Origin of the sequence: Aequorivita vitellina, from assembly GCF_022008365.1 — a bacterium.
Classification (GTDB): domain Bacteria; phylum Bacteroidota; class Bacteroidia; order Flavobacteriales; family Flavobacteriaceae; genus Aequorivita; species Aequorivita vitellina.
Genome location: NZ_JAIRBA010000014.1, coordinates 1 through 57,671, shown reverse-complemented (window position 1 = coordinate 57,671; position 57,671 = coordinate 1). Strand labels below are relative to the sequence as shown.

At 37.3% G+C, this 57,671-nt stretch carries 56 protein-coding genes (1 of these 56 running past the window's edge); 35 read left to right on the top strand and 21 right to left on the bottom strand.

Annotated features, from left to right (window positions below; genetic code table 11):
• Positions 1-640: the start of a putative LPS assembly protein LptD gene (locus K8089_RS08705; protein WP_237602892.1), read on the bottom strand. Its footprint begins 2,123 nt before the window's first position; only the first 640 of its 2,763 coding nucleotides appear in the window; it begins with the start codon at positions 638-640; its stop codon lies off the left edge, out of view.
• Between the two features lie 199 nt (positions 641-839).
• Here K8089_RS08705 and K8089_RS08700 point away from each other — a divergent pair, with 199 nt between their 5' ends.
• From K8089_RS08700 to bshA, 8 genes are all read left to right on the top strand, one after another.
• Positions 840-1,961, top strand: coding sequence for an N-acetylmuramoyl-L-alanine amidase family protein (locus K8089_RS08700; protein WP_237602891.1), 1,122 nt, complete (start codon positions 840-842; stop codon positions 1,959-1,961).
• Between the two features lie 54 nt (positions 1,962-2,015).
• Positions 2,016-2,963: an MlaD family protein gene (locus K8089_RS08695; RefSeq protein WP_237602890.1), complete on the top strand. Its 948-nt coding sequence runs from the start codon at positions 2,016-2,018 to the stop codon at positions 2,961-2,963.
• A 6-nt stretch (positions 2,964-2,969) separates the two neighbouring features.
• Positions 2,970-4,274 carry a (Fe-S)-binding protein gene (locus K8089_RS08690; protein WP_237602889.1) on the top strand — a complete coding sequence of 435 codons (1,305 nt, stop codon included), beginning with the start codon at positions 2,970-2,972 and terminating at the stop codon, positions 4,272-4,274.
• A gap of 58 nt (positions 4,275-4,332) precedes the next feature.
• Positions 4,333-4,767, top strand: coding sequence for an LNS2 domain-containing protein (locus K8089_RS08685; RefSeq protein WP_237602888.1), 435 nt, complete (start codon positions 4,333-4,335; stop codon positions 4,765-4,767).
• A gap of 84 nt (positions 4,768-4,851) precedes the next feature.
• Positions 4,852-5,643, top strand: a complete 792-nt coding sequence (locus K8089_RS08680) for a (Fe-S)-binding protein (RefSeq protein ID WP_237602887.1) — start codon at positions 4,852-4,854, stop codon at positions 5,641-5,643.
• 72 nt (positions 5,644-5,715) lie between these two features.
• A complete protein-coding gene (locus K8089_RS08675; RefSeq protein WP_237602886.1) occupies positions 5,716-6,201 on the top strand; it encodes an ABC transporter ATPase in 486 nt (161 codons plus the stop codon).
• A 14-nt stretch (positions 6,202-6,215) separates the two neighbouring features.
• A complete protein-coding gene (locus K8089_RS08670; protein ID WP_237602885.1) occupies positions 6,216-9,134 on the top strand; it encodes a glycoside hydrolase family 3 N-terminal domain-containing protein in 2,919 nt (972 codons plus the stop codon).
• A 147-nt stretch (positions 9,135-9,281) separates the two neighbouring features.
• Positions 9,282-10,418 carry an N-acetyl-alpha-D-glucosaminyl L-malate synthase BshA gene (bshA, locus tag K8089_RS08665; RefSeq protein ID WP_237602884.1) on the top strand — a complete coding sequence of 379 codons (1,137 nt, stop codon included), beginning with the start codon at positions 9,282-9,284 and terminating at the stop codon, positions 10,416-10,418.
• A 58-nt stretch (positions 10,419-10,476) separates the two neighbouring features.
• On the opposite strand, the gene K8089_RS08660 is transcribed toward bshA, so the two are convergent.
• Positions 10,477-11,931 (bottom strand): amidohydrolase family protein, encoded by a 1,455-nt coding sequence (locus tag K8089_RS08660; RefSeq protein ID WP_237602883.1) that lies wholly within the window; start codon positions 11,929-11,931, stop codon positions 10,477-10,479.
• Positions 11,932-12,080: 149 nt separating this feature from the next.
• Positions 12,081-12,581, bottom strand: coding sequence for a hypothetical protein (locus K8089_RS08655; RefSeq protein ID WP_237602882.1), 501 nt, complete (start codon positions 12,579-12,581; stop codon positions 12,081-12,083).
• Between the two features lie 133 nt (positions 12,582-12,714).
• Here K8089_RS08655 and K8089_RS08650 point away from each other — a divergent pair, with 133 nt between their 5' ends.
• From K8089_RS08650 to K8089_RS08635, 4 genes are all read left to right on the top strand, one after another.
• Positions 12,715-15,654 (top strand): FAD-binding and (Fe-S)-binding domain-containing protein, encoded by a 2,940-nt coding sequence (locus tag K8089_RS08650; protein ID WP_237602881.1) that lies wholly within the window; start codon positions 12,715-12,717, stop codon positions 15,652-15,654.
• Positions 15,655-15,729: 75 nt separating this feature from the next.
• The gene (gene aroC, locus K8089_RS08645; RefSeq protein WP_237602880.1) at positions 15,730-16,794 is read left to right on the top strand and encodes a chorismate synthase; all 1,065 of its coding nucleotides are present in this window, start codon (positions 15,730-15,732) and stop codon (positions 16,792-16,794) included.
• Between the two features lie 9 nt (positions 16,795-16,803).
• Positions 16,804-18,249, top strand: coding sequence for a dicarboxylate/amino acid:cation symporter (locus tag K8089_RS08640; protein WP_237602879.1), 1,446 nt, complete (start codon positions 16,804-16,806; stop codon positions 18,247-18,249).
• Positions 18,250-18,427: 178 nt separating this feature from the next.
• Positions 18,428-19,228: a hypothetical protein gene (locus tag K8089_RS08635; protein WP_237602878.1), complete on the top strand. Its 801-nt coding sequence runs from the start codon at positions 18,428-18,430 to the stop codon at positions 19,226-19,228.
• A gap of 148 nt (positions 19,229-19,376) precedes the next feature.
• On the opposite strand, the gene K8089_RS08630 is transcribed toward K8089_RS08635, so the two are convergent.
• Both K8089_RS08630 and K8089_RS08625 read right to left on the bottom strand, forming a co-directional pair.
• Positions 19,377-19,778, bottom strand: a complete 402-nt coding sequence (locus K8089_RS08630; RefSeq protein WP_237602877.1) for a thiol-disulfide oxidoreductase DCC family protein — start codon at positions 19,776-19,778, stop codon at positions 19,377-19,379.
• A gap of 64 nt (positions 19,779-19,842) precedes the next feature.
• Complete coding sequence (locus tag K8089_RS08625; RefSeq protein ID WP_237602876.1) at positions 19,843-22,017, bottom strand: endonuclease MutS2; 2,175 nt, start codon at positions 22,015-22,017, stop codon at positions 19,843-19,845.
• 39 nt (positions 22,018-22,056) lie between these two features.
• On the opposite strand from K8089_RS08625, the gene ung reads away from it, so the two are divergent.
• On the top strand, positions 22,057-22,722 hold the full coding sequence (gene ung / locus K8089_RS08620; RefSeq protein ID WP_237602875.1) for a uracil-DNA glycosylase: 666 nt from the start codon (positions 22,057-22,059) through the stop codon (positions 22,720-22,722).
• A 206-nt stretch (positions 22,723-22,928) separates the two neighbouring features.
• Here ung and K8089_RS08615 read toward each other — a convergent pair whose 3' ends face one another.
• The 4 genes from K8089_RS08615 to K8089_RS08600 all read right to left on the bottom strand — a co-directional run bounded on the left by K8089_RS08615 (position 22,929) and on the right by K8089_RS08600 (position 26,128).
• A complete protein-coding gene (locus K8089_RS08615; protein ID WP_237602874.1) occupies positions 22,929-23,783 on the bottom strand; it encodes a substrate-binding domain-containing protein in 855 nt (284 codons plus the stop codon).
• Positions 23,780-24,661 carry a nucleoside phosphorylase gene (locus tag K8089_RS08610; RefSeq protein ID WP_237602873.1) on the bottom strand — a complete coding sequence of 294 codons (882 nt, stop codon included), beginning with the start codon at positions 24,659-24,661 and terminating at the stop codon, positions 23,780-23,782. Before K8089_RS08610 ends, K8089_RS08615 begins: the two co-directional genes overlap by 4 nt.
• Positions 24,662-24,775: 114 nt before the next feature.
• A complete protein-coding gene (locus tag K8089_RS08605) occupies positions 24,776-25,105 on the bottom strand; it encodes a translation initiation factor (RefSeq protein WP_237602872.1) in 330 nt (109 codons plus the stop codon).
• A gap of 72 nt (positions 25,106-25,177) precedes the next feature.
• Complete coding sequence (locus K8089_RS08600) at positions 25,178-26,128, bottom strand: isopenicillin N synthase family dioxygenase (protein WP_237602871.1); 951 nt, start codon at positions 26,126-26,128, stop codon at positions 25,178-25,180.
• A gap of 246 nt (positions 26,129-26,374) precedes the next feature.
• Here K8089_RS08600 and K8089_RS08595 point away from each other — a divergent pair, with 246 nt between their 5' ends.
• The 12 genes from K8089_RS08595 (at position 26,375) to K8089_RS08540 (ending at position 36,213) form a co-directional block, all read left to right on the top strand.
• Entirely contained in the window at positions 26,375-28,384 is a 2,010-nt protein-coding gene (locus K8089_RS08595; protein WP_237602870.1) for an alpha-ketoacid dehydrogenase subunit alpha/beta, read from the top strand.
• A 97-nt stretch (positions 28,385-28,481) separates the two neighbouring features.
• The gene (locus K8089_RS08590; RefSeq protein ID WP_237602869.1) at positions 28,482-28,643 is read left to right on the top strand and encodes a DUF1328 domain-containing protein; all 162 of its coding nucleotides are present in this window, start codon (positions 28,482-28,484) and stop codon (positions 28,641-28,643) included.
• A gap of 36 nt (positions 28,644-28,679) precedes the next feature.
• Positions 28,680-29,159 (top strand): lipocalin family protein, encoded by a 480-nt coding sequence (locus K8089_RS08585; RefSeq protein WP_237602868.1) that lies wholly within the window; start codon positions 28,680-28,682, stop codon positions 29,157-29,159.
• A 5-nt stretch (positions 29,160-29,164) separates the two neighbouring features.
• On the top strand, positions 29,165-29,869 hold the full coding sequence (locus tag K8089_RS08580; protein ID WP_237602867.1) for an OmpA family protein: 705 nt from the start codon (positions 29,165-29,167) through the stop codon (positions 29,867-29,869).
• 71 nt (positions 29,870-29,940) lie between these two features.
• Positions 29,941-31,068, top strand: coding sequence for an NAD(P)/FAD-dependent oxidoreductase (locus K8089_RS08575; protein ID WP_237602866.1), 1,128 nt, complete (start codon positions 29,941-29,943; stop codon positions 31,066-31,068).
• Positions 31,065-31,781 (top strand): methyltransferase domain-containing protein, encoded by a 717-nt coding sequence (locus K8089_RS08570; protein ID WP_237602865.1) that lies wholly within the window; start codon positions 31,065-31,067, stop codon positions 31,779-31,781. The genes K8089_RS08575 and K8089_RS08570 overlap by 4 nt, the downstream gene beginning before the upstream one ends.
• 58 nt (positions 31,782-31,839) lie before the next feature.
• Positions 31,840-32,892 (top strand): type III polyketide synthase, encoded by a 1,053-nt coding sequence (locus tag K8089_RS08565; RefSeq protein ID WP_237602864.1) that lies wholly within the window; start codon positions 31,840-31,842, stop codon positions 32,890-32,892.
• 2 nt (positions 32,893-32,894) lie between these two features.
• The gene (locus K8089_RS08560) at positions 32,895-33,668 is read left to right on the top strand and encodes an SDR family NAD(P)-dependent oxidoreductase (protein WP_237602863.1); all 774 of its coding nucleotides are present in this window, start codon (positions 32,895-32,897) and stop codon (positions 33,666-33,668) included.
• 75 nt (positions 33,669-33,743) lie between these two features.
• Positions 33,744-34,193 carry a 3-hydroxyacyl-ACP dehydratase FabZ family protein gene (locus K8089_RS08555; RefSeq protein WP_237602862.1) on the top strand — a complete coding sequence of 150 codons (450 nt, stop codon included), beginning with the start codon at positions 33,744-33,746 and terminating at the stop codon, positions 34,191-34,193.
• A complete protein-coding gene (locus K8089_RS08550) occupies positions 34,190-35,461 on the top strand; it encodes a beta-ketoacyl-[acyl-carrier-protein] synthase family protein (RefSeq protein ID WP_237602861.1) in 1,272 nt (423 codons plus the stop codon). The genes K8089_RS08555 and K8089_RS08550 overlap by 4 nt, the downstream gene beginning before the upstream one ends.
• A gap of 7 nt (positions 35,462-35,468) precedes the next feature.
• On the top strand, positions 35,469-35,720 hold the full coding sequence (locus tag K8089_RS08545; RefSeq protein ID WP_237602860.1) for an acyl carrier protein: 252 nt from the start codon (positions 35,469-35,471) through the stop codon (positions 35,718-35,720).
• A gap of 127 nt (positions 35,721-35,847) precedes the next feature.
• Positions 35,848-36,213, top strand: a complete 366-nt coding sequence (locus tag K8089_RS08540; RefSeq protein ID WP_237602859.1) for a hypothetical protein — start codon at positions 35,848-35,850, stop codon at positions 36,211-36,213.
• On the opposite strand, the gene K8089_RS08535 is transcribed toward K8089_RS08540, so the two are convergent.
• The 3 genes from K8089_RS08535 to K8089_RS08525 form a co-directional block, all read right to left on the bottom strand.
• Positions 36,214-36,687 (bottom strand): arsenate reductase family protein, encoded by a 474-nt coding sequence (locus tag K8089_RS08535; RefSeq protein ID WP_237602858.1) that lies wholly within the window; start codon positions 36,685-36,687, stop codon positions 36,214-36,216.
• A 4-nt stretch (positions 36,688-36,691) separates the two neighbouring features.
• Positions 36,692-36,994: a ribosome hibernation-promoting factor, HPF/YfiA family gene (gene hpf / locus K8089_RS08530; RefSeq protein ID WP_237602857.1), complete on the bottom strand. Its 303-nt coding sequence runs from the start codon at positions 36,992-36,994 to the stop codon at positions 36,692-36,694.
• Between the two features lie 81 nt (positions 36,995-37,075).
• Positions 37,076-38,035, bottom strand: coding sequence for a TerC family protein (locus tag K8089_RS08525; protein WP_237602856.1), 960 nt, complete (start codon positions 38,033-38,035; stop codon positions 37,076-37,078).
• A gap of 136 nt (positions 38,036-38,171) precedes the next feature.
• On the opposite strand from K8089_RS08525, the gene K8089_RS08520 reads away from it, so the two are divergent.
• The 4 genes from K8089_RS08520 to K8089_RS08505 all read left to right on the top strand — a co-directional run bounded on the left by K8089_RS08520 (position 38,172) and on the right by K8089_RS08505 (position 40,165).
• The gene (locus tag K8089_RS08520) at positions 38,172-38,777 is read left to right on the top strand and encodes a nitroreductase family protein (protein WP_237602855.1); all 606 of its coding nucleotides are present in this window, start codon (positions 38,172-38,174) and stop codon (positions 38,775-38,777) included.
• Between the two features lie 6 nt (positions 38,778-38,783).
• Positions 38,784-38,969, top strand: coding sequence for a hypothetical protein (locus K8089_RS08515; RefSeq protein ID WP_237602854.1), 186 nt, complete (start codon positions 38,784-38,786; stop codon positions 38,967-38,969).
• 61 nt (positions 38,970-39,030) lie between these two features.
• On the top strand, positions 39,031-39,891 hold the full coding sequence (locus tag K8089_RS08510) for a formate/nitrite transporter family protein (protein ID WP_237602853.1): 861 nt from the start codon (positions 39,031-39,033) through the stop codon (positions 39,889-39,891).
• A 49-nt stretch (positions 39,892-39,940) separates the two neighbouring features.
• Positions 39,941-40,165, top strand: coding sequence for a PGDYG domain-containing protein (locus tag K8089_RS08505; protein WP_237602852.1), 225 nt, complete (start codon positions 39,941-39,943; stop codon positions 40,163-40,165).
• A 248-nt stretch (positions 40,166-40,413) separates the two neighbouring features.
• Here the strand turns inward: K8089_RS08505 and K8089_RS08500 are convergent, their stop codons facing one another.
• Positions 40,414-41,223 carry a hypothetical protein gene (locus K8089_RS08500; protein ID WP_237602851.1) on the bottom strand — a complete coding sequence of 270 codons (810 nt, stop codon included), beginning with the start codon at positions 41,221-41,223 and terminating at the stop codon, positions 40,414-40,416.
• Positions 41,224-41,576: 353 nt separating this feature from the next.
• Here K8089_RS08500 and K8089_RS08495 point away from each other — a divergent pair, with 353 nt between their 5' ends.
• Genes K8089_RS08495 through K8089_RS08485 form a run of 3 tightly spaced genes read left to right on the top strand, consistent with a single transcriptional unit; the run spans position 41,577 to position 45,404 of the window.
• A complete protein-coding gene (locus K8089_RS08495; RefSeq protein ID WP_237602850.1) occupies positions 41,577-43,412 on the top strand; it encodes a flavohemoglobin expression-modulating QEGLA motif protein in 1,836 nt (611 codons plus the stop codon).
• 2 nt (positions 43,413-43,414) lie between these two features.
• Positions 43,415-44,467, top strand: a complete 1,053-nt coding sequence (locus K8089_RS08490; protein ID WP_237602849.1) for an ATP-grasp domain-containing protein — start codon at positions 43,415-43,417, stop codon at positions 44,465-44,467.
• 1 nt (position 44,468) lies between these two features.
• Positions 44,469-45,404: a M14 family metallopeptidase gene (locus K8089_RS08485; RefSeq protein WP_237602848.1), complete on the top strand. Its 936-nt coding sequence runs from the start codon at positions 44,469-44,471 to the stop codon at positions 45,402-45,404.
• 42 nt (positions 45,405-45,446) lie between these two features.
• Here the strand turns inward: K8089_RS08485 and K8089_RS08480 are convergent, their stop codons facing one another.
• From K8089_RS08480 to K8089_RS08470, 3 genes are read right to left on the bottom strand one after another with little or no spacing between them, the layout of a single operon-like run.
• Positions 45,447-46,295: an SDR family oxidoreductase gene (locus K8089_RS08480; RefSeq protein WP_237602847.1), complete on the bottom strand. Its 849-nt coding sequence runs from the start codon at positions 46,293-46,295 to the stop codon at positions 45,447-45,449.
• 18 nt (positions 46,296-46,313) lie between these two features.
• Positions 46,314-47,261, bottom strand: a complete 948-nt coding sequence (locus tag K8089_RS08475) for a cation diffusion facilitator family transporter (RefSeq protein ID WP_237602846.1) — start codon at positions 47,259-47,261, stop codon at positions 46,314-46,316.
• Positions 47,258-47,764: a transporter substrate-binding domain-containing protein gene (locus tag K8089_RS08470; RefSeq protein WP_237602845.1), complete on the bottom strand. Its 507-nt coding sequence runs from the start codon at positions 47,762-47,764 to the stop codon at positions 47,258-47,260. The genes K8089_RS08475 and K8089_RS08470 overlap by 4 nt, the downstream gene beginning before the upstream one ends.
• Before the next feature lie 320 nt (positions 47,765-48,084).
• Here K8089_RS08470 and K8089_RS08465 point away from each other — a divergent pair, with 320 nt between their 5' ends.
• Together K8089_RS08465 and K8089_RS08460 are read left to right on the top strand one after the other, a co-directional pair.
• Positions 48,085-48,369 (top strand): SemiSWEET family sugar transporter, encoded by a 285-nt coding sequence (locus K8089_RS08465; RefSeq protein ID WP_237602844.1) that lies wholly within the window; start codon positions 48,085-48,087, stop codon positions 48,367-48,369.
• A gap of 148 nt (positions 48,370-48,517) precedes the next feature.
• Positions 48,518-48,655, top strand: a complete 138-nt coding sequence (locus K8089_RS08460) for a hypothetical protein (RefSeq protein WP_237602843.1) — start codon at positions 48,518-48,520, stop codon at positions 48,653-48,655.
• 71 nt (positions 48,656-48,726) lie between these two features.
• Here the strand turns inward: K8089_RS08460 and ligD are convergent, their stop codons facing one another.
• Both ligD and ku read right to left on the bottom strand, forming a co-directional pair.
• Positions 48,727-51,144, bottom strand: coding sequence for a DNA ligase D (ligD, locus tag K8089_RS08455; RefSeq protein ID WP_237602842.1), 2,418 nt, complete (start codon positions 51,142-51,144; stop codon positions 48,727-48,729).
• A gap of 2 nt (positions 51,145-51,146) precedes the next feature.
• Positions 51,147-51,926, bottom strand: a complete 780-nt coding sequence (gene ku / locus K8089_RS08450; RefSeq protein ID WP_237602841.1) for a non-homologous end joining protein Ku — start codon at positions 51,924-51,926, stop codon at positions 51,147-51,149.
• A gap of 322 nt (positions 51,927-52,248) precedes the next feature.
• On the opposite strand from ku, the gene K8089_RS08445 reads away from it, so the two are divergent.
• Entirely contained in the window at positions 52,249-52,650 is a 402-nt protein-coding gene (locus tag K8089_RS08445; protein ID WP_237602840.1) for a VOC family protein, read from the top strand.
• Positions 52,651-52,743: 93 nt separating this feature from the next.
• Here the strand turns inward: K8089_RS08445 and K8089_RS08440 are convergent, their stop codons facing one another.
• The 3 genes from K8089_RS08440 to K8089_RS08430 all read right to left on the bottom strand — a co-directional run bounded on the left by K8089_RS08440 (position 52,744) and on the right by K8089_RS08430 (position 57,120).
• Positions 52,744-53,868 (bottom strand): PepSY-associated TM helix domain-containing protein, encoded by a 1,125-nt coding sequence (locus tag K8089_RS08440; RefSeq protein ID WP_237602839.1) that lies wholly within the window; start codon positions 53,866-53,868, stop codon positions 52,744-52,746.
• Positions 53,869-53,927: 59 nt separating this feature from the next.
• Entirely contained in the window at positions 53,928-56,351 is a 2,424-nt protein-coding gene (locus K8089_RS08435) for a TonB-dependent receptor (protein WP_237602838.1), read from the bottom strand.
• A gap of 292 nt (positions 56,352-56,643) precedes the next feature.
• On the bottom strand, positions 56,644-57,120 hold the full coding sequence (locus K8089_RS08430) for a hypothetical protein (RefSeq protein ID WP_237602837.1): 477 nt from the start codon (positions 57,118-57,120) through the stop codon (positions 56,644-56,646).
• Positions 57,121-57,671 lie beyond the last annotated feature (551 nt).

Genomic DNA, 57,671 nt, shown 5'->3' with positions numbered 1-57,671 from the left:
ACTTTACATTCCGTAAATACACTACCGAGTCGTTTACTTTTTTCGTTACTTCAGAAATTACCCGAAAGCCATTTTGTTCGGTTCGGCTATTAAAAACCAAAGCTTTTTCTGAATCAAAATTATATCTAATAGAATCTGGCTCAACTTTATTAGTGGCTTGCACAAAAATAGGGCGTTGACTGTAAACTCCAGCGCTGTCTATTCCCTTTGCGTAAACTTCGTTTTTATTGTAATCTAGAATTATTAATCCAGCATCAATGCGCATATCGCCGTATATTATATAGGCGTTGTTGTACATATATACTTTGTTTTCCTTTCGGTTCAGCAAAACGTAATCTTCGCCGTAATAATCTACCACGTCTGTTAGTATTTCTTTGGCAGGTTTTATGGAGTCTGTCTTTACGGTGTCTTGGGTTTGTTCGTTTAACTCGGTAACAACCGGTTTTAAGTTTACAGAAAGCGTATCGTTTTGCGTTGTTTTAGGAAGCTCGGCTTCATTCTTTTGTGGAAGGTCTTGCGCACGCAAAACGTGGCTGCAAAGTAGCAGTATTGTTAAAAAGATTGTTAAGTAATGCCCGTTGGTCTGCAATGCGCTAATGCTATTATTTTGTAGATTTGGCTCAATATTTGAAACGGTCAAAAATAAACATATTTTTTGGGGTACGTTTTTTTAATTGAACTTTTTGGGAAAAAGATCAAATGACTAAAAAGAACCAAGCGTCAAGAACCGAGACTATTCAAAATATTGAAGAGTCCGTCATATTTTTTGGAGCACAGCAGCTTTGTTTCTTGGGGCAACTTTATAATAATAATCACTAGTAACAAGCGTTAACACACATATGTACACGAAACTTTTTTCTTCTTTTTTATTAATATTCACCGTTTTATTATTTTCTAACAACGCATCAGCGGCAGTAAACCCTATAAAACCTTTTGTAGTTGTTTTGGATGCCGGTCACGGTGGCCACGACCACGGAAATAAGGGAAATGGTTATAAAGAATCGGAAATTTCGCTGAATATTGTTTTAAAAGTAGGATCGGCGCTAGAAAAATTGCCCAATGTAAAGGTAATCTACACCCGCAAAACAGATGTATTTATTGAATTACGCGAACGTGCGGCAATAGCAAATAGAGCAGATGCCGATCTTTTTGTGTCGGTTCATTGCAATGCTCATAATTCAAATGCCTACGGTGCAGAGACTTTTGTTTTGGGGCTTCATAAAAGCCAGGCAAACTTTGAAGTAGCCAAAAAGGAAAACGAAGTAATTTATTTGGAAGAAAATTACGAAGAAAAATACGGTGGCTTTGATCCCAACGCACCCGAATCGCTAATTGGAATGGTCTTAATGCAGGAAGAATATTTAGACCAAAGTATTTTACTGGCTAGTTTGGTGCAAAACAATATTATCAATAATTTAAAAAGAAAAGATAGAAGTGTGAAACAGGCTGGTTTTTGGGTGCTTCACAACACCTATATGCCAAGTGTTTTAATTGAAACAGGGTTCCTAACCAATAAAAGTGAAGGGGCGTATTTAAATTCGGCAAAGGGACAAACCGAAATGGCTAACGAAATAGGGAATGCAATCAAATCTTACATTAGCAGTCTTTCCATTACTACCGAAAAAATTAGAGACCCTCAAATTGAACAGATTCAAGTAGAAAAAGCAATAGAAACCACAAAGGAAGAGATCTACGATGGCATAACCTTCAAAGTTCAACTTGCAGCCAGTAGCAGAAAACTAGATCCAAAACCTAATAACTTTAAAGGACTTAAAGACGTAGCACGCGAAAAAGAAGACGGACTTTTTAAATATTATTATGGCGAAACTTCCGATTACAACAAAATTCAAGTGATGAAAACCTTTGTTCAGCAAAAGGGATATCCTTCGGCATACGTTGTAGCTTTTAAAAAAGGAAGAAAAGTTAATCTACCGGAAGTGTTAAAATCGAAAGCCAATTAATGTGCATTCTTTATATTTATCACTTAAATTTGTTCACATTCTAAAAATATACATTTGAAACTATCGAAAGAAGTTAAAACCGGAATACTCGCCATTGGAGCTATCTTGCTGTTAATCTTTGGCTATAGCTTTTTAAAAGGCACGAATCTGCTTGAAAAAAACCGGGAATTTTACGTAAAATACGACAATGTTGAAGGCTTAGCCCAAGCAGCACCAGTTACCATAAATGGTCTCACCGTTGGAAAAGTACAGGATATTACCTTTGCCAACACCAAAGGCAGCTTGGTGGTAAAATTTACAGTTGAGAAAGATTTCGATTTTTCAAAAAATAGCATTGTTAGAATATACAGTACGGGATTAATTGGTGGGAAAGCTTTGGGTATTTTTCCACAATACGATGCCAACGTGGCCAAAAGTGGCGACACCCTTCGTGGCGATGTAGAAGATGGTATGCTCACCGCAGTTACAAAAGCTTTGGGGCCTTTGGAACGAAAAGTAAATAACACTCTGGCAACCGTAGATACGTTGTTATTAAGTATAAACGCCATTGTAGACGAAGAAACGCGCCGTAATTTGCAGCAAGCAATAGCAAATTTAAACACTACGCTTAACTCCTTTGCGGGAGTGTCTGAAAATTTGAATCAAATACTTTCAAATAATACAGGCAAATTAGACAATACATTTACCAATTTAGACAAAACTGCCGGTAACCTTTCTAAACTAACAGATTCGCTGTCGCAACTTGAAACGGGTAAATTGGTTACCGATCTTCAAAGTGTAGTGGATAAAATGGACAAAATAGTTTCGGGTGTTGAAAATGGAGAAGGCTCTATGGGAAAACTTTTAAAGGATGATAAACTTTACGAAAATTTAGAAGGGGCTTCAAAACAACTTGAACAGTTGATGCAAGACTTAAAGCTAAATCCGAAACGTTATGTACATTTTTCAATTTTCGGAAAAAAGAATAAAGATTACGAACCACCAGCCAACCCAGACCAATAAACCATTATGCAGTACATTCCAAACATTCTATTTTTAATAGCACTCGTTGCAGGTATTGGATTCTTTACAATCAACATCCGCAAAGTTATACGCAACATTAAATTAGGCCACAAAGTAGATGCTTCAGACCATACGGGAGAACGCTGGGGCAATGTATTTCGCATTGCGTTGGGACAATCTAAAATGGTGGTGCGGCCTATTTCTGGCTTACTTCACATTATTGTTTATCTCGGTTTTATCATTATCAATATTGAAGTACTGGAAATCATTATTGACGGTATTTTCGGCACGCACAGAATTTTTTCTTCCCTGGGAGGTTTTTACGGTTTTTTAATTGGTTCTTTTGAAATATTAGCGCTTTTAGTCTTTGTTTCGGTAACCATCTTTTGGTTGCGAAGAAACGCTTTAAAACTGCAACGTTTTTGGAAACCCGAAATGAAAGGCTGGCCAAAAAACGACGGTAATATTATTCTTTATTTTGAAATGGTTTTAATGGGGCTTTTTCTGTTAATGAACGCCACAGACATTCCTTTTCAAGAAATGAACAACGGCAACATAGTTTCAAAATACATCGCTGGCTGGTTTAGCAACACGCCAGAAGCAACACTTCATATTATTGAACGCAGCGCTTGGTGGTTACATATATTGGGAATACTGGTGTTTCTTAACTATTTATATTTTTCAAAACACCTTCATATTATGTTGGCATTTCCGAATGTATATTTCGGAAAAGTGGTGCCAAAAGGGAAGTTTAAAAACTTAGAATCTGTTACTAACGAAGTAAAAATGATGATGGATCCCAATGCAGATCCATTCGCTGCACCCGCAGAAGGAGCTGCCGAAGCACCTGCAAAATTCGGCGCTAGCGATGTAATGGATTTAAGTAGAATTCAATTACTAAACGCATACACCTGCACAGAGTGCGGCCGTTGTACAGATGAATGCCCAGCAAATAACACCGGCAAAAAACTTTCGCCGCGTAAAATTATGATGGACACTCGCGACCGTTTGGAAGAAATAGGTAAAAACATCGACAAAAACGGCGAGTTTAAACCCGACGGCAAACAATTGTTGGACGATTACATTACGCGCGAAGAACTTTGGGCGTGTACAACTTGCAACGCTTGCGTAGAAGCTTGCCCCGTGAGCATCGACCCGCTGAGTATTATTATGGATATGCGGCAATATTTGGTGATGGAGCAATCTGCCGCCCCAACAGAGCTGAATGTTGCCATGACAAATATTGAAAACAACGGTGCACCGTGGCCATACAACCAAATGGACCGATTGAATTGGAAGGATGAAAATTAATTAAGAGATATACGTTTTCGAAAATTATTCGTGAATTCGTGATCAAATAATCAATAGTATGAAAAAAGAAGAAGTAGAAAAAATGCTGCACGAGAAAGTAGAAAAGGGCGAACACGTGAGCCCGATTCTTCCCGAAGGAATAAAAAACTACTTGATAGATATTGACGGCACCATTACCGAAGACATACCAAATGAAGAACCCGAGAGGATGGCAACTTGCAAGCCTTTTCCAGATGCCTTAAAAACCTTGAACAAATGGTACGACGAAGGACATATAATCTGCTTTTTCACCTCCCGCACCGAAGCCCATCGCGAAATAACCGAAACTTGGCTGAGCGAGCACGGGTTTAAATACCACAGCATGCTGATGGGAAAACCACGTGGCGGTAATTACCATTGGGTAGACAATCATTTGGTGAAAGCAACCCGTTACAAAGGAAAATTCACCGATTTGGTAGAAAAAGAAGTAACTATAGAAGTATTTGACGATTAAACTTAAACTTCCAAAATTTAAAGTGTTCAACTTCCAGAAACTTGTATTTGAAACTTTAAACTTGGAAACACAAACTATAATAAAATGAGTGAACCAATAAAAGTGCCAACTATGGCCGAATATATGGCTCAAGGCAAGCAACCCGAAGTGCTTTTTTGGGTAGGCTGTGCTGGGAGTTTTGACGACCGTGCAAAAAAAATAACCAAAGCCTTTGTGAAATTACTTCACAAAGCAAAAATAGATTTTGCTGTTTTAGGAACTGAAGAAAGTTGTACTGGCGATCCCGCAAAACGTGCAGGGAATGAATTTTTGTTCCAAATGCAAGCCATGACCAATATTGAAGTATTAAATGGTTACGGAATAAAAAAGATTGTAACTGCTTGTCCGCACTGTTTTAACACTATTGGCAATGAATACCCAGAACTCGGCGGCAAATATGAAATAATGCACCATACCCAGTTTTTAAAAACCCTTTTAGAAGAAGGTAGATTAAAAGTGGAAGGTGGAAAATTTAAAGGAAAGAAAATTACCTTTCACGATCCGTGTTATTTAGGTAGAGCCAATAACGAATATGAAGCCCCTAGAAATTTATTAGAAAAACTAGAAGGCGAATTAGTAGAAATGAGACGCAATAAAAAACACGGTATGTGCTGTGGCGCAGGTGGTGCACAAATGTTTAAAGAACCCGAACCTGGAAATAAAGATGTAAACGTATTGCGAACCGAACAAGCCATGGAAGTATCGGCAGATATAATTGCTACTGGATGCCCATTTTGTATGGTTATGATGACCGATGGCGTAAAAGCCAAAAATGCCGAAGACAACGTGCAAGTAATGGACGTTGCCGAAATGATTGCAAATGCAGAAGATTTATAAAAAAAACCTGCGAGGTATTCCCACCGTGACGGGTTCCTCGTTGGGCTAATGAACTAGAAAGAAAATTCCAAAATGCTTACAGAATTTAAAAACCTGCCAGATGATTCCAGAGTATGGATTTATCAGGCCAATAGAAAATTGAGCGACGCTGAAGTTGCTGAAATTACCGAACTCACAAACGATTTTTTAACCAAATGGACTGCCCATGGTGCTGAGCTTGAGGCTGCATTAGAAATAAAATACAACCGGTTTATTGTAATTGGCTTAAACCAAGCAAATGCTTCGGCATCGGGCTGTAGCATTGATGCTTCGGTACATTTTATACAATCACTTCAAGAAAAATTTGATGTAGATTTTCTCGACAAAATGAACGTGACTTTTTATTCGGGAGAATATATTGCATACAAACCCTTGGCCGATTTCAGAAAAATGGCAAAAGACAAATCTGTTTCAAAAAACACGGTTGTTTTCAATAATTTGGTAAATACGAAAGCCGAATACCTTGAAAATTGGGAAGTACCCGCACACGAAAGCTGGCACAATAGATTTTTATCGTAAAAAGCTATTTGTTTATGAAAAATTTAGTGCTCACATATGTTTTTGTATCGCTAGCTTTTACAGCTTTTTCGCAGGATAGAAATCCGTTAATAGTTAAAAAGGATTTTCAAAATCAGAAAAAATGGGTAGATAGTATTTTCGACAATATGACTTTGGAAGAAAAAATGGGCCAACTTTTTATGGTCGATATATTTTCGAGCGACCCTAAATCAAAGACCGATAAAATCAAAGACTTAATTACCAATTACCATATTGGTGGTGTTATTTTTTCAAAAGGTGGTCCCGTACGTCAAGCTAAGCTGAACAACGAATTTCAAGATCTCGCGAAAGTCCCATTAATGATTGGAATGGACGCCGAATGGGGATTGGCAATGCGATTAGATTCTACTTATGCTTTTCCGTGGAATATGACTTTGGGCGCCATTACCGACAATAATATTGTTGAAAAAATTGGTCGTAGAATTGGCGAACAATCCAAACGGTTGGGTGTTCACATTAATTTTGCGCCAGTAGTAGATATAAATACCAACCCAAAAAACCCAATTATTGGGAACCGTTCTTTTGGCGAAGATAAAGAAAACGTCACCGAAAAAGCGCTTGCTTTTATGAAAGGAATGCAAAGCGCTGGTATTATGGGGAGCGCAAAGCATTTTCCCGGTCACGGCGATACAGATATGGATAGCCACAAAACCCTTCCAACAATCGATTTTTCGCGAGAACGCATTGATTCTTTAGAACTTTACCCCTATAAAAAATTGATAAGTGAAGGGCTTAATAGCGTAATGGTGGCGCACTTGAACGTTCCTGCTTTGGAAATTCAAATGAATTATCCGTCTTCCCTTTCTTCTAAAATTGTAACAGATCTTCTTAAAGGCGAACTCGGCTTCAACGGTCTCATTTTTACAGATGCGTTAAATATGAAAGGAGCTTCAAATTTCAAAAATCCTGGCGAAATAGAACTCGCTGCCTTCTTAGCCGGAAACGATGTGCTGTTGATTCCCGAAGACGTGCCAAAAGCAATGGAGTTTCTTGTAAATGCCTATAATGAAGAAGTAATAACTGAAAAGCGTTTGGCTTATTCTGTAAAGAAAATTCTTTATGCAAAATATAAAGTTGGGCTATATAATTACAAGCCTGTAAATACAAATTATTTGTTTGAAGATTTAAATTCGGTGAACGACGATGCACTGTACGAAGAAGCGATGGACAATGCGCTCACGGTAATAAAGAATAAGCGTGCAATTCTTCCTATAAAAGAGCTTCAACAGAAAAAGATTGCGTACATAAATTTTGGAGACGATTCGGGTGAAGTTTTTCTAAATGAATTAAAGAAATATGCCGAAGTAGATTGGGTAAAAGCGAACAGTCTCCACGATTATATTGAAAAACTAAAGCATTACAATTACGTAATTATCGGTTTTCATAAAAGTAATGACAATCCTTGGAAAAAATTTGAGTTTTCACAAAACGAAATTGTATGGCTTTATGAAATTGCCCGAACAAATACGGTAATTTTAGATGTTTTTGCAAGACCGTATGCTATGCTGGATTTAAAAACCACTGCCAATTTTGAAGGAATAATTATGTCTTATCAAAACAGTGAAATTTCCCAGAAACTTTCTGCGCAACTTATTTTTGGAGCGCGAGAAGCAAAAGGAAAACTTCCCGTTTCTTTGGGCGAAGACTTTCCATTAAACACAAGTTTTAAAACAAAATCGTTGCGAAGACTGCAATACGGAACTCCTGAAAGCGTAGGGGTTAACAGTTATAAATTAAAAAAAATAGATTCGCTGGTTAACTTGGGGATGCGCCAAGATATGTTTCCCGGGGCGCAGGTTTTAGTTGCTCGCAAAGGGAAGGTTATCTATCAAAAGAATTTTGGATATCACGAATACAACAAGAAAATTGCGGTAGCGGATACCACTATGTATGATTTGGCTTCACTCACAAAAATTCTGGCATCGTTGCCGCTTGTTATGCAGCTTGTAGACAAAAAAGAGTTGAGCATAAATACCAAGCTTTCCGAAATGCTTCCCGAGTATAAAAACTCAAACAAAGCCAACATTACTTTAAAACAAATGCTTTCGCACTATGCCCGGCTAAAAGCGTGGATTCCGTTTTATCGATACACTTTAAATGAGGCTAAAACCGGGGTTTCTTCAAAATATTATTCAGATGTTCCGGCTAAGGATTTTAATGTGCAAGTAGCAGAAAATCTTTATATGCGCAGAGATTATATGGATACTATTTATAAAACAATTCGCGAAAGCGAACTATATTCCAGATTAGAATATAAATACAGTGATTTGCCTTATTATATTCTAAAAAAATACTTTGAGCAAAAGTTTGGCAAACCAATGGAGTTTGTAGTGCAAGAAAAAATTTATCAGTCTTTGGGTGCAAATTATACCACCTATTTGCCATTGTCTAAATTTTCAAAAGACAATATTCCACCCACGGAACAGGACAATATTTTTAGAAATCAGAAAGTTCAAGGCTATGTTCACGACCAAGGGGCAGCGATGCTTGGCGGTGTTAGTGGTCATGCGGGTTTGTTCAGTAATTCTAATGATGTGGCCAAAATAATGCAGATGTATCTTTGGAAAGGTTTTTACGGCGGCACACGCTATTTTAATCCAGATATTTTAGATCTTTTTAATACCTGTTATTATTGCGATAAAAATGTACGAAGAGGTGTAGGCTTTGACAAGCCACAGCTTGGTACTTCGGGGCCAACGTGCGGTTGCGTGTCTATGACAAGTTTTGGGCACAGCGGTTTTACCGGTACCTTAGCTTGGGCAGATCCGGAGGAAGAAATTGTTTATGTGTTTTTATCTAACCGAACGTTTCCCGATTCGGAAAACCGAAAGTTAATTAGAAGCGATTTGCGCAGTAAAATTCAAGAGGCCATTTATGAGGCAATTGATTATTAAAAGTAATCTTCAATATAAGTGTGAAGAGCGTTACGACTGCAGAAAAATTACAGTAAATAAAACCATTACCTGTCATTGTTTTTATAAAGAAAACTAATTTTAATTTTAGCCGAAGCTATTGTGGTTCGTGCTTCAAAAAAATATAATATGAAAATTGCAATAGTATGTTACCCAACCTTTGGTGGGAGTGGGGTAGTGGCCACAGAATTGGGTTTGTCGCTTGCCGAACACGGTCATGAAATCCATTTTATAACATACAAACAACCTGTTCGACTTGAATTGCTTTCAAAAAACATACATTTTCACGAAGTTTCGGTACCAGTTTATCCGCTTTTTCACTATCAACCGTATGAACTTGCGCTTTCCAGTAAATTGGTAGATATGGTGAAGTTGCATAAAATAGAGCTGCTTCATGTGCATTACGCAATTCCACACGCTTATGCCGGATATATGGCGCAAAAAATGCTAGCAGAAGAAAACATTCATATTCCAATGGTTACAACCCTGCACGGCACAGACATTACTCTGGTAGGTAATCATCCTTTTTATAAACCCGCCGTTACTTTTAGTATTAATAACAGCGATGTGGTAACTTCAGTTTCAAAGAGTTTAAAGGAAGATACCCTACATCTTTTCGATATTAAAAAGGAAATTCACGTTGTTCCTAATTTTATTGATATTCCGAAGAAAATAAATCCGTTTACCGAGTGTCAGCGCGATTTGATGGCCGAGCCAGATGAACGTATTATAACTCACGTAAGTAATCTGCGACCTGTAAAACGAGTAAAAGATGTAATTGAAATTTTTGATCGTATTCAACAACGTATTCCTGCAAAATTAATTGTTGTAGGCGAAGGTCCCGAACGAGAAGCTTGTGAAAACCTGTGTGTAGAAAAAGGCATTGAAGAAAAAGTTTTATTTGTAGGAAATAGTAACGAAGTAGATAAAATTTTATGTTTTACCGATCTTTTTCTGCTTCCTTCTGAAAAAGAAAGTTTTGGGCTTGCAGCTCTAGAAGCAATGGCCTGTGGTGTACCGGTAATTTCGAGCAATACTGGCGGCTTACCCGAAGTGAATATTGAAGGTGTGAGTGGATTTTTAAGTGAAGTAGGCAATGTAGCAGAGATGGCAGAAAATGCTTTAAAAATATTAGAATCTGATGAAACATTAGCAAGATTCAAAAAACAAGCAATAGAATCTGCCATGATTTACGATACAAAAAAAATAGTGCCTTTGTATGAAAAACTCTATAAAGACGCTATTCTTCGAAAAAATGGTGACTAGATTTTGTCTAGATTTTTCAATTTATAATAAACATTTCAACACGAAGAATTTTTTCTTATTAGTAATTTCTTTCAATAAAATCCATGGCGTTTCCGTGCATTACGCGTTCTACAATGCTTTCACCGCTAATTCTATTGAAATTTTTTAGCTTGTTTAAATTTGTTGAAAGATAATCGTTGGCGTGGTTTAACATTTCTTCGGCTAAATCCTTCATGTTTTCGGCAGTCCACAACCCGTTTGTTGGATTGACAATTCCGTCAAAATCGCTTCCTATAGATTGTATTCCCCAGCAAAACAGCCCTTTATTGTCCAGTACTTGCGCTATATGTAATACTTGTCGCCAAACTAAAAGAGCCTTTTTTCGCAATTGTTTGCGTTTGTTTGGAAAATATATTTTGCTTTCATTAATTGCTTTATTACTGCCAATGCGCCGTTCGTCTAATTGAATTCCAAAAATACCGTTGCTGCGCGCAATTCGTATCAATTCGTCGTCATAAAAATTAATATCAATGTTGCAGAACCAATCTTCGTGTTTGCCAATGCCGGTTTTATTATATAATGCAATTGAATGTTTCCCGTTACAAGCGCCGTGGCTGGCAATTATAGGTATATTTTCATTGCTGTATTTTGTGTCTAGAATGTTGTAATATGCTTCCCGGGATGCTGTGCTTAAATGTTTTATATCTATCGGAATTCGTTTATTATCGGTGTTATCGAGTAACAAATCAATTACTTCTTCACCCAATTCTGTGATCCCTGTATTTAAGCCGCGACTTTGGTTTTTCTTTAATATTCCTATAGAAATACTACTGGCATGACCAGAGAGTTCATTGTAAAAATGATGCGCCAGTGTAATAAACATAGGGCGGTATTTCCAGTCTTTAATAGCATTAACATTACCAAGTACTTCGGTTCTACTCGCCATATCTTTATTCATATCTAAACCCGTATTAAAGCTATGGCCTCCTTCAATAGTTAGAATAATGTTTATTATTTTTTTGGAATCTGTTTCTTGAGAAAAGTTTTGTTGAATTTCTTGATAATTACGTACCAATCGGTAGGTGTAGATTTTTCCGTCTATTTTTTCAACTTGATTGTGGAGTTGTTGATAGTATTTATACTCATCTACCAAATCGGCAAAATAATCATTATTACTTCTAATGTAATCCATCCGCGCTTGACTAATGCTGGCGGCAAGATTAACCAAAACATCGGTCACGCCTTTTATTCCAATTATTTCTTTTCCAAAAAAATGTTTCTCGAACGGATAAAGTGACACAATCACCACTTTTGCTTTGGATTTTGCAAGTGCGGTTAAATCTGTTTGCGTAAATTTTGTGAGGGTAACAAGTCGGTTAACCAACTTTTCCAAAAAGTTTGGAGGGCTGTAATGCCAAATAGAGTTTTTTCTATTTGGGTCAATATCATTCTGTTTTCTTGGTTTATACTTAAAACTTTTGCTAAAGGGCTTTAGTGAGGGATGGCAATGTACGTCTACGTAATGCTTGTCCATGGTATATATTTTTGCAGATTATACTAAATTATATAAAATTGCATAAAATTTTTTGTTTAGAAAACAGGAAAAACCCTGTTTTTTTAAAAGGAAAATGCCCCATAAAATTATGGAGCATTTGTTGTAATAAAGATGTATTTTTCAGCTATTTAAAACTGATAACGGGCACTTAACCCAATATCAAAACTAACGTTGTCTCTATATCCTAAATTAAATTGCGGTCGCATATCCAAGGAAAGCATTAAAGGTATATCAAAGTTGTATTCTATACCTATATCGCCCGTAATAAAAGCAAATGCTTCGGAGTCGTCATATCTATCATCAAAAGGATAATCTTTGTCTTTTGTATCATAACTCACAAGTCCTAAACCGGCTCCAGGGCCAGCGTACCAGTTAAATCCACCATCAATATTCCAAACCCATTGGTAGATTCCAAGAAGTTTTATTGCATTCCAGTGCTTCTCGCTATGAAAAGCAAGTCCTAGCTCTAGTCTGTTATTATCGCCAAGATGTCTTTGATAATTTATTTCAGGACCAAAACCATCACTTTCGCCAAAACGAAGTCCGATTGCATTTTCAGAAATTTCCTGCGCATTTGCCTGCCAAGTGAGCGCAGAGATGATGGTAAATAAAAAAATGACTTTTTTCATGATTTGAGTTTTAGTTATTAATAGCGTAAAATTACCGGTATTAACATTAGCTTCTAGTTAAAGCAATGCCAATCTATATACCATATTTTAGAAAAAAATGTTAATGAAATTTTTTACATTTACAGTAGCTACTATGAAAAAAACATTAGAGGAATTTAAGGAAAATTTCAAAGGCGATTTTTTTTCCGATGCCCTACACACCGCAATTTACGCCACAGATGCATCCGTGTATCGAAAAGTACCGTTAGCGGTTGCATACCCCAAAAATAGCGAGGCAATTAAGCAACTTATTCAGTTTGCCTCAAAAAATAACACATCACTCATTCCTCGTGCAGCTGGCACTTCCCTGGCGGGACAATGCGTTGGTGACGGAATAATTGTTGATGTTTCAAAACACTTCACCAAAATATTATCGGTCGATACCGAAAACCGAACGGTAACACTGCAACCGGGTGTAATTCGTGATGAATTAAACGCTTACTTGAAGCCTTTCAATCTTTTTTTTGGGCCAAACACTTCAACGAGCAATCGCTGTATGATCGGTGGAATGGTGGGCAATAACAGTAGTGGCACAACTTCCATTCAATATGGCGTAACGCGTGATAAGGTTTTAAAATTGAAAACAATTCTTACCAACGGCGAAGAAGTGGTTTTTGAAAAAATTTCAAAAGAAAACTTTCTACAGAAAACGAAATTGAATTCTTTTGAAGGAAATATTTATAAAACGCTTTATAATGAATTGATTTCCGAAGAAACGCAAAAGGAAATCTGGAACGAATTTCCAAAACCTGAAATTCACCGGAGAAACACGGGTTATGCGGTTGATAGTTTAATTAACACCAATGTTTTTAGCGAATTCAACAAAGAAATAAATCTTTGCGAATTACTCTGCGGAAGTGAAGGAACCCTTGCTTTTACTACTGAAATTACCTTACAATTAGACCCGTTGCCGCCACAATTTACCGCAATGGTTGCCACCCATTACAATTCGCTTGAAGCCTGCTTAAACGACGTGGTTGTGGCAATGCAACACAATTTGCACACCTGCGAAATGATGGACGACGTAATTTTAGATTGTACCAAAAAAAGCAAGACTTACGAGCCGTATCGCTTTTTTGTGGAAGGCAATCCAAAAGCAATTTTACTTTTAGAGTTAAAAAGTAACACTGAAGCAGATTTAAACATTCAAATTGAAAATTTGCTTAAATCTTTGGAAATTTCCAACTATAATTACCACAGTCCAATTTTAAGAGGCGAAGAAATTAATATGGCATTGGAACTGCGAAAAGCAGGCTTAGGTTTGCTCGGAAATATGGTTGGCGATAAAAAAGCTGTCGCATGTATTGAAGACACAGCCGTGGCTTTGGAAGATTTGCCGAAATATATTTTAGAGTTTTCTGCTATCATGAAAAAGTATAACCAGCAGGCGGTGTATTACGCCCATGCCGGTGCGGGTGAGTTGCATTTACGTCCTATTTTAAATTTGAAAGAAGGCGAAGGTGTTGATTATTTTCGAAAAATTACAACAGACGTTGCCATGCTTTGCAAAAAATATAAAGGATCCTTTAGCGGTGAACACGGCGATGGAATTGTAAGGGCAGAGTTTATTCCCTTAATGATTGGTGATAAAAATTACGAGCTTTTAAAACGAATCAAAACAGCTTTTGACCCACAAAACATTTTCAATCCGGGAAAGATTGTCAATGCCTTTAAAATGGACGAATCGCTTCGTTATGTAACCGATAGAGCGGAACCCAACATTAAAACGCTAATGGATTTTGGGGATTATCAAGGCATCCTTCGTTTGGCCGAAAGTTGTAACGGAAGCGGCGATTGCCGTAAAACCGCAGATTCTGCGGGTGCCATGTGCCCCAGCTACCACGCCACGAGAAATGAAAAGGATACAACCCGCGCACGTGCCAACGCTTTACGCGAGGTTTTAACGAATAATAACGCGGTTAACAAATTCAATTCAAAGGAGTTAAAAGATGTTTTTGATCTCTGCATAAGTTGTAAAGCTTGTGCCAGCGAATGCCCCAGCAATGTTGATATAAGCACTGCAAAAGCTGAATTCTTATATCAGTACAACAAAGCAAACGGAGCTTCTTTTTCGAATAAATTATTCGGAAAAAGTACACAGTTGAATAAAATGGCTTCAAAATTTCCAAAGTTGTCAAATTGGTTTTTTACGAATGGATTCACCTCAAAAATTATAAAAAATATTGGAGGGGTTCATCAAAATAGAACGTTGCCAAAAGTTTCGATTAAGAGTTTCAGTAATACATTGCAAAATCCTAATAGTCAATTAACTGAAAATTATTCAGTTGAAAGAAATAGATTAAAAAACGTATTGCTTTTTGTTGACGAATTCAGTAATTATTTGGATGTAGAAATTGCAGTGGATTCGTTTATACTTTTAACTGGTTTGGGTTATAAAGTAGAAGTAATAGATACATTGGATAGCGGTCGCGCACTGCTTTCTAAAGGGTTTTTGGAAGAGGCAAAAGTAGAGGCTAACAAAAACATTTCATTTTTAAAAGAAAAGGTTTCTGAAAATGTCCCGCTTCTCGGAATTGAACCTTCGGCAATCCTATCTTTTCGGGATGAATATCTTCGGTTGGTAGACGATAAACCTTCGGCGGAAGCTATTTCAAAAAATACATTTTTAATCGAAGAATTTCTGGCTGCTGAAATTCAAAACGGCGCTATTTCAGCAGCACAGTTTACTTCGGAAGAAAAACATATAAAAATACATTCGCATTGCCATCAAAAATCGCTCAGCAATCAAAAAGTAACTTTTGATATTTTAAACCTTCCCAAAAACTTCAAACCAACCATCATTACTTCGGGCTGTTGCGGAATGGCTGGAAGTTTTGGATATGAAAAGGAGCATTATGAGGTGAGTATGAAAATAGGGGAGTTGAAGCTATTTCCCGCCGTGCGAAAAGCTTCTGAAGACACTATTATTTCGGCCAATGGTACGAGTTGTCGTCATCAAATTCTGGACGGCACGGAAAGACACGCACTTCACCCTGTTACCATTCTTAAAAATGCGCTTTTAACCACTGTTTAAGTATTTATCTATAATTTTGAAATTTCAACCTTGAATATTTGGCCTTGAAAGTTTACATTTGTTGAAAACCAACTTATGGCTGGCAATTCCTTCGGAACAATCTTTAAACTCACCACCTTTGGCGAATCGCACGGAGCGGCCATTGGCGGAATTATAGATGGTTGTCCTGCAGGACTTTCCCTTAATTTTGAAGCAATCAATCTTGAAATGCAACGCCGTAAACCCGGTCAATCAGCAATTGTTACCCAACGAAAAGAAGCAGACGAAGTAAAGTTTCTCTCAGGAATTTTTGAAGGGAAAACGACTGGAACACCAATTGGTTTCACAATTGAAAATACCGATCAAAAAAGTAAAGATTACAGTCACATAAAAGATATTTACCGTCCTTCACACGCCGATTTCACATACGATAAAAAATATGGAGTCCGCGACTATCGCGGTGGCGGACGTTCTTCCGCACGAGAAACTGCTTGTAGAGTTGTAGCCGGTGCCATTGCAAAACAACTGCTTTCAGAAATTAAAATAAATGCATTTGTTTCCTCTGTGGGTGAAATTTTCATCGATAAACCCTATCAAGATTTAGACTTTTCTAAAACCGAAAATAACGTTGTGCGGTGTCCAGATGAAACTAGCGCAGCCAAAATGGAAAGTCTAATTAGAGAAATGCGAAAAAATGGTGATACTGTTGGCGGAACAATTACCTGTGTTCTTCAAAATATACCTGTGGGTTTGGGAGAGCCTGTTTTTGACAAACTGCACGCCGAACTAGGAAAAGCAATGCTTTCTATAAACGCAGTAAAAGGGTTTGAATACGGAAGTGGTTTTTGCGGCGCAAAGATGAAAGGAAGCGATCACAACGACATTTTTAACCCTGATGGAACGACAAAATCTAATTTGAGTGGCGGAATACAGGGCGGAATAAGCAATGGTATGGATATTTACTTTAGAGTCGCTTTTAAACCCGTAGCCACAATAATGCAAAAACAAGATACTATTGATAGTGCAGGTAATAAAGCGATTGCTGAAGGGAAAGGCCGTCACGATCCCTGCGTTGTGCCTCGTGCTGTCCCAATAGTTGAAGCTATGGCGGCATTAGTTATTGCCGATTTCTATCTATTAAATAAAATTTCACGACACTAAAGAATTTATATGAAAAAATTAGCGCTACACTGGAAAATAATCATCGGACTCGTTTTAGGTATTATTTGGGCTTTACTCAGCAGTCAGTTAGGTTGGAGTGAATTTACAATAGATTGGATAGCGCCATTTGGAAAAATTTTCATCAATCTTTTAAAATTGATTGCCGTGCCCTTAGTTTTGGTTTCTATAATTAGCGGAGTGGCTAATATAGGCGATCCGTCAAGTTTGGGAAGAATGGGAGGCAAGACCTTATTGGCGTATCTAATCACAACGCTCTTTGCAGTAAGCATGGGGCTTCTTTTGGTGAACACCATTAAACCCGGAAAACTAATTGATGAACAAAGCCGAATTGATAACCGAATAAGTTATGAAATCTGGGCGGCTTCAAAAGGACATGAAGTAAAAGACGGAATAAACTATCTACAAGACCCAGCTTTTTTTGAACGTGCCCAAAAAATTACAAACCTTTCTAAAGGCGATTTAAAAGATGCTTCGGTTTCAGAAAAGATGGAAACTGCACAAAAGGCTAAAGAGAGCACTCCACTGCAACCGTTGGTTGATATTGTTCCAGAAAATTTCTTCTTTTCACTGACAGATAATGGGTTGATGTTGCAAATTATTTTCTTCGGAATATTTTTCGGGGTAAGCTTGTTATTGATTCCAAATGAAAAATCAAAACCTGTCACGGATTTTATGGACAGCGCCATGGAGGTGTTTTTAAAAATGGTAGATCTGGTAATGCAAGCAGCTCCTTTCTTTGTATTCGCATTGCTAGCTGGAGTTGTGAGTAAAATGGCGGGAGACGATATTGGCAAGGTTTATGAAATTTTTAAAGGGTTAAGTTGGTATTCTCTTACAGTATTTGCCGGGCTGATGTTGATGATATTTGTAATATACCCCTTATTTATGAAGTTATTTGTAAAGAGTATTCCCTATAAAGGATTTTTCAACGCAATGGCACCAGCTCAAACCTTGGCCTTTTCAACTTCTAGTAGTGCTGCCACATTACCGGTTACTATGGAATGTGTTGAAGAAAACCTTGGGGTAGATAAAAAGATAACCAGTTTCGTACTTCCCATTGGTGCAACAGTAAATATGGATGGCACCTGTCTTTACCAAGCCGTGGCTGTGGTTTTCCTTGCGCAACTGCATATGATCGATTTAACATTAGGACAGCAATTAACCATTGTTATAACTGCAACACTCGCATCTATAGGTTCGGCAGCTGTTCCTAGTGCAGGACTGGTAATGCTAATTATTGTTTTAGAATCGGTTGGTTTAAATCCTGCTTGGATTGCTATTATATTCCCGGTTGATAGAATTTTAGATATGTTCCGAACCATAGTGAACGTTACAGGAGATGCTACAGTTTGTACAATTATTGCAAAGGGAGAGGGTATGCTAAATTATGAGCCACACGACAATCCTTCGGAAACTTTCGACTTAGATTCGTAATAGTTTGGGTTTGTTGCCAATAATATATTTTATTAATGACTTTAATTCGTTTTACTTGTGAAATATATATATTTTTGGCAGAAAAAATATTTTTTATTAAATTTGGGTTCTCCCCGGTATAAAAACCCAATCTATAAAAGTGAACTAATGACTTCTTAGCTATGTAAACTGCATAGTTATGAAACGTATTTTTCTATTCTTCGGGGCTGCATTTATTGCGACAAATATTTATTGCCAAGTAGGAATTGGCACCACAACTCCTACGCCGGCATCAATGTTGGAAATAAGCAGTACTTCAGATGGTGGTGTTACTTATGGCGGGTTTATGCCACCACGTGTTCCAAATATTGCTGCTCGCGATGCAATAAATGCGGGTTACGCAGATTATGGTTTGACCATATTTTTATTGAATTACGCTAATAATGAGGGCTGTCTACAAGTTTGGAATGGCGAAAGCTGGGAAAGCATTCATTGCGTTACATTAGCTAGCCCAGTAGCCTGGATTAATGAATTTCATTATGATAATAATGGGACGGATCAAGGAGAGTTTATTGAAATTGCTGGACCTGCTGGATTAGATTTAGCTACCTACTCCATTGAGTTGTATAATGGAGTAAATGGAAAAGTTTATGGAATTACCAATCTAACAGGAGTGATTCCTGATCAATCAAACGGAATTGGAACTGTTGTCTTTTCATATCCAAGAGACGGTATTCAAAATGGTGCGCCTGACGGAATTGCTTTAGTCGATGCCGGTGAATTACTTTATTTTATTAGCTATGAAGGTTCTTTTACCGCGATAGACGGAACAGCAAATGGAAGAACTTCAATTGATATTCTTGTCAATGAAACTGCTTCAACCCCTATAGGTGAATCACTTCAGTTAATAGGTACGGGAAACGAATATAACGATTTTACTTGGAGTGGACCGTCCGCAGAATCACCTGGTAATATTAATTCAGGGCAGACTATAAATTAAAATTATACTGGAGAAACTATGGTAATTTAACTCATCATCTAAAAACAATTAAATCTTAAAATAGTTTATTTAATTCGTATTAAATAAAACTGCTTACAATCGAAGTAGATTTAAAAGATTTAGCAATATTTTAAAAAAGAGTGAGAGCTTACAAAAACTTGCTCTTCAATTTCTCAGTCGCTATCATACAACTTTCTCGTTTCCCAAACCATTTATAACGGTTTCTTGCAATGTATTCATAAACCGCATTTCTAATGAATTTTGGAAAAATCATAAAACCATAAAGTAGGGGATAGCCACCCGTAAGATGTTTGGTAATATGTAGCGCTGCTGAAGATTTTATATAATGTTTCTCGCCATCAATAAGAATAATGGAGTCTATTTTTGACGTATCTATATTTAATTTTGAAGTCAACTCCCGCCCAATATCACTTTGCAACGCCGCAAATTTAAAAATGTTCTTTTTGTCGCGCTCAATCACAAAATTGACCGCCCCGTTGCAAAGATTGCAAACGCCATCAAAAAGGATTATTTTATTGTCTTCTAACATTTCTATTTTCTAGCAAAGCCGCAAAGGCGTAGGATATTTTATTATCGTCTTTGCGTGTATTTTATTAAACTTTTTCCAGTTCCTCCAAATTCACATTGGTGGTGAACATTCCGTAATTTACAAAAGCCTTGTTTTTTTCAATAGTGTCAATGGTTCCAACTGCCCGGCCATCTATCATTCGTACTCTGTCGCCAATTTTTAGCGTAACTTTCGGTTTTGGTGGCGGTAATTTTTTTGCTTTTTCCTTTTCTTCTTTTTTGCGTTCTCTAATTACTTCAACCTTTTTTTCAACTTCTTTAATTACCTCTTTTTCTTTGGCTTTTACGGCCTTTTTCTTTTTGGGCGCTAGCTTTTTGCGTTTGCTATTTTCAATCATAACAAGCTTCATTAGCTCATCAATTAACTGTTTTTTTCTTTTATTGTTGAAATATTTTTCAGACAGTATATCTACTTTTCGTCCCAAGCTAATTAACTTTTGATTGGCGTCAAACAATTCCTGATAACTTTCCAGTTTTTCCTGAACACGAGCATTAACTTCTTCTAATTGCTTGCTTTCAATACGCGCTTTTTGTTCTTCGGTTTTTAAGGATTCTGAAGTTTTCCGAAGATTGCTCCGCTCTTTTTGAAGATTGGCAATAGTTTTATCAAAACGTACTTTGCCGCGTTCAATTTTCTTTTTTGCTTTGTTTATCAAACTGTAGGGAATACCGTTTTTCTGCGCAACTTCAAAAGTGTAGCTGCTTCCCGCTTCGCCCAAATGTAAGTGGTACAAAGGTTCTAAAGATTTATTGTCGAATTGCATGTTTGCATTTATCGCGTGTGGCAATTCATTCGCCAATAGTTTCAAATTGGTGTAATGTGTAGTAATTATTCCGAAAGCTTTACGTTCGTAAAAAACCTCCAAAAATGTTTCTGCCAACGCGCCACCGAGTTCTGGGTCACTCCCTGTTCCAAATTCATCAATTAAAAAAAGTGTTTTATTATCGCACTTTTTTAAAAATTGATTCATCTTTTTTAAACGGTAACTATAGGTACTTAAATGATTTTCGATGGATTGATTATCGCCAATATCGGTTAAAATTCGTTTAAAAAAACACATTTCACTCTGTGGATCGGCAGGAATTAACATCCCGCTTTGTAGCATTACCTGTAAAAGCCCAACGGTTTTTAGCGTAATACTTTTACCGCCCGCATTGGGTCCCGAAATTACGATTATCCGTTTTTCAGGTACAAGTTCAATGCTCTGCGGAAATGTTTTTTCTTTCCGTTTATTATTGGAAACCAACAACAACGGATGATATGCGTTTATTAATGCAGTTTTTTTATTGGATACAACGATTGGCAAAACCCCATTAATTTTTAGGGCATATTTTGCTTTTGCATACAGCACGTCCATTTTTATCAAGTATTCCTGATAGCTCGCCAATAAACCGGCATGCGGACGCACAAAGGCGGTCATAGCTTTTAAAATTCGCTTAACTTCTTCGTCCTCTTCGTATAACAGATTGCTAAGTTCGTTAGCGTATTCTAGCGTTTCCTGAGGTTCAATGTAAACAATACTTCCCGTTTTTGAACTGCCCAAAACGGCGCCTTTCACTTTTTTGCGATGCATTGCTTTAACCGCGAGCACGCGTCTGTTTTCTACAACCGACTCGCGGATTTCATCTAAATAATCACTTTGTGCGTACTGCGATAACGCTTTTGTAAAAGATGAATTTATCTTTCCTTTTACAACGTTCAACCTTCGGCGGATAGTGCCAAGTTCTGTGGAAGCTTCGTCTTTAATGTCGCCATATTTGTCTATTCGTTTATTTATTTCTTCGGAAATGATTGAAGTGTAATTTACATCTTCGGAAAAAGAGTTTAAATAAATATAAAACTCTTCAAATTTTTTAAAGAATTTCAACAGAATGCGAGTGGTTTCAGAAATAGAAAGAATTTTTCGAAATCCTGAAATTTCAAGCGAACTATTTTCAATTTCGAATAATCGTAGCTCGCGAAAAATTGGGTCGAATCCGTGATTTGGAATTCGGTTATCGCCATCAAACGAAGCGGTAAATTCCTTCACGCGTCGCAGTTCTGGTTCAATTTCGTCAAAATCCCGATAGGGGATTATTTTTAAAATAGTTTCACGTCCCGGTTCGGTTACACAAAATTCCGAAACTTGGGATAGTACTGAGGGGAATTCAAGATCCTCTAAAGTTTTAGTGTGTATACGGGCTTTCCGTTTTATTTCCATTAATTTTACTTTTTCAGCAATCATACAAAAGTAACAATAATGCAGGTAACAATTGAGCCGGGTTGGAAGGCTATTTTAAAGGATGAATTTGAAAAACCCTATTTTAAAAACTTAGTAGAATTTGTAAAATCTGAATATGCTACCAACACTTGTTTTCCGCCGGGAAGCCATATTTTTTCTGCTTTTAACTGCACTCCATTTAATGAGGTGAAGGTTGTAATTATAGGGCAAGATCCCTATCACGGACCGGGACAAGCACATGGTCTTTGTTTTTCGGTTGGTGAAAATGTTAAAATTCCACCTTCGCTAAAAAATATTTTTGAAGAAATAAAAACAGATGTTGGTACACCGGTTCCAGCTAATGGATACCTAAAACGTTGGGCGACGCAAGGCGTTTTGCTTTTAAATGCAACTTTGACCGTTCGTGCTCACCAAGCGGGAAGTCATCAAAATAAAGGTTGGGAAAAATTTACAGATGCGGTAATTGAAAAACTTTCAAATGAAAGGGAAGGGTTGGTTTTTATGTTATGGGGAGGACCGGCAAAAAAGAAAGGAGCAAAGGTTGACAGTACGAAACATCTTGTTTTAACAAGTGGGCATCCTTCGCCATTGGCCGCCAATAGAGGGTATTGGTTCGGTAATAAACACTTTAGTAAAACAAATGAATTTTTAAAAAGTAAGGGAGAAACTCCAATTGTGTGGTAAATAGAAAGAAAAGAAATGGGGATATTTTTTCTTATTCTTCTTCTGGTACATCGGACTCTGTAGCATCGTTACAGCTAAACTGTAACAAAAGGAAATTTGTGACTAACAACGCCCCCAGAACGATTAAAAAAGTAGTCATAATAGTTGTTTTTATATAAACAAGATGCAGCGATCAACGTAAGGTTGCGTAAATATTAAGAAAATTTTTAGAAATTGTGTAAGATGCTGGTTTCCTGAATTTTATTTTCAATTAATTTTAATTCAAGTAATTTTTGTTGAATGTTTTCCAGCTCTTTTGAAGTTAATTGAGCATCGCTCCACGACGTTAATGAAAGCCATTCGCGTACATCTTCAATTTTTTGACCGTAGCGTTTGGCAATTAACTCGTCAACATTTGGGAAGGCTTTAAAATTAGCGGTTGTATCATTTATTACTTTTAAAATAGCTTTAACGCACGCTTCTTCATTTATTAAAACGTCATTGCGAACGGCAATCACAAAACTAGGCCACGGAGTAGGGGATTCGCCAATTAAGCGGAAGGTGCCGTTGTCTACATAGGGTTTGGTCATGAATTTTTCCCACATAAAATAATCGCCTTTTCCTTTGGGAAGCCCTTTCAAAGCGCCATCTAAATCCTGAATTACTTTAAACTTCAAATCATTTTTTAAATCCCAATGGTGATTTTCTGCATTTACAAAAGCCATTAAATGCGAGCCCGAACCGTAGCGGCTAATTGCGGCATCGGTTCCTTTTAAATCCAAAATTTCTTCGTAATCTGAATCGGCGGCAACGTGAATTCCCCATAACAGCGGTGATTTTACAAAAACCTGAACAATCTTAGAATCGTTGCCATTAATTATATCGCGCACAATTCCTTCGGTGAGGATTACGGCCATATCAATTTCTTTATTGCGCAGGGCAGCGGCCATTTCGCCAGTTCCACCGGGATAATCTTTCCAGCGAAGATTGATTTCTTCTTTTTGAAATTCTTTATCCCGAAGTGCAATATACCAAGGCAAGTTAAAATGTTCTGGCACACCTCCAATCAAAAAATTCTTCATGCTATAATTTTACTAAGTGTATATTGAATAAGTGCGTCAATTGTTTTTGAAGCATTTTCACTAAAAGTACCCGAAGCGCGATTAGCAACAATAGCATTCATCGAAATTGCGCGATGACCTAAAAGTTTCGCCATTCCGTACATAGTGGCGGTTTCCATTTCTAGATTGGTAATTTTTTTCTTTTTATATCGGAAAGAAGCTAGCTTTTCATTGAGGTTTTCATCTTTCAATTTTGCCCGAAGTACCCGACCTTGCGGACCGTAAAAGCCTACGTTAGTAATGGTAATTCCGTGGATTGTTTTTTCTGAAGTAAGTTTTTTCAACAAACTTTTGTCAGCTTCAACGGCATACGGCACCGAATTATCTGGATTCCACTGGGTGTGATCTATAAATGATTGAGCAAAATCGCGATTGAAAATTTTATCGGTTTTATCGTAATAGTGCATCACGTTATCCAAACCAATTCCCAATTCGCTAATTAAAAAACTATCTACTTCAATTTCGGGAGTTAAGCCACCGGATGTGCCAATTCTAATAATATTAAGTGATGTGAGTTCTTTTTTCACTTGGCGTTTTTCAAAATCTATATTTACCAAAGCGTCCAGTTCGTTGAAAACTATATCAATATTGTCTGGTCCAATGCCGGTAGAAATTACGCTTATCCGTTTTCCTTTGTAAGTACCAGTATGTGTCTTAAACTCGCGATGTTGTGCTGTACACTCAATAGTGTCAAAATATTTTGAAACCTTCTCAACCCGTCCTGGATCACCAACAGTAATTATGGTAGTTGCTAATTGAGAAGGAGCGAGGTCTAAATGATAAATTTTACCTTCTGGAGTAATTATGAGCTCACTGGGTTGTATGGTTTGTTGTTTCAAAATAATTTAATTTTTATGCTTAAAATTTTAAAGTGGATGCTATTAGTAACGAGCGACCAGATTGGGAGTTTATCCACTGAATACTAACACTGAATACCAATTACTGCTCACTGATCATCCACCAACCCGTTTTACTTTAAAACCTTTCTTTTCTAAAAACTGCATAATTTTATCGCGATAATCGCCTTGAATTATTATTTGTTCGTTTTTAAAACTACCGCCAACGCTTAAGAGTTGTTTTAATTCTTTGGCAAGAATTTTAAAGTCGCTATCGGCCCCGGTGTAGCCTTCTATAATTGTAATTGGCTTGCCTTTTCGCTTTTCGTATTTACAAATTAACGGGTCGTTTTGCATCCAAATTGTTGGTTCTTCCGATTCTTTGGGAATTTCGGATGGTTCGTGGTCCGGAAAAAGATTTTTAAGCTGGTCTTCTAAAGAATTCAATGTTTCAATTTTAAGTGTTGTGATTTCGGTTCCGCTCAATCACCGAGTTAGTCCCAGAGTGGCGCCGAAGAACTATTTTTTTATCAGTCCTATTTCTACTAAACGCTGGTGTAAAAATTCGCCAGCAGTAATATCTTCGTAAGCTTTTGGGTGTTTTGCGTCAATACATTCTGGTAAGCAATTTAATTTCATATCGCTGCGCGGGTGCATAAAGAAGGGAATGGAATAACGCGGGCTTCCCCATTCTTCACGCGGCGGATTTACAACGCGGTGAATGGTAGATCGCAGTTTGTTATTGGTAAGTCGTTCAAGCATATCGCCTACGTTTATAACCAACTCATCTTCGTTCGGGATTGCGTCAATCCACTCGCCATCCTTGCGTAAAACTTGCAATCCACCAGCTGAAGCGCCCATTAATAAAGTAATAAGATTTATATCGCCGTGAGCACCTGCGCGCATTGCTCCTTTTGGCTCTTCGGTTATTGGCGGGTAGTGGATTGGCCGTAAAATACTATTGCCATTTGCTGCCCAGTGATCAAAATAAAATTCGTCTAAACCTATATAAAGTGCGAGTGCTCTAAGCACATAAACCCCTGTTTTCTCGAGCATTCTATAGGCTTCCATACCTGTGTGGTTAAAATCGGGGAGTTCGGTTACTTGCACATTTTCGGGATATTTTTCTGAAAGATTTGCGTCTTCGGCAGGCTCTTGTCCAAAGTGCCAAAATTCTTTTAAATCGCCTTCCTTCTTGCCTTTGGCGTGCTCTTTTCCGAAGGAAACATAGCCGCGCTGCCCACCGAGACCTGGAATTTCATATTTTTCTTTCGTTTCCACAGAAAGCGCAAAAAAGGCTTTTATTTCTTTGTATAATTCTTCAACTAGCTGATCGCTCAGAAAGTGATTTTTAAGCGACACAAAGCCTATATCTTCATAAGCAGAGCCTATTTCATCAACAAATTTTTGTTTTCTTTTTGGATCATCAGAAAGGAAATCGGCTAAATTTACGCTGGGTATATTATTCATGGTTTTTTATTTATCTATTCGAAAAAACTAAATTACAGAATTTGAGTGTATTATTAACAGACTAAAGGCGTAACACTAAAAATTATATTCAGCATAGAGTGTTCAATTTCTTAAATTAACACCTAATAATTCATTTATTGAGATTACAAAGATACCAAATTATCAAAGTTATTATGAAGATAAAATTTCCGTTAATAATCGTTGTTACAACGGGTTTTTTAATACTTTTGATATTGCAAATTTATAATGATGAAACCAGAGACTACCCCCCAAATATTCTTCGATTACAACCGAAAAGACCTTGATGACGTCACTTTAATTAATCTATACCGCGGCATGTTGAAGCCGAGGATGATAGAAGAAAAAATGCTCATTCTGTTGCGCCAAGGCAAAGTTTCAAAATGGTTTAGCGGAATAGGACAGGAAGCTATTTCCGTAGGAATTACAGCAGTTTTAGATAAAGACGAATACATTTTACCCATGCACCGAAATCTCGGGGTTTTTACGATGCGCGATATTCCATTGCATAGATTGTTTTCGCAATGGCAGGGAAAAGCGAACGGTTTTACCAAAGGCCGCGATAGAAGTTTTCATTTTGGAACACAAGAGTATCATATTGTAGGAATGATTTCGCACTTGGGACCGCAATTTGGCGTTGCCGACGGAATTGCTTTGGGAAATAAACTAAAAGAAAACAATAAAGTCTGCGCAGTTTTTACAGGTGAAGGCGGGACTAGTGAAGGCGATATTCACGAAGCGTTGAATGTGGCTTCTGTATGGCAACTTCCGGTGCTTTTTTGTGTTGAAAATAACGGTTACGGCCTCTCAACTCCAACCAACGAACAGTACAACTGCGAACATATTGCCGATCGTGGAAAGGGATACGGAATGGAATCGCATATTATTGAAGGAAATAATATTTTAGAGGTTTATACCAAATTAAAAGGATTGGTGGAAAGTATGCGTACCAATCCGCGGCCAATTCTTTTGGAATTTAAAACCTTTAGAATGCGCGGACATGAAGAGGCGAGTGGTACAAAATACGTTCCTACGACTTTAATTGACGAGTGGGGCTTGCGCGATCCTTTGCTCAATTTTGAAAGTTATTTACTTGAAGAAGGCCTTATTTCTGAGGAAAAAATTGAAGAATTTAAAAGTGAATTCAAACACGAAATAGATGAAAATCTAGACATCGCCTTTGCAGAGCCAGTAGTTGAGTTCAGTAAAACTAATGAATTAAATGACGTTTACAAGCCTTTTGAATATCAAGAAGTTGTTTCAAGTTTAGAAATTGAAAACGTGCGTTTAATCGACGCTATTTCGCAAGGTTTAAAACAGTCTATGAAACGCCACGACAACCTTATAATTATGGGGCAAGACGTTGCGGAGTACGGCGGTGTTTTCAAAATAACGGAAGGTTTTGTGGAGCAATTTGGGAAAGGGCGCGTGCGCAATACACCTATATGTGAATCGGCAATTGTTTCAACAGCAATGGGGCTTTCTATTAACGATTTTAAGGCCGTGGTGGAAATGCAATTTGCAGATTTTGTTACTTCTGGCTTTAATCCAATTATAAATTATTTGGCCAAAAGCCATTATCGCTGGAATGAAAAGGCAGATGTGGTAGTTAGAATGCCTTGTGGGGCCGGAGTGGGAGCGGGACCTTTTCACAGTCAAACCAATGAGGCGTGGTTTACACACACTCCTGGTTTAAAAGTGGTTTATCCTGCATTTCCGTATGATGCTAAAGGTTTATTGGCCACGAGTATTGAAGACCCAAACCCGGTATTGTTTTTTGAACACAAAGCATTGTATAGAAGCATACGTCAAGATGTGCCTACAGATTATTACACGTTACCGCTTGGGAAAGCCTCACTTTTACGAGAAGGTAACGATGTAACCATAATATCTTATGGAGCTGGAGTGCATTGGGCTTTGGAAACCTTGGATCAAAACAATAAAATAAAGGCAGACTTAATAGATTTAAGAACGCTTATGCCGTTAGATACTGAAGCAATTTACAGCTCTGTTAAAAAAACAGGGAAGGTAATTATACTTCAAGAGGATTCAATTTTTGGCAGTATGGCTTCAGATATATCGGCCTTGATTATGGAAAACTGCTTCGAGCATTTAGACGCTCCAGTTAAGCGTGTGGGCAGTTTAGAGACTCCAATTCCCTTTGCGGCAAATTTAGAGGCAGGGTATCTTCCTAAAGAAAAATTCAAAGAAAACCTATTAGATTTATTGTCTTACTAATAATTTAACATTCGTTGTTAAACTTTAGATAAAGCGTAATGTAGCAAGTAAATTGTTATCTATTTTAGTGGTATACTAATCATTAAAACCATTTATTATGTTACGTTGGATCGTTATTTTTCTAGTTATTGCAATAATTGCAGCAGTTTTTGGATTTGGAGGCATCGCAGAAGGTGCAGCTGATATCGCAAAAATTATTTTTTACATATTTATAGTGCTATTAGTACTATCATTACTTTCAAGATTATTTAGAAGGTAATCGCTACATAACCATTTAAAACCAAAATTAATTTTTATGAAAAAATTCCTCATTTTGGCTGTAATTGCAGCCACAACATTCGCTTGCGGTACACCTAAAACCGTTCAAGAATCGCGAAAAGTAATTAAAGGATATTGGGCTTTAGACAATATTACATACGACTCTTCGGGCACGTATAATGTTACGCTATTTAACGATACTTCCGTGGAATGCATGGAAGGTAGTTCGTGGAGATTTATTCCTAATAATAACACGGGAAATTATACCATTAACAATTCTAATTGTCCTACCGGTGAACGAAACTTTATTTTCACCATTCAAGAAATAGATCCTACCTCTGGATTGTATGATTTTCTTTTAAAACCAACAAATGAAAAAGGAAAATCAGAAACCAATGCAGGTTACAGACTGCGTTTAGCTCAGCTTAACGAATCTTCAATGCGTTGGGAACAAACAGTGAGTTTGGATGGAAAACCGTTTAAAATAAACATGAACTTTACTAAAATACAAGAATAATAATTATGAAAACATTTAAAAAAATTACATTAGTTGCTTTAGCTTTTACGTTCGTTATTAGTTTTACGAGCTGTGAAGCTACTAGAAATGCTAATAATAAACAGAAAGGTGCCGTAATTGGCGCTGCCGGTGGAGCCGTGTTGGGTGCCATACTTGGTAACAACATAGGCAAAGGCGGTAACGGAGAAATTGGAGCTGTTATTGGCGGTGTAGTTGGTGGTAGTGCCGGTGTACTTATTGGTGCCAAAATGGACAAACAAGCTCAGCAAATTGAACAAGAAATCCCTGGAGCTCAAGTAGAACGGGTAGATGACGGTATTGTTGTGACCTTTGATGAGAATAGCGGCGTTTATTTTGACACTGCCAAATATAACATTAACGCTAATTCGCAAACTACTTTAAATAAATTAGCCAATGTACTTAAAGAATACCCAGATACTAATGTTTTGGTCGTTGGTCATACAGACAGTGTGGGAGCAGATGAAATGAACATGACTCTCTCTAAAAACAGAGCACAGGCCGTAACAAACTACTTGGTTCAAACCAAAGGATTGAGCGCGGGTAGGTTTACCACAAATTGGTATGGTGAAACTGCGCCAGTAGCAGATAATTCAACTGCCGAGGGTCGTGCAAAAAACCGTCGCGTAAATTTAGCTATTGTTCCAAATGAAAAAATGAAGCAAGAAGCACAGAATGAAGCAGGCGAATAATTAAAATATAATATTTTATTAAAATCCCGTGCCATTTTTGGACGGGATTTTTTTAGCTTTAAACGCTAAATATGATGACAAAAAACAAATGGAACGTAGTAATTATTGGGGGTGGACTCGCTGGCTTAACCGCAGCGCTACACCTTGCAAATTTTAACTGTTTGGTTTGTTTGATTGAAAAAAATGAATATCCAAATCATAAAGTTTGCGGTGAATATGTAAGTAATGAAGTACTGCCGTATTTAAAATCATTGGGAGTAAATCCATTTTCCGTAGGGGCAAAGGAAATTTCGAAATTTAAAATTACCGATTCTGTAGGCAAACCCATTACGGCTACTTTGCCACTCGGCGGTTTTGGAATAAGTCGGTTTGCATTTGATCAGCTACTTTATGAAACCATAAAAAACAAAGTTTACGTAGTTTTTGATACAGTTGAAAAAATAAATTTTGAAAAGAACCAATTCGAGATTAGCACGCAAAAGAAAGGAGTTTTTAAGGCAGATTTTGTAGTTGGTGCTTTCGGAAAACGCTCAAATATTGATTCTTTTTTAAACAGAAAATTTATGCGTCAAAACTCGCCGTGGCTTGCGGTGAAAGCACATTACGACTACGATTTTTCGGAAGATACCGTTGCGTTACACAATTTTAGCGGAGGCTACTGCGGTTTGAGTAAAACTGAAAATGATGTTGTTAACGCCTGTTATTTAACCACTTTTAAATCGTTTAAAAAGTACGGAAAGATAGCAGAATTTCAAAAACAGGAAATGAGTAAAAACCCATTTTTAAACGAATTTTTCAGCAAAGCGAAACCACTTTTTAAAAAACCGTTGACTATTAGCCAAATATCATTTCAAAAGAAAAACCCAGTGGAAAATCATATTTTTATGGTTGGCGATAGCGCTGGATTAATTCATCCACTTTGTGGTAATGGAATGGCAATGGCGATTAAAAGTGCACAAATATTTTCTGAAATATTTCTGAAGTCATTTCAAAAAAATAATTTCAACCGTGCTTTAATTGAAGCGGAATACATCAAAAGCTGGAAGAACGAATTTGAAAGCAGACTAAAAACAGGAAGACTTATTCAACGCGTTTTAATGAATCCAAGTACTTCGAAAGTAGGATTTGCAATGGCCAAGGTTGTTCCTTCGATCGTGCCAATGATTATTAAAAAAACACACGGAAACACAACCCCATGATTACTTTCAACAGTAAATACAGATCGCAACAGCTTGAAGTCATGGATAGTCTTGATTTTCACGGCCCGGAAATGAAAGATCTTTTAACCGATTTAAAAACGGTAAATAAGTGGTTGGGTGGCAATAGTATTACAATTAACGGACTTCAAAAACTGTTGCAAAACAAAAGTAAAACTGAAAAAATAACCATAGTAGATTTGGGTTGTGGCGATGGAGAATTGCTTCGTAAATGTGCCGATTTTGGACGTAAACACAAGTACAACTTCAATTGTATAGGTTTAGATTTTAACGAAAATATCATACAATTCGCCAAAATTAAAAGTGAAGCTTATGCAAACATAAAATATTTAAAAGTAGATGTCTTTTCAGAAGAAAATTTAATTCCTAATTGCGATATTGCAATGTGCACGCTGTTTCTACATCATTTCAGCAACGAAAAGGTTGAAAACTTATTAAAAACATTATTGCACAAAACGAGCATTGGTCTAATTGTAAACGATTTAGAGCGAAGTAAACACGCTTTCAACTTATTTAAAGTTGCGAGCAAACTGTTTTTAAAAACCAAAACAGCAAGGCACGACGGTTTAATATCAGTGGCAAGAGGCTTTAAAAGGGAGGAGCTCGAAAGTATTTCAAAAAATATTCCCAACCAGCAGAGTGAAATCCATTGGCGTTGGGCGTATCGCTACCAATGGATACTGAAAAAATTATGAAGATGGAGAATGAATCAACTTTTTTAAAATCAGATTTCTGTTTTCGCAGGAAGTTACTATGAGTGTAAAAATATCCACAGTTGCAAAGCAATTACCAAAATACAGTCGGGAAACTGCAGAGATTATTCCGTTTGTGGAACAATGGATGCAGCACCAAGACAAGCGTTTTCAACGAAAAGTAATCAAGATTTTTGAGGGAGCGGGGGTAGATAAACGTTACTCAATTATGGATCCGCTGGAAGTTTTTACGAATACAAGTTTTGAGGCACGCAACGATATTTATATTCGCGAAATTACCAAACTCGGAAAACAAAGCCTTGAAAAAGCCTTACAAAAAGCGAATTGGCATCCAACCGATGTAGATTTCATAATTACTGTAAGTTGCACAGGGATTATGATTCCTTCCGTGGATGCGTATTTAATAAACGAACTGAAAATGCGGCAAGACATTGTGCGTTTGCCAGTTACCGAAATGGGATGCGCTGCTGGAATTTCGGGTATTATTTACGCGAATAATTTTTTAAAAGCCAATCCAGGGAAACGCGCAGCTGTAATTGCTTTGGAAGCACCCACAGCAACATTTCAACTAGAAGATTTTTCAATGGTGAATATAGTGAGCGCCGCAATATTTGGCGATGGTGCAGCTTGTGTTTTAATGTCTTCCAATGAAGAAGATAGCGGACCGGAAGTGCTTGCAGAAGAAATGTATCATTTTTACAATGCGACAGATATGATGGGTTTTAAGCTTGTAAATACAGGTTTAAAAATGATACTCGATAAATCGGTTCCGGAAAAAATAGTGGCGCATTTTCCTGCAATTATCCATCCGTTTTTGGAGAAAAGTAATTTAAAAATCGAGGATATCGATCATCTTATTTTTCATCCCGGCGGACGTAAAATAGTTGAAACAGTAGAAGATTTATTTGGAAAATTGGGCAAGGACATCGAAGATACCAAAGAAGTATTGCGGTTGTACGGCAATATGAGCAGTGCCACTGTGCTGTACGTTTTAGAACGCTTTATGGACAAAAATCTTCCCGCTGGAGATTTGGGATTGATGCTTAGTTTCGGCCCTGGTTTTTCGGCACAACGGGTTTTGTTGAAATTTTAATTATGAGTGAATTCAAAAATAAATGGGCAATAATTTTAGGCGGTAGTAGCGGCTTAGGCCTCGCCAGTGCCAAAAAATTGGCATCCAAAGGAATGAATATTTGTATTATTCATCGCGATAGAAAAAGCAATTTGGCGATGTTTGAGAAAGAAGTTGAGACGATGAATGCTTTTGGCGTTACGGTGAAAACTTTCAATAAAGATGCTTTAAATGAAGCTGTGAGATTAGAGATTATTAAAGAATTTCCGAAACATAGTGTGAAACTATTACTGCACAGCATCGCAAAAGGAAGTTTAAAAAAAATGAACAATGCAGATGCGGAAACATTGACTAAACAAGATTTCGATATAACGATTCACGCAATGGCCACAAGCTGGTACGAGTGGGTTCAAACTTTAATTGCGAACCAAATATTTACAGATAAAGCTCGAAACATCGCTTTTACAAGTGAAGGAAATGCTCGGGTGTGGCCGGGTTACGCAGCGGTTTCTGCCGCAAAATCGGTATTGGAAGCATTAATGCGAAATATGGCGGTAGAATTGGCACCACTGGAAATTACAACCAATTGCATTCAAGCTGGAACTACGGAAACACCTTCGTTTTTGGCAATTCCCGAAAGTAAAAAGCTCGCTGAAATGGCGAAATTCAGAAATCCGTTTAGCAGACTTACAACTCCAGCTGATGTTGCGAGCGCAGTGTATTTACTGTGCAAAGCAGAAGCCGATTGGATAAATGGAACTGTGCTAAAAGTGGATGGCGGGGAGAGTCTTAGGTGAAATCGATCGCAACTGCAATCGAGAGAAATAGAAAAGGAAAACGAAACCGAAAAATTTAGTGAAAAAAGAAAAATATTGAAATCAAAAGAAATAATAGTGCAACTTCCGTATTCCGAACCTTTTTTGTTTGTGGATGAAATACTCACTGTTTCTTCTGAAAGTATAACGGGCACATATTTTTTTAGGAATGACGCTTATTTTTATAAAGGTCATTTTATAAATAATCCGGTTACGCCTGGCGTTATTTTAACCGAATGTATGGCGCAAATTGGCTTGGTTTGTTTTGGAATATTTCTTTTAAACGAAGAACACATTTCTGAAAACCCAGGTTTCGCATTGAGCAATACAGAAATCGATTTTTACTTACCAGTATTTCCCGACGAAAAAGTGAAGGTTGTTTCAGAAAAAATATATTTCAGATTTAACAAATTGAAATGTAAAGTAAAAATGCTGAATGCCAATGATGAAATTGTTGCCCAAGGTACGATCAGCGGCATGCTTTTAAAAGAAACTAAAACTAAATGAGGAAACGGGTCGTAATAACAGGTTTGGGCGTTGTTGCGCCGAATGGAGTAGGGGTGACTGCTTTTTCGGAAGCCATAAAAAACGGGGTTTCTGGCATTGCGTTTTTTCCTGAATTGCGCGATCTTAATTTTTCTTGTCAGTTGGGAGCAAAACCACATATTTCCGAAGATAAAAAACGCGAATATCTCTCTGAACTTCAACTTCGAAATTTCAACAGCAGCAGTATTTTATACGGTGTAATTGCAGGAATGGACGCATTGAAAGATGCGAAAATTGAACCAGCAAATCCAAAAGAAGAACCATTGTGGGATTTGGGAATAATCTTCGGCAGCGGCACCAGTGGCGTTGAAAAATTTCGCGAAGCCATTTATAAAATAGACGATAAAAATGTGCGCCGTTTGGGTAGTACCTCTGTGGCGCAAACGATGACAAGTGGCGTGAGTGCCTATCTTGGCGGACTTATTGGGGCCGGAAATACAGTTACCGCAAACTCTTCAGCTTGTGCAACCGGCACTGAAGCGCTATTATTGGGTTACGACCATATTGCAAACGGGAAAGCAAAATATATGCTCTGTGGTAGCACCAGTGATAGCGGCCCATATTTGTGGGGCGGGTTTGATGCAATGAAGGTAACCACCTATAAATTTAACGATGCGCCAAATAAAGTTGCAGGTCCAATGAGTGCCGAAGCCAGCGGTTTCGTGCCTGGAAGTGGCGCAGGAGCCTATTTTCTTGAATCGTTGGAAAGTGCGCAAAAAAGGGGCGCAACTATTTATGCCGAAATACTAGGCGGCGCTGTTAATAACGGCGGTCAAAGAGGCGGCGGAAGTATGACGGCTCCCAACAGTGCAGCCGTTCAAAAATGCATTAAAGATGCGTTGGTGAATGCGAATGTAACGGGCGATGAAATTGATTATATAAACGGGCATTTAACCGCGACCATTAAAGATCCGGATGAAATTGAAAACTGGAGCCTCGCTTTAAATAGGCGAGGGGCCGAGTTTCCGTATATAAATTCGTTAAAGGGAATGGTGGGTCACTGTTTGGCTGCTAGTGGTAGTATTGAAATTGTTTCGGCAATGCTTCAATTGCAAGAAGATTTTATTTTTCCGAATGTGAATTGCGAGAATTTACATCCTGAAATTGATGCTTTAATTGCTTCAGAAAAAATCCCGAGACAATTGCGAAAAAGCACATTGCAAACTATTGCAAAAGCCAGTTTTGGGTTTGGCGATGTAAACGCTTGTGTTATCTTTAAAAAAATATAAACGAAATATGACTTCGAAAGAAATATACGAAAGGTTGGAACCTATTATTATAAACTATTTGCCGGAGGACGTGGCGCCAAAAGAAGTAAACAAATCAAGCGATTTAACGCGTGAATTGAATATAAATTCGGCGCATCTTGTTGATATTGTTTTAGATATTGAAGACGTCTTTAACATTGAATTTAAAAATGAGGACATGGAGCAGCTTCGTAGTATAGACGATGCTATTTTGTTAATTCAACAGAAAATTTCGGTTTAGTTGCGTGTTTTTCAGCTCTTATATTTTTGTTAAGTGCTTGTTTTTAGAGCGTTAAAATGCGTTAAACAAAATGGCAACTGGTTTTAAATTTATTAATTTCAGTAAAAACTAAATAAATTTATAGACCATGAAAAATTTACTCGGAATATTGTTTCTATTTATGAGTTTCTCAGCATTTTCACAGGATCCATTTCTTCAAAAATCTAATCCTGTAGCAGAAAAGGAAGCCATCCAACTCACTCAGAAATACGTGCCAGAACTTGGATTAACGGGAGAACAACAATCTTTATTTCAGCAAAAGGTGGAGGAGTTTTTAATTCGCAGGTATAAAATTGAAGCAGAATTAAGTGGAAAAGAAAAGCTTAATCTACTGTATAAACTTCAACAGGAGGAGACCGCCGAAATGAATGATATTTTAACACGGCCGCAACTTGAAGTTTACAAAAAGATTAAGCCCAAGTTTCAACCTATTGAAACAATAAAGACCGAATAACTATTTATTCTTTTCTATAAATCGTTCTTTTTCGGTGGTGCTTTCAATATCTGGCTTGTCGCCTTTAAGCGGACTTTGATTTAAGCCAGCAGATTCAACGCCAAAAAACTCTAAAATTTCAGGTGGATTGTTTATTTGCTTAGTTTTACTACCCATTATTGCAATTGGTTGCGAAATAACCGAATCGTTATTTTGGATAATTTTTAACCAGTCGTTCGAACCAAAATTGGATGTACTTTCACTGTCAATATCTAATTGTCGTTTGTCTATTAAATCGCCAATTTTTACGCCCAGAGCATCGGCAATTTCTGCCCATTGGGTATCAGACACTTTGGTTTTAGCCAAATCTATAGCTAAATACCTTTCATCAATTCCTGTTAAATAACTTAAGGTGTGGGTTCCCACACGTGTATTGCTACTATAAATTAGGGTAAGTTGGTTTTCATTTCGTGCTATAACTCCCATATCTTTCATACTATTAATGTGCTTTCAGTTTTTCTTTTCGTTTTTGAAGTTGAGATCGAAGCTCTGTAGTTACTTTTGCAACCGAAGCTTCAAATGAAGCCGTTGAAGACTCTGCAAAAATGGTAGTTCCTGGCATACTTAAACGTACGCTGCAAATTTTGCCAATTTCAGGATTTGAAGAATTTTCCTTTTTAAAATAAACATCTCCACTAATTATAGAGTCGTATTTTGTTTCAATTTTATTTAATCTTTCAGCAACAAAACCTTCCAGTCTTTGGCTCGCTGCAACCTCGTGGTACTCAAAATTTATCTTCATATTCTGTTGGTTTTTATTATAAATTTAAAGATACAATAGCAAAAAAGCCGAACCAAACTTTTAATATGAAATTGTGAAAATTTAGTCCTCTTCCAAAACAGCAGCGTTGGGGTCTGTAATTACAATAGATGCAATTATACCAGCAGCTAACGATAAACCAATTACGCCCAGTGACAGCCATTCGGGGATTTCAACATTATGGGCGAGTATCATTTTTACACCCACGAAGGCCAAAATAACAACCAAACTGTAGTTTATAAATCTAAATTTAGTAAGCATTCTAGAGATTAAAAAATACATTGAGCGCAGGCCTAAAATGGCTAAAATGTTTGAGCTGAAAACAATAAACGGATCTGCAGTAATGGCCAAAATTGCCGGAATACTATCTAGTGCAAAAAGGATATCGGTGAGCTCAATTATTATTAAAGCTACAAATAGGGGGGTGGCAGCACGGATTCCCATTCGCTTTATAAAAAATTTATCGCCATCCATTTTGTAACTAACAGGAAAGAGTTTTTTCATAAATCGAAACATTTTCGACTTTTTGGGATCAAATTCAGTCTCTTTATGAAATAACATTCTAAAGGCGGTAAACAATAAAAATGCGCCAAAGACATAGATTATCCAATCAAATTTATTGATAAGGGCAACTCCAAAAAAGATCATTAACGCCCTAAAAACAATGGCTCCCAATATTCCGTAAAATAAAACTTCGTGTTGGTATTTCTGTGGAATGGCGAAGGATGAAAAAATTACTGCAATAACAAATACGTTGTCAATGCTCAACGATAGCTCTATTAAATAGCCGGTTATGTATTTTAGCATAGCGGCATCTGGCGCCAAATTGGTTGGGTTTTCAACTAAGCCTTCTTTAAAAAGCCAGTAAATAACCCCAGAAAAGGCCAATGCCAAAGTAACCCAGATACTGGTCCAGATTGCAGCTTCTTTGGTTTTAATAATATGGGGAGTGCGATTAAACACACCCAAATCTAACGCTAAGAATAAAATGATAAAACCAATAAAGATTCCCCAGACCAACATAAAGTAAAATTTACACAAAACTAAGTGGAAAGTAATTCTAAAAATTATATGGAAATGTTAATAATGGCGGTGAGCGTTAAAACTTTTTTAAATTCTTTTTAAGCCAGCCTAAAGCCATTACATTTAAAAGAAAAATATGAAAAACATGATATCTGTAAATAAAAAAACCCCTGTAGAACATCCTATTTTAGACAGTATAAAAAACAGATGGAGTCCGCGTAATTTTGCCAATACACCTATAAAAGAAGAAGATGTAAAAACCTTATTTGAAGCTGGTCGGTGGGCGCCAAGTTCATCAAACATTCAGCCATGGCGTATTATTTGGGGTACGAAGGGTACCGAAATGTACACACGTATATTTAATTGTTTAGACGAGTTTAATAAAAGTTGGGCAGCCAACTCACAGTTATTGTGGATTAACGCCTATAAAAAAACGATGAATACCAATAACAAAGAAAATTTTCACGCCCTGCACGACTTAGGTCTTTTTATGGGGAATGTAATTCACCAAGCCAATAGTATGGGGATTGCAGTACACCAAATGGCAGGTTTAAATTTTAAAAAAGCGCAAGAAGAGTTTAATTTCACTGATGATTACCACGTGGCAACCGCCGTGGCCTTTGGATATTATGGCGGCAATCCTGACGATTTGCCCGAAGATCTTAAAAAACAAGAGCTAGAAACAATGCGAAGTCGGAAAAAACAAGAAGAATTTACCTTTAATGGAAACTTTAAAAAATAACAAATTATGACCAAGAAAAAGAAACACGCAGATTTTCAAGATGAATACCGAAAATCGTCAAATTTTGGAAAGCTGCAACAGGAAGAAAATTTAAAAATTAAGGGCGATGGCGAATTAAAAGTGGAAAAGGATGATGCTATGAAATCAAATTCAGACAAGGAAAAGATTTTGGATGCTTTAAAAAAAAATTAATTCAGAAGAAACTTAAATTCCTAAAAAAAGCCGATTTTTATAGTTGCGCAATCATCTCCGTATGTCAGAATCTAAAACGAGTAAATCTGAAGAGCAACAAAATATTGACGAAGAGTTAAAAAACTCAAAGTCGTCTGAGTTGACAAATGCAAAATCGCATGGCGAAATACTTAAACAGCAAATAATAGATGGGCAGGAAACTTATGATAAAAGTGCGTTAAGTATTCTGCTTAGTTCACTTACAGCGGGGTTGGAGATTGGTTTTAGTTATTTGCTAATTTGTGCGTTGTATTTCTTTCTTCACGGAAAAGTAGAAGAGGACACAATTTTAAAATCGCTGGCAATAGTCTATCCAGTAGGTTTTATCATGATAATTTTAGGGCAGTCTATATTATTTACGGAGCAAACCTCGTTGCTTACTCTTCCTGTACTCAACAAAAAAAGAAGCTTTGGGAGCTTGTTAAACCTTTGGGGACTCGTTATTCTCGGGAATTTAATAGGCGGTTACCTTATTGCTTTTGTACTGGTTTGGATAGGTCCGCGTATGCGGATATTCGATCTTGAAACGGTCGAAAAAATAGCCGTTCATGTTATTGATTACAACAATATCGTCATTTTTACAAGTGCCATTTTAGCGGGTTGGTTAATGGGTTTACTATCTTGGTTAATAGCTGCTTCAAAAAGTACGTTTAGTAGAATTGTTTTAATATTTATTATTACCGCGGTATTAGCTTTTACTGGTCTGCATCACAGTATTGTGGGTAATGTAGAAGTTTTTGCGGGGTGGATAAGTTCGCCAGCGATAACATTTGTAGATTATCTTTATTTTATTCTTTTGGCACTTTTAGGAAATGCCATAGGCGGTGCTATTTTTGTCGCTTTACTGAAATATCGCGCCTTTGTTTATGATGTTAAGGGATAGATATATTTAAGGCTTTATTTTATTGTTATTAGACTGAAAATTTTTTTATATGCTGAAATTTACTCAAAAGGAAACGCCAAAGCTGAATTTTAAAAAAGCAATTAAAAAACCGATTCCTGTAAAATGTGTTCAAATAAACGAAGCTTTTGAAGTGGAAACCTTAGAAGGCACAATGAAGGGAAAACCCGGGGATTGGTTAATGGTAGGTGTAAACGGCGAGAAATATGTTTGCGACGCAGCTATTTTTATCAAGAGTTATGATTTAGTGAAATAGAAGTAATTAAGAAAGTATGTTTATAGTCTATATAATGTGGTAAACTGGGTAGTGGGATAAGTAGCTTTACTATTATTCTATTTTACATAATATAAATTATAGGACACGAAATGACTTTTTTAAATATAGTCATTAGCCACGTTTTTGCATTATTTAGCGATATTATAAATATCGTCATCGCATTTCTCTTGTTGTACTAATAATATTATCCTTAAACGACTTGAATAAAATTAAAAATATAAATTACCTTATTGCGTCGGATTTTGCACATAACAATCACGATTTGTAAATGCCCAAGTTTTGGTATTAATGGCTTTAATTGTATAAGAGTTAAATAAAAGAATGGGCTGAGTACTTCCAGAATCATTGTCTAGGTCAGAAACCTTATAGTCTTCATTGTTAGATGGATAGCTCTCAATTGTAATAGTGCGACTTATAAAATTTCCTCCTAATTCATAAATTAAAGAATTTGGCTCGTTAGCATTAGGTTTTACTATAATACGAATTATAGAATTATGGCCTAGTAAATTATTAGAACCACTAGGACCATCAAACGTTATTACGAATGGTTTGTTTAAAACATCGGTTGTCTTTGGAAGTGTTATAGTCAATCTAGTATGTCCCGAAGTATATGTAACAATTGAATTCGTTCTCAATGCGACAATACCTCCGTCGGTTAAGCTGTTAAGTGCAGTTGTCATTTGAGCACTGGAAACATTATATTCATTCCAAGGACTTCCGTTTGGAAGATTAATGTCAATAAATGCTACTTTATTAGGGACATCACAGTTAGTAATATATCCTTCAGCTTTCCCCAAAGTTACCCAACCCGCAGTTGTACCATTACTCATTATAACTTGACCAGCTTTTCCCTTGGAACCTTGAGTTGTTTCAGTACCTCCTAAACGTATTCCGCCATCAATTTGTATACTTCCTCCATCATTATCAGCGGTTTTAACTATATGTAAATCGCTTTTGGGGTCAACTGTTCCTATCCCTACTTGGGCAGATCCAGAGATAAAAAAAACCATAATAAAAAAAGTAAGTATATGTTTCATATTATTGTGTTTTTAAAAATTGTGCTTTTATAAGTTGCTTATATACAAATTATAACTTCGGCGAAAATATTCAATAATAATGATAGTTAATAAATTTTAGAAAAAAAAATTCATAGGCATTTTTATGCAATTTAAATACGATTTCGAAATCCGAAAAAAAGCTTTTATAGCTGTAAAAGCTAATTATGTATTCCGCCGAATTTACGATGCTGGACCTTTATTTAAATCTATTTTAGCCCTTACTTATAAAACCCTCCCAAAGCCCTGTTAAATAATAATTAAACCAATTAGTCTGCACTGGCATATTTTTTATATTACCTAATCAAATAAAAAAAGCTCAGAAAACAGGTATAATGAAAGCGACGTCGACTACGGAAAAAGAAGTATTAATTGGCGAACTTGAAGCAGGTCAACGAACGGTTAAAAGTCTTCCCTATGGCGGGTATCTGTTCTTGGAGCACGACGTTCCTTTTTTACTTGTTTACCGAAATAGGCCCAATGATAAAGCAACAATGCGCCTCGCGCGTACCGGCGCGAGTTATTTAATAATAGGCGCAGATCATTTTGAGTATTTTCAAGAATTTATAAAGCAACTTACCAAAAAGATGAGCGCTCGTTTTGGCAGCTTTTTTTTAATGGAAATATATAGCGGGGCTGAAGATAGTACCCAATTTGTTATCCGTGGGCCATCGCACAAACTGCCAGTATCATTAGAAGTACTTCGGGAAGCGCTTGAAAAAGTAAAAAGCAGAACGTACGGCGTGCAGCTAACAGCTACTATAGAACAAACCAAACAACGCCAACAAGAATCGGAAGCTGCCTTAATGAGTATTGCAAAAATTAAAGACTGTGGCGGAACTTTAATTGGTTTGGAAATACCTCCCGTTTATCGCGATGCCGAGGGCGAAGTATTTCCTGTTTACTTTAGACAGTTTCAAGAAAGTGTTGCGGAAGCCATTCAGAAATCTGTTTTTGAATTTATCCGTGTTCAAACGTCCAGCAATTTGGCCAGTTATTACGCCTTGGGAAAACGCGAAATACACAAAGAAGTTTTTAAAATTGATCGCGCGCTTACCCAAATTGAAAACAGCTATCAGTTTTTGTTATTAGTGGCGCCTGTGAACATTCAAAGCTTGCGGAAACGGTTTTTTGAAAGCAATTTTAAAAATTTAGAAGAATATCATTACCGTCTGCTACCCGTAGATCCCGATATTTTAAAACGAAAACTCTACAACCTTGAAATTGATCAAATAGACGACCCTGCCCTCTCCCACCTCTTTCATGAAAAACGGGAAGAATTAGACCAACAATTAACCATGTTAAAGGAGCGCGGATCTAAAAACTTTTTCTACAGTAGCGTAAGATTATATAAAGGACTTCAAAAAAATATTTTAACCGAAGCCGAATTAATTCTTCAAAATATTCCTGAAGATACCCAAGACGATAATTCAAAAGTATTGCATGCCAAAGCGTTTGCCGACATGGCTTCAAAAGAGTTTAAATTTTTAAGGCAACAGGATTCTAATTTTCAATGTAAAGTACATATACGAAAAGACGTAAATGTAATGATGGTGAGCAACGGCGAGCTTTATTTACCAGCAGACTACACCTTAACACATAAAGAGGCACAAGCTTTAATTCAGCACGAGATAGGCACCCACGTCCTCACCCACTTTAACGGGTCGCAACAACCGTTGAGTCAGTTGAGTGTTGGCTTTGCAGATTACGACACCTTGCAAGAAGGCATAGCCGTACTTTCGGAGTATTTAATTGGTGGGCTTTCCGCTAACCGTTTGCGTCTTCTTGCCGGACGCGTTTTGGCAGGTGCCGCCCTTATGGACAATGCAGATTTTAAAACTGTTTTTCACCTACTGTATAACACGCACAAATTTTCAAAAGAAAGAGCTTTTAATATTACCTCTAGAATGTTTCAGGGAGGCGGTTTTTTAAAAGATATCATTTATTTAAAAGGCTTAGTTCATCTTCGCGATTACCTAATAGCCGGTGGCGATCTGGAGTTTTTACTGGCTGGAAAATTTGCATTAAAACACGTGCCAATGATCAACGATCTCACTGCCCGTGGATTATTGCAGCCACCCCATTTAAAGCCTAGATATTTACAGCAAAAAGATTTTAAAGAACGTATAAATAAACTTAAACAGGGAATCTCCCTATCTAAACTAATATAATAATGAAGATATGTTTTGTAATTAGCGACATAAAAACCGAAGCTTGTGGAACGACGGTTGTAATATTGAAAAAGGCTCACGAACGTGGCCATGATGTTTATGTAATGAGTGTGGGCGATTTTATTTTCAATCGTGATAAAAATATAAGCCTTCGCTGTAAAAGGATTCCATCTACAATAAAAGGCGAAACGGTTGAAGAATTTTGGAAACAGGTACAGGACGATAAAGTAAAGACCAAAGCCGTACCCAGTACGAGTATGGATGTAGTTTTTTTACGAAACAATCCAACCGAAGAAACTTCAGATAGACATTGGGCCGAACACAGCGGCATTGCCTTTGCCCGAATGATTCAGCAAAGTGGGGTTTTGGTTTTAAACGACGCCTTTGCAATGAGCCACGCCTTTATCGATAAGCTTTATTTTGAAGAATTACCCGCCGAAATTAAACCCGATAGTTTAATAACCCGCAATATGCAAGACATCTTGAAATTCTGGGAAAAGGTTGGTAAAAAGATGGTGTTAAAGCCTTTGGAAGGTTCTGGCGGCCAAGACGTATATTTAATAGATGAAGATAAAAAGAATCTCAATCAAATAGTGGAAACCATTAGTGCCAAAGGATATATAATAGCCCAGGAATTTCTTCCGGAGGTTAGCAAAGGTGATGTTCGGGTTATTTTATTAAATGGCAAAATTCTGGAGGAAGATGGCGAAAAAGCTATTATTAGACGCGTAAATAGTGATAACACAGAGTTTAGAAGTAATTTATCACTGGGTGCAAAAGCAAAGAAAGCCAAGCTAACCCCAGCCATAGAACGCATTGTTTCACTAACAGCTCCAAAATTAATTAGAGATGGACTTTTCTTCGTTGGACTGGACATAGTTAACGACAAACTAATTGAAATTAATGTGTTGAGTCCGGGAGGATTAGATTACTGCGAAAAAATTAAACTCCCCGCCTTTACCGATACTGTTGTGGAAGCAATTGAACGCAAAATAGAATACAAAAAATATTATAAAAACAGCCTAACGAACAAAGAGTTAGCAACAATGGAGTAAAATGAAAAGTACAGCTAAAAAAGATATAGACGAAAAAGCATTGAAAAACATACCACGTGTAATAGGAGAATACAGCAGCGGTAAAGAAGGTCCGTTGTTATTTATTACTGCTGGCATTCACGGCAATGAACCTAGTGGAATTATAGCTTTACAGCAGGTGTTTAAAACGCTAAATAAAGAAACTCCCGAAATTAAAGGCAAGGTGGTTGGAGTTTCGGGAAATAAAAAAGCATTGCAAAAAGGAGTGCGTTTTATCGATGAAGATTTAAATCGCACTTGGACTAAAGAAAACATTGCGAGTGAAAACATTGACAGTCACGAAAAGAAAGAAATGTTTGAGATTATTGAAACGCTCAATCAGTTTTCTGAAGCGCAATATAGCGAACGCTATTTTCTGGATTGTCACACTACTTCGGCCGCCAGCGACCCCTATATTTCAGTGCAAGAGGTAAATGACAATGATGCTTGGGCGCATAAATTCCCAACTTATATTATACGCGGTTTTTCTGATATCGTATTGGGCTGTATTGATCATTATGAAAGCCGAATAGGAATTACAGGATTTGTATTTGAAGGAGGACAGCACCAAGACAAATCTTCCGAAATGAATCACGAAGGAATTATTTGGTTAGCCTTGCACAATGCTTGCGAACTCAATTTAAATCAGCTTCAAGAATACCCCGAAGCTGCAGCACTGCTTTTAGAAAAGAAGCAAAACCAAAAAACATTTGAAATATGCTACCGCCACGGTTTAAGCACCGATGATGACTTTGAAATGGAACCCGGCTATAGCAATTTTCAACCCATTAAAAAAGGCGAGCTATTGGCTCATCAAAACGGGCAACCCATTTATAGCGACTGGAATGCATTTATCTTTATGCCACTATATCAAAAACAAGGTAACGACGGATTTTTTGTAGTAACAGAAGTAAAATAGAAAAAAGTTTTAACCCTAAAAAAGTAAAAACTAAACTACTACTTATCCTCCTACCACTTCCCCCCCATTCACGTGAATAAATTGACCGGTAACGTAACTGCTATCTTCGCAGGCTAAAAAAACGTAGGCCGGTCCCAATTCACTTGGTTGCCCTGGACGTCCCAGAGGGGTGTCTCGTCCAAAATCGGATACGTTATTTAGGGTCGCAGGAATTAAGGGGGTCCAGATTGGTCCGGGAGCGATTCCGTTTACCCGTATTTTTTTTGATGCTAGGTTTTTAGACAACGAACGTGTAAAACTTACAATGGCTCCTTTGGTACTCGAGTAGTCAATTAAATGGTCGCTACCACGGTATGCCGTTACAGAACTGGTATTGATTATGCAATCGCCTTCATTTAAATGATTTAAGGCTGCGCGCGTAATCCTAAAATAGGAATAGATATTTGTTTCAAAAGTTTCTGTAAGTTGCGCGTCATCTATTTCTGAAAAACTATCTTTCGCAAATTGCATAGCGGCGTTATTTACCACAATATTTAGTCCGCCAAATTCGCTTACACACTGCGAAACCGCTTTTTTGCAGAAATCAGCATCTTTTAAATCACCGGCTATAATTATACATTTACTGCCTTCAGCTTCTACGAGTTTTTTTGTTGTTTTTGCATCTTTATTTTCCTCTAAATATACAATTGCAATCTTGGCTCCTTCGCGTGCAAAGTGTACTGCTACGCTTCTTCCTATGCCACTATCTCCGCCTGTTATCAAAGCTATTTTTCCTTTCAGCTTTTCACTGCCTTTGTAATTCTTTCTAATTATTTCGGGCTTCGGATGCATTTTAGACTGCTTTCCCGGTTGAGATTGCGATTGATTGGGTATTTTTTCATCTTTCTTCATTTTCTATCATAGTTTAAATTACGTTTCAATTTTTTTTACGAGGGTAAGGGTTACATCAAAAATTTTCCAATGGTAACTCTCTATTTCTTTCTTTCCTGCAGTTAGTAAATTTTCTGCATTTTCTAAAGTTTTTGGGATTATGTAAATCTCTCCAAAATACACTTGCCCGTGTTCTCTGAAACGTACCCGCACGTCTTTTACCCACGGCCAAGCGCTAACTTTATCACTGATTTCTTGAATTAAGGGATCTGGTTCTTCGTTATTTACATCCTGCGGTCTTCTTTCCATTAAATCGGCAATTGCACTTTTTAGATTAGAAAACCCATCTTTAATAACCGAAACCGATATAAAAATTGCCGCCGCCGCATCCATCCACCATAGACCAATACCAATGCCGAGAATACCAACAATAGCGGCAAAGGCCGTCATATAATCGGCTTTTTGGGTGGTTGCATCGGTATGTAATATTTTATTGTGAAGTTTTTTTGCGAGGGGTAATTTTTTATACCCCAACCACATTGCCGGCAAGGCGCTATAAATTAGCGCCAAAATCATAATCCAGCCCATCCAGATTGTATGTTTAAAAATAACGATGGTGCCTATAGTGGGTCTATTTTTTTCAAGGAGTGAGATTATTGAATCAATCGCCAGATACGAACCCATTCCAAACAAGGCAACAGATCCTGTTAAAAAGGAAATGCCAAACACTTTATGGTATCCATACGGATATTTTTTGGTAGCAGGTTTATCGTATATTTTTGTAGCAACAAGAAAAGCTATGGCGGGCAATGTACTTAGCGCATCCTCTAACCAAGCCGTCTTCATCGCCTGCGACGAGCCCATTACCAAAAACATAATCACTATTACGGAAAGCATGTACGCCAAGGTTATCCACTCTAGTTTTTTAGCGTCCTTCATCACTTGTCGCAAGCTATTAGGCAATTCAAAACTTTTAGATAAAATCATTGCTTTAAGTTTTTATTAAAATACGTTTCCAATTTAAAGACCAACCTATTTTCTCCTTTTGGGACTAGAAATACGTGGGTACCGTCATATGCAGCCGTTAGGCCAGCGTGTTTTTTCCAGACCGTTTTTTTGGTAAATCCTCCAATTACAATTTGAATCTTTCTATTTTTTAAAAGATTTATTAAATTGGTTTCTGAAGCGACCACATACTCAATAGCTATATTATTTTGCTTCGCGAAAGCAGCTATAATTTGCATCTCTCTTCCTGAAACGGTGTCCTTAGTTGTATTGGTAAACGGAGGATTGTTTACTACGCCTACTTTCATTCCATTGGCACGTGCATCATTGTAGGTGTTGCTGGGATCTTTTGGAAAATCGCAACTCAAAAAAATAGATAGAATTAGTAAAAGCAGGCAAGGCCGAAGGATTTCAAATATTTTATTCCTCCATAATACGGCCGATTTTTCCTTACAAGTTGTACTCTTAATTTGGTGTGTTAGCATTTCAATTTCGTTTTAAGACATTGAACTAAAAACTGGGTTCTTTAAAACCAATGTTAAATTAGTAAAAATGAAAAGGCGATTTTTTAATTTAGTAGAAAATTAACAACGTAGGCTTGTTATTCATTTGTTAATACATACAACAACGGTGAATTTATAGTATTTTTTAATTGAAAAATGCGATTATTGAATTTGCGGCGAATGATTCAGAATCTTTATGTACAACGATTTCTTTTCAATCATTTACTGAAACATTGTTAAATATGAATTAATTAAGATTGCTGTAATTGTAAAAAATATATTTTTAGAATCTCTGCCGAAAAATGGAGATACAAAAGGAAACCATGGATATAGAACAGCTTATAGGGTATTTATCTGGAATTTTGACGACCATTGCGGTTCTTCCCCAAATCATTAAATCTTGGAAAACCAAAAAAATTGCCGACATATCGCCGGTTATGTTTACTATCTTAATCTTAGGAGTTGGATTGTGGACGGTGTATGGAATTTTAAAAAATGACATCCCCATTATTTTGTTTAATGGCATTTCATTTTTATTAAATATATCAATGCTTGTGATGCTAATTCTTTATAAACGGCCTAAATAAGGCGTGGAAAGTAGCTGTTAAATTCCACTTAATAGTAATTTAAAGTTGAATTAATTGTTTTATCTTTTAACGAATATTCATTTAATTTTAAGCAGTTGCTGCGATTAATACATTCAAAAAGAAATTTAATTTAAAAGAAAACAATATTATGGGAGACACAACTAATGGTTTCGATAAAAAACGCGATCACAATCAATATGGGGAAGTCGAAAAAGACCCGGAAGATACTAAGAAGGAGCGCGACTTGCCAAAACGACCGAATAAGGGGGTTGAGGAAAAGAAATAATTCCGCTGGAGTTTCTCGAAGAAACTAAAACTTTAAGAAACAGTTAATGGGGTTTAACGGGTACATTCAATTTAAGCGTTTAACGCATTTATTGCCGCCTCCATATCTATCCCTTTTACTAATACTGGGCTAAATATATCGCCAGTTTTTGCAATTCGGGCGGGCATGGTTTTAATTGTAAAATCTAGGATTGCCAAACCCGGAACAACTTCACTCCACGAAAGCGGAGCAGAAACCGAAGCTCCTTTTTTTGGTCGTACGCAATACGGCGCCGCTAATGTTTGTCCGCGGCGGTTTTGTAGGTAATCTAAGTATATTTTTCCATCGCGTTTATTTAAGGCGCGCTCCATAGTAGTGAGTTTTGGCAGGCGTTCGTGTACATAATAACACAGCAGTTTTGCAAAGTCGCGGGCGTGCTCAAAACTGTATTTGGCACCCAAGGGAATATAAATATGCAAGCCAGAAGAACCCGAAGTTTTGGGATAGCCGTCTATGTTTGCCAATTGCAACACTTCTTTTACAGCTTGTGCAACTTCAATTACTTCTTCAAAAGTGTTTTTATTAGAAGGATCTATGTCTATAACCGTATATGTAGGCTGTTCCAAGTTTTGAATTGTGGCATTCCACGGATTGATTTCAATGCATCCCAAATTAGCCATATATAGCAAGGTTGCATCGTTTTGGCAAAGCAAATAGGCTATTTCCTTTTTAGAAGATTCCGAGTAAATATTTACTGTTTCTACCCAGTCTGGAGGCGTTTCGTTGTCTTTTTGATAAAACGAAGGTTTTAAAATCCCATTGGGATGCCTATGTAAGTTTTGAGGTCTATCTACTAAATACGGCAAGATTGTTTCTGAAATATTTAAATAATAGTCTATAAGATCGTATTTGGTATATCCGGCATCGGGCCAATAAACTTTTACCAAATTTGAAAGCGGAACCGTTACCCCGTTAATTTCCAATCCCGAAGTGGGGTTTTTCGTTTGTGCGGAAGCCTGTGTTTTCGTGGGTTGTTTGTTTATTTCAGTTATATTTTTATCGTGGCGCAGACCTTTGTAAATGGGATGTCGCATACGTCCATTTTTGGTCCATTCTGAAAATTTTACCTCACATATTAATTTGGGTGTTATGTAATGTGGAATTCTTCCTTTTAAGGGCAGTTTACCTTCAAAAGGATTTTCTTCGGTTTGTAAGGCTTGCATTTTTTGCAACAATTTCTTCTGCTCTGCATTGGAAAAACCCGAGCCACAATTGCCCACATATTGCAATTTTTCTTCTTGATACATTCCTAAAATTAGAGAGCCAAAAAGGGAGCCGCCACTTTCAGACTCTGTGTAGCCGCAAATTATAGCTTCCGCCGTCGCGGTTTTTTTTATTTTTAACCATTTTTCACTTCTGTAGCCGGGAGCATAGGTAGAATCGGCTTTTTTGGCAATTACCCCTTCCATTCCGTCGGCTATTGCACGATTGTAAAGTGTTGGTCCCATACCTTCAATATGATCGCAAAAACGCACGTATTCTAAATCTTCTAAAATTTCGGGCAAGAAGCTTTTTCGCTCTATTAAAGAAAGCGAAATAGTATCGTGACCGTTTAGGTGAAGTATATCAAAAACGTAATACCGCAGTTCGCCTTCACTTTTTTCCGACTTGTAATTTTGAAGTTTTTGGAAGTTTGGCTTCCCGTCTTTATCTAAAATAACCACTTCGCCGTCGAGGATACAATTGTGGGGAATACGTTCCAAATCTTTTTTAAGCAAAGCGAATTTGCTGTTATACGAAATTCCGTTTCGCGAATAAAGCGTTACTTGCTGGTTGTATATATTCGCCAGCATTCTATACCCATCCCATTTTAACTCAAATACCCAATCGGGGTCTTTAAAAATCTTTTTCGCCGGACTGGCAAGCATCGGGCTTACAAATTTATGTATGTCAAAGGATTGTTGGGATTGCGATTTATTAACGAAAGAAGCAAACGTCTCGGCATCGTAATCACTGGTAGTTGCATATGCATCCTTTTTTTTAATAAGAAGCCATTGATTTTTAGCGGTCCCTCTTTTGGTGTGGACGAGTGCGAATTTACCTTTTATCTTATTTCCGAAGAATTCAATTTTTAAATCCCCGTTGTGCAACTGTTCCAGCGGGTCGGCATCAGATTTGTTAGCGGCAATACTGTAAGTTCCGCTATCCCAAATATCCATCTCCCCTGCCCCGTAGTTGCCTTTTGGGATAACGCCTTTAAACGTTAGATATTTAACTGGATGATCCTCGGTCATAATTGCCAATCGTTTTTCTGCCGGATTCATCGACGGTCCTTTTGGTATTGCCCAGCTTTTAAGCACTCCTTCCATTTCCAAACGCAGGTCGTAGTGCAATCTACGCGCTTGGTGGCGCTGTATTACAAACCGCATGCCGTTCTCGTTATCCAGTTCGGCTCGAGGTTCTGGCGTATCGTTAAACTTCCGTTTTTGTATGTATTTTTTTAAGGCCACGATTAGGAGGCTTTAGCATTCTTTTTTTTCTGTTCTAAACTGGCTTTTAATTTGGCCATTAAATCGTTTGCGGGAGTAGGCGTCGTGTCTATTTTCTTGATTTTGGTTTTTTTACCCGTGCTTTTATTTTCGATTATTTTCATCAACTGTTTATTGTACACGTCTTTGTATTTATCGAGTTTAAAGCTAGTGGTGTAATTGTCTATTAATGACAAGGCCATCGACACCTCTTTCTTTGAAACTTTTGTGTCTGGAAGTTTTAAGTTGGCGGGATCGCGAATCTCTTCGGCAAAGCGGATTACGTGTAAAACCAAAACATTTTTATAAACTCCAATGAGGCTCAGGTTTTCCTTTTGCCGCATTACAAAAGTTGCAACCCCTAATTTTCCGGTTTTCTTTAAAGCATCGCGAAGCAGATTATAACTCTTACCCCCTTCTTTTTGCGGCTCCAAAAAATACGGACTTTTAAAAAGCAAATCGCTTACTTCGACTTCATCAATAAACTCTTCAATGTCTATTGTTTTACTCTTTTTCATATTGGCTTTTTCAAAATCTTCCTTTTCCAAAATCACGTACGCATCGTCCTTTTTAAAGCCTTTCACGATGTCTTTCCATTCCACTTCTTTCCCTGTTTCTTCATTTACCCGTTTATAGCGGATACGCGCATTATCGTGAACATCTAACATATCTAGATCTAGTCTTCGATCTTCGGTTGCTGTGTACATTTTAATAGGAATTGACACAAGGCCAAAGCTGATGGAACCATTCCAAATTGATCGCATAATTTCTTCTTTGAATTAATAAATGAATAGTGTCTGATTAAAAATAAAACTATTCATAAGAAAAGCGATACTATTTCACGATACTTTAGCTTTTTAAAAAGCAGAAATAGAAATATACATACGAATACTTTTTTGAAGAAGAGCGTGTTACCTTATTCGGGAATTAATGATAAGTAGAAGTAGCTTTATAAAGTTGAAATTCCCGTCGAGTAGGCTTTAATACGTCCTTAACAGTCGGTGTTAAACAAGGTATAAATAGTTTTATCTTCCCTCGTCAATGCGTAGCTTTAGGTTAATAAATTAAAAACCAAAAAACATTATTATGAGAATTGAAGCCTATTTAGCCTTTAGAGGAAACTGTCGGGAAGCATTTAATTTCTATCAAGAAATATTTGGTGGGGAAATTAAAAACACGGAAACCTACGAAAATAAGGAAATTGATATTCCGGGCAATTATAGAACCAAATGGCAGCACGCAGAGTTACGCGGTAAGGACTTTACCTTACTGGGTTATGACGCGGCTCCCGACACTCCATTAACAGATGGCACCAATATACATTTGGGAGTAGATATGGATAGCGAAGAAGAAGCCAAAACAACTTTTAATACGCTTAGTGCGTCTGGAAGGGTTCACACTTCTTTTCAAAAAACCTCTTGGGGGGCGCATTACGGAAGATGTACCGATAAATACGGAATAAGCTGGATGATTAATTACAAAAAGTAAACTGAACTATTTATTTTATGCTAAATGGTTACGCACGATTGCCCGCTTCTATGATGGGGCACAATCGTGCGTTTTATATTTTTGCGCCTTTGTTCAGGGCGTTTTCTTTTTTTTATAGGTTCTGCCATACCACAGTAAAGTGCCTGTAACCGGCAAACTGGCAATAAGCAAACTTACTACAAACGCAATAATTTTTCCCGCAATGCCACCGATAGCGCCTATATGGATATCGTAATTCATTCTTAGGATTTTATCTGCTACTTTGGCGTCTTTGTATTTGCCATAAATACTGGGAGTTTCAATTTCTTCGAGTGTATTTTGATCAAAAAAACGAAAATCGGCATTGTAGTATAAACCTTCACTATTTGAAACTTCTACATAAATACTCTCATCGGGAGTTTTAGGGTAATGCAGTTCGTAGGAAGTTGCATTGGGCGATTCTTTTTGAAGTTTCGCAATTAAAAAATCCATTGGTTTAACACCGTAAGTATCTACCGATTTACTTATATTTTCGGGGATGATAAACCTTGCTTCTTTCTCCCCGCCCACCGTTTTGTACAGCGCATATTTTAACCAATTGTAGGATAACACCGAGCCTGTAAAAGCTACAACCAGGGCCAGGGCACAGACGTAAAAACCAATAATAGCGTGTAAGTCAAAATTCTTGCGTTTCCATTTGGTGGTTTTTTTCCAATTAAATTTTGTGCGTTGTTTTAGATTCTTCCGCCTTTTGGGGAGCCATAAAATAAAGCCTGAAATAAGGATTAAAATAAAAATCAATACTGAAACTCCTACCACTTGTTCCCCTATTTCTTTTGGTAGCCACAATCGCATATGCCCTTTTAATATAAAGGCGAAAAAACCTGAAAGATGGTCATCTACTTGTATGATTTTTCCTGAATACGGGTTTAGAAAAACACTCTGATAAAACTCAGGTTTGGCGTCGTAAAATATAACTTCTATTGCATCGTCGGCTTTTTTAAAGAGTGTTCCGTGTACGGTGTTATTCGGAAAAACCGATTTTGCAATGTCTTTAGCTTCGGTGGGCGTTAAGATAGCTGTTTCTTGGGGCGCTACTTTTTTATAATCGTCGTACAAGCTTTCAATCTCATCTCTAAACGCCCACGAACAGCCAGTAATGGCTACTATAAAAACAACCACCCCGGTTGAAAGTCCGAGTATTTTATGAATTTGAAATACTAATTTTTTAAATGTCATTGATTAAAATTTTAAAAGGGCAACACGATTAAAAATTGCATTACCCTTCTTGCTGCTAATTAAAACTGATATGAAATATTTGCGAGTAGCATTCTGGGCATCTGTGGATTGATGGTTGTCCAACCTTTATAGTATTTTTCATTAAGAGCGTTGTTTAGTTTTAAGCCAATTCGGTATTTATTTGCTTGGTAAAAAACCGAAGCGTTTGCCACGGTATAGCTTGGTAAAATAAATTCGCCAGTAGATTTATAGTTTATTGCAAAGCTCTCGCTAGCACCGTTAAACCCTGCTCCTATGCCAAATCCGTTGAGTTTGCCCGACTGAAATTCGTAACTGGTCCAGAAGTTGTAAAGCGTTTCTGGGCCTGCCTCTAACGGACGTCTATTTAAAATTTCGGTATTGTCAGATTTTGTGGTTTCGCTATCGTTACTGCTATATCCCGCGCGAATGTTTAGTCCGGAGAATGGATTGGCGTTTACTTCAACCTCAAAACCTTTACTTACCACTTCCCCACCCTGTATTTTATTAAATGGTGAAGAAGGATCTGTAATTACACGGTCTTTAACCTTAATGTCGTAATAGCTAATAGTGGCGTTTAACCTGTTGTTAAAGAGGTTTGTTTTAATTCCTAACTCTAATTGATTTGCCTGTTCAGGGTTGAAAGTTTTTAAGGTTTGCGCACCATCATCTGGATTGCCAACTAATTGGGGTGCAACGTTTGTAAATCCGTTTTGGTAGTTGGCAAAAACAGCTAATTTATCGGCAAGCGGTTGGTATAGCAGTCCGAATTTTGGTGAGAGTGTAGTTTGGTCGTAATCATCTTCGGCAGTAGTTAAATCGCCTTCATTGTCAAATCTATCTAAACGCAGGCCTACCATTGCCGAAAGATTATCGGTTATATTCAATACATCGGAAGCGTACAGACTGTAAATATGGTATTTGGACTTGTTGTTTCCTACGGCCATATTTGTCAAGGCAGCATCAACTCCCGCGGTAGAAAGTGGAAAAGGCGTGGTTTCAACTTCTTGTGTAAACGGATTATCGTTAACCACTGTGCCATCGGGTTTTACGTTGCCATAAAAGGCATAAGCGGTTCCGTTATCGGTTTGTGTGGCGTTAAAATAATCTAAGCCAATTACTACCCTATTGCGAAGCGATGCAATTTTAAAGTCACCTATAAAATTTTGTTGAATATCGGTAGTTTGGGTATTTGCATTCTGTTTATTGATAAAACGGGTGAAGGTATTACCGCCTAAAATACCATAATCGAATAAATACGAATAATAGCCTTTGGTTGAAGTTGAACTTTTAGATAGTAAGGTTTGCGATCGCCAAGCGTTAGACAGCTTGTAATCCATTTCAATTCTATAATTCTGATTGGGGTTTTGAAGGGCTAAATCGTTGCTCGTAAAGGACAGCTTGTTGTTATAGCCTAAGGCTTCAAGATTATCTGCTTCCGTTGGGGCGCTTCTGTTTAAAAATAAAAAGGTAGGATTTGTTTGTTCGGCCTGCGTTATTTCGGCATAAAATGAAAAGGAGAGTTTGTTATTCACTTTATAGGAAAGCGAGGGCGCCACAAAAAACGATTTTCTAAAGCCAGCATCCTGATAACTTTGTTCGGTTGTAAATGCTGTATTTATTCTAAAGTACAGATTGTCTTCCTTGCTCAAGGCAGTGTTGAAATCGCCCACAATTTGGTTAAGTCCATAAGTTCCCGAAGTAAAAGAGAGCTCCCCTCCTGTTCCCACATACGGTTTTTTGGTAACTACGTTAATAAGTCCGCCGTAGGAACTTACAGCATTTCCGAATAAAGTAGCCGAAGGCCCTTTTAAGACCTCAATACGTTCAATGTTTGCTGGATTGATGGTACCGTTTGTCAAGCCGGGAAGGCCGTTCACCAATTGCGGCTGTACTGAAAAGCCACGTAGCGAATAATATCCGGCGCCATCTCCTCCCCGACCAGTTGATGCCCAAAGTTGTTCAACACCGGTTGCGTTTTTTAAGGCATCGTCAAAGTTTGTTACCACTTGCGATTCTAAGAGTTCGGTTGGGATGGTGCTATAAACTTGGGTGTTTTCTATATCTTTTAGTGGAAGTTTTGAAACATAAGCCGTTTGTTTACGGGAGAATTTATTGGTGCGTTCGGCTTTTATAACCACCTCGTTTAAGATTTCATTTCCTTCGTAAAGAATAATGGCACCCAAGTTAAGGGATTGATTGGCTGCCAGGGAAACGGGCAACTCCCTTGTTTTGAATCCCAAGTAAGAAACCATAAGTGTGTAATTTCCATTTTCGAGTTTTGCAAGGGTAAAGTTTCCGTTAATATCGGTTTGTGTTCCTTTAGCCGTATTTAATAAAATTACGTTTACGCCGGGCAGCGGACTTTGATTGTTATCGATTACATTACCTGTGATGGAGGCATTTTGTGCAAATGTGCAGGTTGAGATTAGTGCGAGTAGAAAAACGCTTTGAATTATTTTCATTGATACTTATTTAGACTGAATTAAAATAGTTGATTTCTGGCAAAAGTATTTCCTGGAAATGAATTATCCTAATTATTCATAATAAATCTAAATAAGGAATTTATAAGGGAGTGGTTTCTTGGTAATTGGGTGGCGAGTTAATACAACAAGCCGTGCGACGCGTTAAAAGCCAAATTAAACGATGTTATCTTGAGGATTATTTTCGTCTATTTAACTGGTTTTATGTCACTTTTCGCTGTACCAGCTTAATTCATCGGTGCCAGAAGCAGCTATTGTAGTTAACTAGTATCGGTTACGCTTTGAGGTTGGATTTCGTTAATCCGAAAAATAATACAACCGCTAATCCTACTATTAGCAATAATCTCAACAGACTTAAATTAATCCAGATTTGCCCTCGGCTAGTCAAGGCTTCATCTATTGTAGTAGCATATTCAGTAGTAGTAATAGCCACCAATTCGGGGACAAAGTAGATTCCAGTAACTGCAATAATGAGTAAATAACCAAGTAAGCTAATCAATAAATTTATTCGTCTTTTAGTTTTCCAGAATAAAATAAGGGTTAAAATGAATAGCGCTAAAGTAATGGGATGGATGATACTCCAGAATGCTTCGGCATTTAAACCATAGCCTCCTTGATGCATTGTAAGTGAAGCTGGGATCGCCGAAAACGCGCGTGGCCAAACAGCCAAATGTTCATAAAAAGCAGCCCCAATAATAATTGAAAAGGAAAGACAAGTAAGAATGTAAACAAGATTTTTAAGATTATTCATAATGTATGGTTTTTACGATCCATCAAACGGTTTAGGTATCATAGTTAATTGGCATTACGCGTAAATAGAAATATTTAAAATGACAAACCCACAGCAAACGAAAACGTGCAACCGGATTTTATAAAGTGAGGAGATAAGTACTTAAAGCACTCATTCAAATATATTAAAAATAATATTATTGGCTCTATATCAGCTAGTTAAATAGTTAAATGTACAGCAGGCATTGCTCACAAATTAATGATAATGAAGGTTTAGTAATGTGCGGGGAGAGAAACTGGACTGCTGCGCTGCTGGAAACTGGACCGCTTCGCTGCTGGAAACTAGACCGCTTCGCTACTAGATACTAGACCGCTTCGCTACTAGATACTAGACCGCTTCGCTACTGGAAACTAGAATCTAGACTAGGGTGTAGACTAATGTATATGAAGGTTTAAAGGTTTTAAATTAGTATTGCTCGATTAAAACATATTATGTCCTCACGGGACATATACTTGGTTGCGATTTCTTGACTACCCATATTTTGCCCCGCTGGGGCGTAATGCCGTTAGGTA

Coding starts and splice junctions, on each gene's coding strand:
- K8089_RS08640 (WP_237602879.1), top strand. CDS start 16,804: ATGAAAAAATTAGCGCTACACTGGAAAATAATCATCGGACTCGTTTTA.
- K8089_RS08670 (WP_237602885.1), top strand. CDS start 6,216: ATGAAAAATTTAGTGCTCACATATGTTTTTGTATCGCTAGCTTTTACA.
- K8089_RS08430 (WP_237602837.1), bottom strand. CDS start 57,120: ATGAATAATCTTAAAAATCTTGTTTACATTCTTACTTGTCTTTCCTTT.
- K8089_RS08660 (WP_237602883.1), bottom strand. CDS start 11,931: ATGGACAAGCATTACGTAGACGTACATTGCCATCCCTCACTAAAGCCC.
- K8089_RS08560 (WP_237602863.1), top strand. CDS start 32,895: ATGAGTGAATTCAAAAATAAATGGGCAATAATTTTAGGCGGTAGTAGC.
- K8089_RS08460 (WP_237602843.1), top strand. CDS start 48,518: ATGGGAGACACAACTAATGGTTTCGATAAAAAACGCGATCACAATCAA.
- K8089_RS08540 (WP_237602859.1), top strand. CDS start 35,848: ATGAAAAATTTACTCGGAATATTGTTTCTATTTATGAGTTTCTCAGCA.
- K8089_RS08690 (WP_237602889.1), top strand. CDS start 2,970: ATGCAGTACATTCCAAACATTCTATTTTTAATAGCACTCGTTGCAGGT.
- K8089_RS08510 (WP_237602853.1), top strand. CDS start 39,031: ATGTCAGAATCTAAAACGAGTAAATCTGAAGAGCAACAAAATATTGAC.
- K8089_RS08680 (WP_237602887.1), top strand. CDS start 4,852: ATGAGTGAACCAATAAAAGTGCCAACTATGGCCGAATATATGGCTCAA.
- K8089_RS08595 (WP_237602870.1), top strand. CDS start 26,375: ATGATGAAACCAGAGACTACCCCCCAAATATTCTTCGATTACAACCGA.
- K8089_RS08505 (WP_237602852.1), top strand. CDS start 39,941: ATGCTGAAATTTACTCAAAAGGAAACGCCAAAGCTGAATTTTAAAAAA.
- K8089_RS08565 (WP_237602864.1), top strand. CDS start 31,840: ATGAGTGTAAAAATATCCACAGTTGCAAAGCAATTACCAAAATACAGT.
- K8089_RS08525 (WP_237602856.1), bottom strand. CDS start 38,035: ATGTTGGTCTGGGGAATCTTTATTGGTTTTATCATTTTATTCTTAGCG.
- K8089_RS08590 (WP_237602869.1), top strand. CDS start 28,482: ATGTTACGTTGGATCGTTATTTTTCTAGTTATTGCAATAATTGCAGCA.
- ung (WP_237602875.1), top strand. CDS start 22,057: ATGCAGGTAACAATTGAGCCGGGTTGGAAGGCTATTTTAAAGGATGAA.
- K8089_RS08545 (WP_237602860.1), top strand. CDS start 35,469: ATGACTTCGAAAGAAATATACGAAAGGTTGGAACCTATTATTATAAAC.
- K8089_RS08580 (WP_237602867.1), top strand. CDS start 29,165: ATGAAAACATTTAAAAAAATTACATTAGTTGCTTTAGCTTTTACGTTC.
- hpf (WP_237602857.1), bottom strand. CDS start 36,994: ATGAAGATAAATTTTGAGTACCACGAGGTTGCAGCGAGCCAAAGACTG.
- K8089_RS08700 (WP_237602891.1), top strand. CDS start 840: ATGTACACGAAACTTTTTTCTTCTTTTTTATTAATATTCACCGTTTTA.
- bshA (WP_237602884.1), top strand. CDS start 9,282: ATGAAAATTGCAATAGTATGTTACCCAACCTTTGGTGGGAGTGGGGTA.
- K8089_RS08675 (WP_237602886.1), top strand. CDS start 5,716: ATGCTTACAGAATTTAAAAACCTGCCAGATGATTCCAGAGTATGGATT.
- K8089_RS08520 (WP_237602855.1), top strand. CDS start 38,172: ATGAAAAACATGATATCTGTAAATAAAAAAACCCCTGTAGAACATCCT.
- K8089_RS08650 (WP_237602881.1), top strand. CDS start 12,715: ATGAAAAAAACATTAGAGGAATTTAAGGAAAATTTCAAAGGCGATTTT.
- K8089_RS08465 (WP_237602844.1), top strand. CDS start 48,085: ATGGAGATACAAAAGGAAACCATGGATATAGAACAGCTTATAGGGTAT.
- K8089_RS08485 (WP_237602848.1), top strand. CDS start 44,469: ATGAAAAGTACAGCTAAAAAAGATATAGACGAAAAAGCATTGAAAAAC.
- K8089_RS08600 (WP_237602871.1), bottom strand. CDS start 26,128: ATGAATAATATACCCAGCGTAAATTTAGCCGATTTCCTTTCTGATGAT.
- K8089_RS08470 (WP_237602845.1), bottom strand. CDS start 47,764: ATGCTAACACACCAAATTAAGAGTACAACTTGTAAGGAAAAATCGGCC.
- K8089_RS08475 (WP_237602846.1), bottom strand. CDS start 47,261: ATGATTTTATCTAAAAGTTTTGAATTGCCTAATAGCTTGCGACAAGTG.
- K8089_RS08575 (WP_237602866.1), top strand. CDS start 29,941: ATGATGACAAAAAACAAATGGAACGTAGTAATTATTGGGGGTGGACTC.
- K8089_RS08630 (WP_237602877.1), bottom strand. CDS start 19,778: ATGTTAGAAGACAATAAAATAATCCTTTTTGATGGCGTTTGCAATCTT.
- K8089_RS08615 (WP_237602874.1), bottom strand. CDS start 23,783: ATGAAGAATTTTTTGATTGGAGGTGTGCCAGAACATTTTAACTTGCCT.
- K8089_RS08550 (WP_237602861.1), top strand. CDS start 34,190: ATGAGGAAACGGGTCGTAATAACAGGTTTGGGCGTTGTTGCGCCGAAT.
- aroC (WP_237602880.1), top strand. CDS start 15,730: ATGGCTGGCAATTCCTTCGGAACAATCTTTAAACTCACCACCTTTGGC.
- K8089_RS08445 (WP_237602840.1), top strand. CDS start 52,249: ATGAGAATTGAAGCCTATTTAGCCTTTAGAGGAAACTGTCGGGAAGCA.
- K8089_RS08515 (WP_237602854.1), top strand. CDS start 38,784: ATGACCAAGAAAAAGAAACACGCAGATTTTCAAGATGAATACCGAAAA.
- K8089_RS08480 (WP_237602847.1), bottom strand. CDS start 46,295: ATGAAGAAAGATGAAAAAATACCCAATCAATCGCAATCTCAACCGGGA.
- K8089_RS08440 (WP_237602839.1), bottom strand. CDS start 53,868: ATGACATTTAAAAAATTAGTATTTCAAATTCATAAAATACTCGGACTT.
- K8089_RS08490 (WP_237602849.1), top strand. CDS start 43,415: ATGAAGATATGTTTTGTAATTAGCGACATAAAAACCGAAGCTTGTGGA.
- ku (WP_237602841.1), bottom strand. CDS start 51,926: ATGCGATCAATTTGGAATGGTTCCATCAGCTTTGGCCTTGTGTCAATT.
- K8089_RS08625 (WP_237602876.1), bottom strand. CDS start 22,017: ATGGAAATAAAACGGAAAGCCCGTATACACACTAAAACTTTAGAGGAT.
- K8089_RS08685 (WP_237602888.1), top strand. CDS start 4,333: ATGAAAAAAGAAGAAGTAGAAAAAATGCTGCACGAGAAAGTAGAAAAG.
- K8089_RS08435 (WP_237602838.1), bottom strand. CDS start 56,351: ATGAAAATAATTCAAAGCGTTTTTCTACTCGCACTAATCTCAACCTGC.
- K8089_RS08500 (WP_237602851.1), bottom strand. CDS start 41,223: ATGAAACATATACTTACTTTTTTTATTATGGTTTTTTTTATCTCTGGA.
- K8089_RS08535 (WP_237602858.1), bottom strand. CDS start 36,687: ATGAAAGATATGGGAGTTATAGCACGAAATGAAAACCAACTTACCCTA.
- K8089_RS08495 (WP_237602850.1), top strand. CDS start 41,577: ATGAAAGCGACGTCGACTACGGAAAAAGAAGTATTAATTGGCGAACTT.
- K8089_RS08585 (WP_237602868.1), top strand. CDS start 28,680: ATGAAAAAATTCCTCATTTTGGCTGTAATTGCAGCCACAACATTCGCT.
- K8089_RS08635 (WP_237602878.1), top strand. CDS start 18,428: ATGAAACGTATTTTTCTATTCTTCGGGGCTGCATTTATTGCGACAAAT.
- K8089_RS08570 (WP_237602865.1), top strand. CDS start 31,065: ATGATTACTTTCAACAGTAAATACAGATCGCAACAGCTTGAAGTCATG.
- K8089_RS08655 (WP_237602882.1), bottom strand. CDS start 12,581: ATGAAAAAAGTCATTTTTTTATTTACCATCATCTCTGCGCTCACTTGG.